The 57,671-nt window shown below is 43.7% G+C and carries 56 protein-coding genes (1 of these 56 running past the window's edge); 32 read left to right on the top strand and 24 right to left on the bottom strand.

What is annotated here, in order from left to right:
• The 3 genes from uhpT to AB6D07_RS04330 all read right to left on the bottom strand — a co-directional run.
• On the bottom strand, positions 1-944 hold the 5' portion of the coding sequence (uhpT, locus tag AB6D07_RS04340) for a hexose-6-phosphate:phosphate antiporter (protein ID WP_009846131.1). The gene continues 451 nt to the left of window position 1, outside the view; 944 of the gene's 1,395 nt are visible here — the first part of the coding sequence; the start codon lies at positions 942-944; its stop codon lies off the left edge, out of view.
• 366 nt (positions 945-1,310) lie between these two features.
• Positions 1,311-4,226, bottom strand: a complete 2,916-nt coding sequence (locus tag AB6D07_RS04335; RefSeq protein WP_029222813.1) for an alkaline phosphatase family protein — start codon at positions 4,224-4,226, stop codon at positions 1,311-1,313.
• A gap of 113 nt (positions 4,227-4,339) precedes the next feature.
• Positions 4,340-4,675, bottom strand: a complete 336-nt coding sequence (locus AB6D07_RS04330; protein WP_017100906.1) for a DUF1840 domain-containing protein — start codon at positions 4,673-4,675, stop codon at positions 4,340-4,342.
• A 334-nt stretch (positions 4,676-5,009) separates the two neighbouring features.
• Between AB6D07_RS04330 and AB6D07_RS04325 the strand changes: the two genes are divergently transcribed.
• A complete protein-coding gene (locus AB6D07_RS04325; RefSeq protein ID WP_032499235.1) occupies positions 5,010-6,200 on the top strand; it encodes a GGDEF domain-containing protein in 1,191 nt (396 codons plus the stop codon).
• Here the strand turns inward: AB6D07_RS04325 and AB6D07_RS04320 are convergent.
• Positions 6,197-6,478, bottom strand: coding sequence for a hypothetical protein (locus AB6D07_RS04320; RefSeq protein ID WP_009846127.1), 282 nt, complete (start codon positions 6,476-6,478; stop codon positions 6,197-6,199). The genes AB6D07_RS04325 and AB6D07_RS04320 overlap by 4 nt on opposite strands.
• Positions 6,479-6,636: 158 nt before the next feature.
• Here AB6D07_RS04320 and AB6D07_RS04315 point away from each other — a divergent pair, with 158 nt between their 5' ends.
• Entirely contained in the window at positions 6,637-7,509 is an 873-nt protein-coding gene (locus AB6D07_RS04315) for a pirin family protein (protein ID WP_017100907.1), read from the top strand.
• Between the two features lie 238 nt (positions 7,510-7,747).
• On the opposite strand, the gene AB6D07_RS04310 is transcribed toward AB6D07_RS04315, so the two are convergent.
• Complete coding sequence (locus tag AB6D07_RS04310; RefSeq protein ID WP_009846125.1) at positions 7,748-8,029, bottom strand: pyrimidine/purine nucleoside phosphorylase; 282 nt, start codon at positions 8,027-8,029, stop codon at positions 7,748-7,750.
• Positions 8,030-8,412: 383 nt separating this feature from the next.
• Here AB6D07_RS04310 and AB6D07_RS04305 point away from each other — a divergent pair, with 383 nt between their 5' ends.
• Entirely contained in the window at positions 8,413-8,877 is a 465-nt protein-coding gene (locus AB6D07_RS04305; RefSeq protein ID WP_012601200.1) for a DUF2850 domain-containing protein, read from the top strand.
• A gap of 401 nt (positions 8,878-9,278) precedes the next feature.
• Complete coding sequence (locus AB6D07_RS04300; protein ID WP_017102371.1) at positions 9,279-11,819, top strand: glycosyl hydrolase family 18 protein; 2,541 nt, start codon at positions 9,279-9,281, stop codon at positions 11,817-11,819.
• Positions 11,820-11,952: 133 nt separating this feature from the next.
• Here AB6D07_RS04300 and AB6D07_RS04295 read toward each other — a convergent pair whose 3' ends face one another.
• Both AB6D07_RS04295 and AB6D07_RS04290 read right to left on the bottom strand, forming a co-directional pair.
• Complete coding sequence (locus tag AB6D07_RS04295; RefSeq protein WP_029222812.1) at positions 11,953-12,801, bottom strand: alpha/beta hydrolase; 849 nt, start codon at positions 12,799-12,801, stop codon at positions 11,953-11,955.
• 239 nt (positions 12,802-13,040) lie between these two features.
• Positions 13,041-13,634, bottom strand: a complete 594-nt coding sequence (locus AB6D07_RS04290; protein ID WP_017102369.1) for a TetR/AcrR family transcriptional regulator — start codon at positions 13,632-13,634, stop codon at positions 13,041-13,043.
• Positions 13,635-13,794: 160 nt separating this feature from the next.
• Here AB6D07_RS04290 and AB6D07_RS04285 point away from each other — a divergent pair, with 160 nt between their 5' ends.
• On the top strand, positions 13,795-14,751 hold the full coding sequence (locus AB6D07_RS04285; RefSeq protein WP_009846120.1) for an AEC family transporter: 957 nt from the start codon (positions 13,795-13,797) through the stop codon (positions 14,749-14,751).
• 123 nt (positions 14,752-14,874) lie between these two features.
• Positions 14,875-15,915: an acyltransferase gene (locus AB6D07_RS04280; RefSeq protein WP_017102368.1), complete on the top strand. Its 1,041-nt coding sequence runs from the start codon at positions 14,875-14,877 to the stop codon at positions 15,913-15,915.
• A gap of 158 nt (positions 15,916-16,073) precedes the next feature.
• Here the strand turns inward: AB6D07_RS04280 and AB6D07_RS04275 are convergent, their stop codons facing one another.
• A complete protein-coding gene (locus AB6D07_RS04275) occupies positions 16,074-16,913 on the bottom strand; it encodes an AraC family transcriptional regulator (RefSeq protein WP_017102367.1) in 840 nt (279 codons plus the stop codon).
• Positions 16,914-17,023: 110 nt separating this feature from the next.
• Between AB6D07_RS04275 and AB6D07_RS04270 the strand changes: the two genes are divergently transcribed.
• Positions 17,024-17,500: a YHS domain-containing (seleno)protein gene (locus tag AB6D07_RS04270; RefSeq protein ID WP_009846117.1), complete on the top strand. Its 477-nt coding sequence runs from the start codon at positions 17,024-17,026 to the stop codon at positions 17,498-17,500.
• Positions 17,501-17,719: 219 nt separating this feature from the next.
• Positions 17,720-18,355, top strand: a complete 636-nt coding sequence (locus AB6D07_RS04265) for an START domain-containing protein (protein WP_017102366.1) — start codon at positions 17,720-17,722, stop codon at positions 18,353-18,355.
• Positions 18,356-18,426: 71 nt separating this feature from the next.
• Here AB6D07_RS04265 and AB6D07_RS04260 read toward each other — a convergent pair whose 3' ends face one another.
• The 4 genes from AB6D07_RS04260 to AB6D07_RS04245 form a co-directional block, all read right to left on the bottom strand.
• Positions 18,427-18,957 carry a hypothetical protein gene (locus tag AB6D07_RS04260; protein ID WP_017102365.1) on the bottom strand — a complete coding sequence of 177 codons (531 nt, stop codon included), beginning with the start codon at positions 18,955-18,957 and terminating at the stop codon, positions 18,427-18,429.
• An 8-nt stretch (positions 18,958-18,965) separates the two neighbouring features.
• The gene (locus AB6D07_RS04255; RefSeq protein WP_009846114.1) at positions 18,966-19,352 is read right to left on the bottom strand and encodes an MAPEG family protein; all 387 of its coding nucleotides are present in this window, start codon (positions 19,350-19,352) and stop codon (positions 18,966-18,968) included.
• A gap of 647 nt (positions 19,353-19,999) precedes the next feature.
• Positions 20,000-20,467, bottom strand: coding sequence for a YjiG family protein (locus AB6D07_RS04250; RefSeq protein ID WP_004737023.1), 468 nt, complete (start codon positions 20,465-20,467; stop codon positions 20,000-20,002).
• Positions 20,467-21,204, bottom strand: coding sequence for a nucleoside recognition domain-containing protein (locus AB6D07_RS04245; protein ID WP_009846112.1), 738 nt, complete (start codon positions 21,202-21,204; stop codon positions 20,467-20,469). Before AB6D07_RS04245 ends, AB6D07_RS04250 begins: the two co-directional genes overlap by 1 nt.
• A 426-nt stretch (positions 21,205-21,630) precedes the next feature.
• Here AB6D07_RS04245 and nhaD point away from each other — a divergent pair, with 426 nt between their 5' ends.
• Positions 21,631-23,070: a sodium:proton antiporter NhaD gene (gene nhaD, locus AB6D07_RS04240; protein WP_017102364.1), complete on the top strand. Its 1,440-nt coding sequence runs from the start codon at positions 21,631-21,633 to the stop codon at positions 23,068-23,070.
• Here the strand turns inward: nhaD and AB6D07_RS04235 are convergent.
• The 3 genes from AB6D07_RS04235 to AB6D07_RS04225 form a co-directional block, all read right to left on the bottom strand.
• A complete protein-coding gene (locus tag AB6D07_RS04235) occupies positions 23,067-23,456 on the bottom strand; it encodes a hypothetical protein (protein ID WP_017102363.1) in 390 nt (129 codons plus the stop codon). The genes nhaD and AB6D07_RS04235 overlap by 4 nt on opposite strands.
• Before the next feature lie 207 nt (positions 23,457-23,663).
• Positions 23,664-24,140: a methylated-DNA--[protein]-cysteine S-methyltransferase gene (locus AB6D07_RS04230; RefSeq protein ID WP_017102362.1), complete on the bottom strand. Its 477-nt coding sequence runs from the start codon at positions 24,138-24,140 to the stop codon at positions 23,664-23,666.
• An 82-nt stretch (positions 24,141-24,222) separates the two neighbouring features.
• Positions 24,223-25,599: an AlkA N-terminal domain-containing protein gene (locus AB6D07_RS04225; RefSeq protein ID WP_017102361.1), complete on the bottom strand. Its 1,377-nt coding sequence runs from the start codon at positions 25,597-25,599 to the stop codon at positions 24,223-24,225.
• Between the two features lie 236 nt (positions 25,600-25,835).
• Here AB6D07_RS04225 and AB6D07_RS04220 point away from each other — a divergent pair, with 236 nt between their 5' ends.
• Positions 25,836-26,039, top strand: coding sequence for a hypothetical protein (locus AB6D07_RS04220; protein ID WP_012601212.1), 204 nt, complete (start codon positions 25,836-25,838; stop codon positions 26,037-26,039).
• A 210-nt stretch (positions 26,040-26,249) separates the two neighbouring features.
• On the opposite strand, the gene AB6D07_RS04215 is transcribed toward AB6D07_RS04220, so the two are convergent.
• On the bottom strand, positions 26,250-27,140 hold the full coding sequence (locus AB6D07_RS04215) for a LysR family transcriptional regulator (RefSeq protein ID WP_029222811.1): 891 nt from the start codon (positions 27,138-27,140) through the stop codon (positions 26,250-26,252).
• A gap of 156 nt (positions 27,141-27,296) precedes the next feature.
• Here AB6D07_RS04215 and AB6D07_RS04210 point away from each other — a divergent pair, with 156 nt between their 5' ends.
• The 6 genes from AB6D07_RS04210 (at position 27,297) to norW (ending at position 34,384) form a co-directional block, all read left to right on the top strand.
• On the top strand, positions 27,297-27,650 hold the full coding sequence (locus AB6D07_RS04210; RefSeq protein ID WP_012601214.1) for a DUF413 domain-containing protein: 354 nt from the start codon (positions 27,297-27,299) through the stop codon (positions 27,648-27,650).
• Between the two features lie 469 nt (positions 27,651-28,119).
• A complete protein-coding gene (nagB, locus tag AB6D07_RS04205; RefSeq protein WP_012601215.1) occupies positions 28,120-28,920 on the top strand; it encodes a glucosamine-6-phosphate deaminase in 801 nt (266 codons plus the stop codon).
• A gap of 376 nt (positions 28,921-29,296) precedes the next feature.
• A complete protein-coding gene (locus AB6D07_RS04200; RefSeq protein WP_017102360.1) occupies positions 29,297-30,163 on the top strand; it encodes a hypothetical protein in 867 nt (288 codons plus the stop codon).
• 323 nt (positions 30,164-30,486) lie between these two features.
• Positions 30,487-31,143 carry an NAD(P)H-dependent oxidoreductase gene (locus AB6D07_RS04195; RefSeq protein ID WP_009846099.1) on the top strand — a complete coding sequence of 219 codons (657 nt, stop codon included), beginning with the start codon at positions 30,487-30,489 and terminating at the stop codon, positions 31,141-31,143.
• A gap of 564 nt (positions 31,144-31,707) precedes the next feature.
• The gene (gene norV / locus AB6D07_RS04190) at positions 31,708-33,213 is read left to right on the top strand and encodes an anaerobic nitric oxide reductase flavorubredoxin (protein ID WP_017102358.1); all 1,506 of its coding nucleotides are present in this window, start codon (positions 31,708-31,710) and stop codon (positions 33,211-33,213) included.
• A 1-nt stretch (position 33,214) separates the two neighbouring features.
• Positions 33,215-34,384, top strand: coding sequence for an NADH:flavorubredoxin reductase NorW (gene norW, locus AB6D07_RS04185; RefSeq protein ID WP_017102357.1), 1,170 nt, complete (start codon positions 33,215-33,217; stop codon positions 34,382-34,384).
• 202 nt (positions 34,385-34,586) lie between these two features.
• Here norW and gltS read toward each other — a convergent pair whose 3' ends face one another.
• From gltS to AB6D07_RS04160, 5 genes are all read right to left on the bottom strand, one after another.
• Entirely contained in the window at positions 34,587-35,813 is a 1,227-nt protein-coding gene (gene gltS, locus AB6D07_RS04180) for a sodium/glutamate symporter (protein WP_012601220.1), read from the bottom strand.
• 316 nt (positions 35,814-36,129) lie between these two features.
• Positions 36,130-36,486 (bottom strand): YibL family ribosome-associated protein, encoded by a 357-nt coding sequence (locus AB6D07_RS04175; RefSeq protein WP_009846095.1) that lies wholly within the window; start codon positions 36,484-36,486, stop codon positions 36,130-36,132.
• A gap of 187 nt (positions 36,487-36,673) precedes the next feature.
• The gene (locus AB6D07_RS04170; protein ID WP_017102356.1) at positions 36,674-38,638 is read right to left on the bottom strand and encodes an acyltransferase family protein; all 1,965 of its coding nucleotides are present in this window, start codon (positions 38,636-38,638) and stop codon (positions 36,674-36,676) included.
• Positions 38,639-38,715: 77 nt separating this feature from the next.
• A complete protein-coding gene (locus tag AB6D07_RS04165) occupies positions 38,716-39,906 on the bottom strand; it encodes an O-antigen ligase (RefSeq protein WP_017102355.1) in 1,191 nt (396 codons plus the stop codon).
• 273 nt (positions 39,907-40,179) lie between these two features.
• Positions 40,180-40,566, bottom strand: coding sequence for a tautomerase family protein (locus tag AB6D07_RS04160; protein WP_029222810.1), 387 nt, complete (start codon positions 40,564-40,566; stop codon positions 40,180-40,182).
• Between the two features lie 310 nt (positions 40,567-40,876).
• Here AB6D07_RS04160 and AB6D07_RS04155 point away from each other — a divergent pair, with 310 nt between their 5' ends.
• The 16 genes from AB6D07_RS04155 (at position 40,877) to AB6D07_RS04080 (ending at position 53,577) form a co-directional block, all read left to right on the top strand.
• The gene (locus AB6D07_RS04155; RefSeq protein WP_017102353.1) at positions 40,877-41,497 is read left to right on the top strand and encodes an LON peptidase substrate-binding domain-containing protein; all 621 of its coding nucleotides are present in this window, start codon (positions 40,877-40,879) and stop codon (positions 41,495-41,497) included.
• A 110-nt stretch (positions 41,498-41,607) separates the two neighbouring features.
• Entirely contained in the window at positions 41,608-42,255 is a 648-nt protein-coding gene (locus tag AB6D07_RS04150; RefSeq protein ID WP_009846090.1) for a sigma-70 family RNA polymerase sigma factor, read from the top strand.
• Positions 42,248-42,937: a ChrR family anti-sigma-E factor gene (locus AB6D07_RS04145; RefSeq protein WP_009846089.1), complete on the top strand. Its 690-nt coding sequence runs from the start codon at positions 42,248-42,250 to the stop codon at positions 42,935-42,937. Before AB6D07_RS04150 ends, AB6D07_RS04145 begins: the two co-directional genes overlap by 8 nt.
• A 144-nt stretch (positions 42,938-43,081) precedes the next feature.
• Complete coding sequence (locus AB6D07_RS04140; RefSeq protein WP_017102352.1) at positions 43,082-44,029, top strand: DUF523 and DUF1722 domain-containing protein; 948 nt, start codon at positions 43,082-43,084, stop codon at positions 44,027-44,029.
• Complete coding sequence (locus AB6D07_RS04135) at positions 44,026-45,486, top strand: deoxyribodipyrimidine photo-lyase (RefSeq protein ID WP_017102351.1); 1,461 nt, start codon at positions 44,026-44,028, stop codon at positions 45,484-45,486. The genes AB6D07_RS04140 and AB6D07_RS04135 overlap by 4 nt, the downstream gene beginning before the upstream one ends.
• Before the next feature lie 14 nt (positions 45,487-45,500).
• On the top strand, positions 45,501-45,932 hold the full coding sequence (locus AB6D07_RS04130; protein WP_017102350.1) for a nuclear transport factor 2 family protein: 432 nt from the start codon (positions 45,501-45,503) through the stop codon (positions 45,930-45,932).
• Entirely contained in the window at positions 45,932-46,663 is a 732-nt protein-coding gene (locus AB6D07_RS04125) for an SDR family NAD(P)-dependent oxidoreductase (RefSeq protein ID WP_017102349.1), read from the top strand. Before AB6D07_RS04130 ends, AB6D07_RS04125 begins: the two co-directional genes overlap by 1 nt.
• Before the next feature lie 2 nt (positions 46,664-46,665).
• Entirely contained in the window at positions 46,666-47,937 is a 1,272-nt protein-coding gene (locus AB6D07_RS04120) for an NAD(P)/FAD-dependent oxidoreductase (protein ID WP_017102348.1), read from the top strand.
• A complete protein-coding gene (locus AB6D07_RS04115) occupies positions 47,934-48,740 on the top strand; it encodes a DUF1365 domain-containing protein (RefSeq protein ID WP_017102347.1) in 807 nt (268 codons plus the stop codon). Before AB6D07_RS04120 ends, AB6D07_RS04115 begins: the two co-directional genes overlap by 4 nt.
• A 118-nt stretch (positions 48,741-48,858) precedes the next feature.
• Positions 48,859-50,139, top strand: a complete 1,281-nt coding sequence (locus AB6D07_RS04110) for a cyclopropane-fatty-acyl-phospholipid synthase family protein (protein WP_017102346.1) — start codon at positions 48,859-48,861, stop codon at positions 50,137-50,139.
• Positions 50,117-50,638, top strand: a complete 522-nt coding sequence (locus tag AB6D07_RS04105) for a DUF2878 domain-containing protein (protein WP_017100705.1) — start codon at positions 50,117-50,119, stop codon at positions 50,636-50,638. Before AB6D07_RS04110 ends, AB6D07_RS04105 begins: the two co-directional genes overlap by 23 nt.
• A 3-nt stretch (positions 50,639-50,641) precedes the next feature.
• A complete protein-coding gene (locus tag AB6D07_RS04100; RefSeq protein ID WP_017102345.1) occupies positions 50,642-51,229 on the top strand; it encodes a chalcone isomerase family protein in 588 nt (195 codons plus the stop codon).
• Entirely contained in the window at positions 51,226-51,768 is a 543-nt protein-coding gene (locus tag AB6D07_RS04095; protein WP_017102344.1) for a DUF3833 domain-containing protein, read from the top strand. Before AB6D07_RS04100 ends, AB6D07_RS04095 begins: the two co-directional genes overlap by 4 nt.
• A gap of 313 nt (positions 51,769-52,081) precedes the next feature.
• Entirely contained in the window at positions 52,082-52,345 is a 264-nt protein-coding gene (locus AB6D07_RS04090) for a hypothetical protein (protein WP_017098840.1), read from the top strand.
• Between the two features lie 205 nt (positions 52,346-52,550).
• The gene (locus tag AB6D07_RS04085) at positions 52,551-53,225 is read left to right on the top strand and encodes an SDR family NAD(P)-dependent oxidoreductase (RefSeq protein WP_017100702.1); all 675 of its coding nucleotides are present in this window, start codon (positions 52,551-52,553) and stop codon (positions 53,223-53,225) included.
• A 112-nt stretch (positions 53,226-53,337) separates the two neighbouring features.
• Complete coding sequence (locus tag AB6D07_RS04080) at positions 53,338-53,577, top strand: RNA-binding protein (RefSeq protein WP_004732698.1); 240 nt, start codon at positions 53,338-53,340, stop codon at positions 53,575-53,577.
• Positions 53,578-53,727: 150 nt separating this feature from the next.
• On the opposite strand, the gene AB6D07_RS04075 is transcribed toward AB6D07_RS04080, so the two are convergent.
• The 3 genes from AB6D07_RS04075 to AB6D07_RS04065 all read right to left on the bottom strand — a co-directional run bounded on the left by AB6D07_RS04075 (position 53,728) and on the right by AB6D07_RS04065 (position 57,590).
• Positions 53,728-54,072, bottom strand: a complete 345-nt coding sequence (locus AB6D07_RS04075) for a ribosome recycling factor family protein (protein ID WP_017100701.1) — start codon at positions 54,070-54,072, stop codon at positions 53,728-53,730.
• 138 nt (positions 54,073-54,210) lie between these two features.
• Positions 54,211-55,902 (bottom strand): response regulator receiver domain, encoded by a 1,692-nt coding sequence (locus AB6D07_RS04070; protein WP_017100700.1) that lies wholly within the window; start codon positions 55,900-55,902, stop codon positions 54,211-54,213.
• On the bottom strand, positions 55,902-57,590 hold the full coding sequence (locus AB6D07_RS04065; RefSeq protein ID WP_372140704.1) for an ATP-binding protein: 1,689 nt from the start codon (positions 57,588-57,590) through the stop codon (positions 55,902-55,904). Before AB6D07_RS04065 ends, AB6D07_RS04070 begins: the two co-directional genes overlap by 1 nt.
• Positions 57,591-57,671: the final 81 nt, after the last annotated feature.

The following is a 57,671-nucleotide window of genomic DNA, read 5'->3' as shown; positions in this document are numbered from 1 at the left end:
CACATTAATGTACCGACCAGAGCGCCAACTTCGAACAGAGTAAAGCCTGAAATAGCCGTTTCTTTTGATAGACCTAACTCTTGATACGCATAAACTGTAGACCATTGATCGATACCGATACGAACAATGTACAAAAAGATATTCGCGAAGCAGAGTAACCAGATCACTTTGTTTTTAAGGATATATTCAACAAAGATCTCTTTCTTAGTCATTTGATTTTCTTCAGCAATAGTATCTTCTTCGCTGATTTCTTCGTCAAACAACTCTTCAACTGTACCTAAACCGTATGCTTCTGGAGAGTCGTTACCAAAACGCATCCCAATAAAACCAACCACAATCGCGATGATCGATGGGAACACGAACATACCAATTACGTTGCCATCAAAAAAGTAGTTAGCGCCAAACAGCGCTACACCAGCAGCACCTGCACCACCTACGTTGTGTGACATGTTCCAAAGACCTAAATACGACCCACGCTTATTACGAGGCGTCCATTTAGTAATAGTCGAATAACTTGAAGGACCACCGGTACTTTGAAAGAAACCACTCAATGCGTAGAAGGCAACCATCATGAATAAGCTAGCGCTGCCTCCACCCAAGCTGAAGCTAAAGCCCAACATGGCAAGGCCAGATAGGATAAGCATGAATGGCAGGAACTGCTTGGTGTTTTTGCCATCCGCGTAGTAGGAAACAACCGTTTTACCAATACCATAAGTAATTGAAAAGCCAAGACCAATAAGACCTAGATCGGTCATTGATAATCCATAAGTAGAAATCATGTCGTTTTGCGCGACATTGAAGTTCTTACGGATTAAATACATGGTCAAATAGCCAATGAATACGACTAGGTACGATTGTAGGAATGGTTTAAACCACATTTTTCTTCTAGTTTCGACCGGAAGATCCAGCGTCGGTTTTCTAACCTGATCTAGGAACTTTAACATTGTGAACTCTCTTATTATTGATGAGGTCTGCACGGAACATTACTGACCATGCACTCTTTGCAATTCGATGATGAAATAATAAGGAGTCTAAAAAGCGACCGCATGAGAGAGGGTCTTAGAATAACTAGGAAAAATTCTTAGTTCAGAATCGGGAGTCAAGAAAGCGTGAACAGCATCACTTTATTTAAAATGTGTTATGCCGTGAAGAGGTATTGGAAAGGTGTCGTTAGTTAAGATATTTAGTAGGTGCCCCAAGCAAACTAAACATCGATTGTATTGAGCAGTTTATTGAAGTCTAAAGTGGCTAATAAAAGCCACATTAGATTCGCTTTACGGTATCGTAACCTAAACGATAGATAATAGAGTTTAATTATTCTTAGACACATCCAACTTATTCAGCAACGACGGAAAGCCCCAACCGTTCTCACCTTCGACCACAGGTTCTCCGGTCAAATACTCAAACAGCGTTGGAGCCAAAGAGCCATTAGCTTCGATTTTCAATTGCTGAGAGTTATCGCCAATTGGCGCTCCCCAGAATCCGATGAAGGCATCTTTCTCTAAGTAATCCTCACCAGCATGACGACCCGGCACCTTAGTGTTGTAACCAATTCCCGCTTTAGGGAACAAGTTAACCGTGCCAGCCCTATCTTCAAGGTAGATATTAGCCAGTTGATTCACTGAATCTGGTCGAGGTGTTGGTTGCGTCAATGAAGTCCACTCAGCACTGCTACACCACGTTGTCACATCCGCCTTAACCGCTCGGTTAATACATTTTTCTACTAATAGAGAGTACTGTGAAAAATCAGCTTCGCTTGGTGATGCTAGGTATGGATTTAACCTTTGCGTATTGAGCAAAATTGGCGCTCGGTTGTCTTCCAATGACTCATAGAAAAGCTTGTCACCTTCACGAGTGATCAATTCATCGACCCGTTTTAAATCACGATTGCCAATCACACGAACAGCGCAGCGTTGTTGATCACATGTGCTTTCTCTTACGACCATATAATCAAGACTTTCAGGCAAGCGTTGCGCTATCTGATTGATGATGTCGATATTCTGACCAGCTGTCGCCGCAATCGGAGACCACTGCGTGAGTTCTTGGTAAACTGGCTGCACCTGCCACCCGTGAGCCGAATTAAAGAAGTCCATCATGAAGTTACCACCAGCAGTAGAAGCAACCACAACATCCAACTCCTTCGAACTTGGGTAGCTTAGGGCATTGGTGATTTTAGGCCCTTCACCCTCGTCTGAAGATATCTTCTTAACCACTATTGGGTACTCTAGCTCTGCTTGTAAGCCTTCAAACACCTGCTTTTCGGGATTGAGCGCGTAGAACACCGGCGTTAAACCATGATCCCCTGCCATGCCCCATAGTGTTTTATCGTAAACGCCGGCACTGCGGTAGGTCGCTTCAATCTGGCGAATCCAATAGTCCAGTCGGTTAAGCTCTCCAGTCGGCATCAGAATTTCGTCACTAAAAGGACCGGTAAAGTGCGCGAAGTGATCCGGCCATGGGTTATACACCAAGGTGTAGTCTGGCATCCCTTTTCCATCTAACTCGGCAAACTGAGTGATAGACTGTTTAACCAGAGCTCTCTTTGAAAACTTAGTGAAAAAATCAAAGCCAGATATAGTCTGATACGCTTCAATATCTTCAATCAAGGCTTGACGCTTTTCTTGCAAAACCACTTCGACTTCTGAACGTTCTTGAAGCTCTTTAACGCAGCGTTTCTCACCATAATCACGTAGTGACTCACCCAAACCTAGGTTTACTAACCCATCGTAAGTGGTGTGAGCATTCCAATCATATTGAGCGTTGCAGTTCAGCGTTTTTAGGTAATCAAGGCGATCAAACATGGTTTGTACCTTATTGTCTGCCATCAACACATCTAACTGCAGGGCATCATTACCAAAGAAGTAATACGCTCGGTCGATCTCTCGGTCGACAAAGTGGAAATTAGGGATACCCGTTCCACCGTTACCAGACACTTTTGCACCCGTTTTGATGATAGGTAGGTTACGTACGCTGATTGTGGGAGTTGAAGAGATACCCACTCGGCTAATATTGTCTCGATGCTCTTGATAGAGCTTTTTGAAGAACGGAAGATAATTCGGATCACGATAGGTTTGTTCAGACAGAACTTCCATGAAACTCACTTGTTGTTGATGCTCAGGCTCAATCACCGTTTCTAACTGAGGTTTGTATTGCGCTCGGTTTTTATGGTTCTGATAAGCCACCGAAATGAAAGGTGAATCTTCATCGACCAACCCCTCAATCAACCCTTGCTGTAAAGCATCGACCGTCACTTGGACCGCAAAACGTTTTTGCTGTTGGGATTCTAAGAATTGAATGAGCGCATCAGGCTGGTCACTGAACGCTTGTTGCATCCAATCATCGAGCGCTTCTGCACGTTCTTCTTTAAACACAAATTGTCGATAAGCTTTAAGCAAGTTTAAGCGCACAAAATCAATGAGAGTGATGGTAAGAGCTTGTGCTTTGTTATTCGGCTTATCAGCGTTTTCTGGTTTGCCATCTTCTGCAATCGCCAGCATTGCAGACTTCATATCGCCGTCATCCATTCCCAATGCCGCTTTACCGATCAAATCAACGATGATCGGTTGAATCTGAGCGATGATCGCTAGATCTTCAGGGCTATTGGTTAAGTATGTGTAATTCGCAGGGAGCGTGTCCATATCCTGCCAGACACCAATTTCGAATAACGCATCGTAGATAACCACCATGTTGGCAATGAACTGTTCATCGATACGAATACCTTCATGATGTCCCGTTGCTTCAGTCGAGGTATCTGGCTCGTGATGCTCTGAGGTTGGCTTATCTCCAACATGATAGAGGCTATGTTCAAAGCCCTTTAGCGCCTGCTTATCATAAACCGTCGACAAGTAAGATTTGAACACATCTTCACTGCCCAAGCCTGAATAGCGGTCGTAATAACTATAGAGAAAATAACCCAAAGGAATTGAGTACGTCGGGTTAGATAACTGAGCAACGACTCTGGCTTTTGTTTTGACATCTAAAGGGAGAGCGAGAATATACGCATCTAATGTAACGCCACCAATGGTGAAAAGAGCTGCATCACGAGTGAGTTTGGCAGAATAACTTAGGCTTGAAAGCACCTGATTTTTCAACACTTCACTGGAGCTAAACACGCCACCAATGACGGGCGTTGTTGATATATCAGCGGCACTCGGAGCTGATGCAAGCGCCAACGATAAGGCACTGAATAAACTGGCGTAACTGCGAACGTGAGAATAAGAGCTCATCAAATTTCCTTTAGATCAACACACTTCTATAAATGCAGCGTATTGTTTCAGTTTGCATTTATTAGTCAACCTATGAAAACGTTTGTTTTCTGATTCGAAGAGCTCGAATACTCTTACAATCGCTTACCGCTACCGTCTTCCCACATCACTTCGCATTCGTCTTTAATGGCCGCTTTCAATAGTTCAACTAACGGGAAAGCTCGGCTACCGATATTAACAGGCGCTTCAACAACCTCTTCATTATCGTCATCGGTATTTTCTTGTTCTACCTGCTTGCTCTGCTCAGCGGCGATCGCAGCACGCAAATTACTTAACGCTTGAGAAACCTCTGAAGCATCAATTGCTCCTGGAATAGTGCCACTATGCCCAAGCATCTTAATGAACTGAAGACCGACTTCACCAAACATCGTGACGCTAGCATGAGCTTTGCAACTAAAGGTAATTAACATTATGAGCCTCTATCAAATTTAGGTATCTATAAACATTAGCTATCTACAAACTATGTTGAGTAACGTATTGGAAAGCAAGTAGATAATAGCCAAGTAACTTCCTGCAACTAGAACCGTGATTGTTTCACTAACGGATACATCTGCACCGTTAGTGACGCGCATCACTATTTATTATGAGTCACTCATCATTTAAATATGAAACCTTGATAGTAGTCACACTAAAAAGGTCACTAACACTCTGCTATGACTTTTATTTCATCTACTATTAACATCAATCATCAAAATCTTTGGCACAAATCACATGAAAAGGCTCGTCGGCAGACACCTAGAAGAAATGGCGGACATACGATCCACTCGCAAGCAAAAAATTGTCCACTCCTTTTCACTGGCTGCCGCTGCGTTATTCACATTCTACACTTGGGCTTACTTCCAAGGTCAGCATTACACTCTGTCAATTTTCGAACTGTGTTTTGCACTTATCGCTATCTCCAATGCATTTTACGTGAAAAAAGTCACTGCCGCTGAGTATTCAGAATTGATTCTAAGTGGTGTTCTGCTCGTTCAAGGAGTCATCCTATTCTTGTACAGTCACGCCATTCCCGAGCGGACACTCTGGCTCTACCCGATTTTGGCTGCCGTCATTTTCATAAACGATTTCAGAATTGGCATTATATTCAGTACCTCATTTTGTGTATTTATCAGCACCTTGATTACAGCTATGCCTAGCAGCTTTTCTTTACCTTTTAGCAGCTCACACCGGTTTATTCTTAGCTTATTTACAATGAGCTTGGTATGTCACACATCAGCTTATTACTACACAAAAGCCGTCAGTTATATTCAACGCCTATATAAAGAGGGGATTGAAGATCTGGCCTATAGAGACCAACTAACAGGCTTGGCAAACCGTTGGAGCTTTGAACGCTGGGCGACAGAAAAACTTGCGACAGTGGATAGTGAACGCTCACTGACTGCATTAGTTTTTTTGGACATAGATGACTTTAAAGGCATTAATGATAGCTACGGGCACGACGTCGGAGACAGTGTTTTGCAGCATTTTGCGAATCGTTTAAGCAACAACATCCGAACCAGAGACAGGGTAAGTCATGAATACGATTATTCGATTGCGCGCTTTGCTGGAGATGAGTTTGTTTTGATGCTCTACGATGTACCAACTCGCAAAGATCTAGACGGTATTTTAGATCGGATTTGTGGGCTATTCGAAAGTGGTTGCCAGACAAACGAGAGAATCAAGGAATTGACACTCAGTGTTGGGGTTTCGTTGTACCCGCAAGATGCTCAAGAATTACATGAGCTGACGAGATGTGCTGATAAAGCGATGTATGTTGCCAAACATTCAGGAAAAAATCGATACGCTTATTATCACGATAATCCCGTATCAACCTTGATAGAAGAGCTACCAACGAACCTCGCCTTCTCAGAATCGGAATCATCTGAGCTTGAAGGTTGTCTTGAAGCGAAGGTCGAAGGGAACAATGTTACGTTATTAAAAACGCGTCCACGCTAGCCTGCCATATACATGGCCCATAAACTCACTAAGCCAATAACAATAATCCATACGACTTGTCGTACTAAATTTCGGTTTTCGTTCTTAGATTTAGCAACGGTTTTAAAAGCGGCTTGCTTGGCCGAGTGTATAAAAGGCCCATCTGCTTGGTGCTTTCTAACACGGCGCTTAACCGCTTTATTCGCAACCTCTGTAAAACGCTGACCTTGCTCCGTTGTAAAATCGTTATCAAAGCCCATCCGACCTTGCCTTTCGCCATGTTTTTGCTGTACTGCCATAGCGGCCTCCTTGGCGGTCTGCTCTCTATTCAAGTATAGACATAATTTCATATTCTTACCTGTTCAAAATTTTCGAATAAGTCACTCAACACTGTGCCATCTTCTTTTTAAATCAAATTACATAAACTACAGCTATTCAAGTTTATGAGGATTTCAAAATGACGAGTGTAAGAGCAGTAGATCATGTGATTGCAGCACACGCTACCTCCGATGGTGATGGCGTAAAAATACAAAGACTCGCTGGTTTCAATAACACGCGTTTCTCTCCATTTTTAATGATTGATGAACTTAAGTCGGATGAAAGCAAAGATTATGTTGGCGGCTTTCCTCCACATCCTCACCGTGGGATAGAAACGCTCACTTACATGCTGCAAGGTCACTTCCAGCACAAAGACCACATGGGGAATGTTGGAGAGCTTCGCAGCGGTGGTGCACAGTGGATGGCCGCGGGTCGTGGTGTGATTCACAGCGAAATGCCAATGATGGAAGAAGGTGCACTGCATGGATTTCAGATTTGGATAAACCAACCTGCAACACACAAAATGCAACCAGCGCAATATCACGACTTCCAAAGTGAAAGCATCGCGGAGCATCAAAGTGAGCAAAGTGGTTTATTGAGAGTTATTGCGGGTGTATTCGAACTGCATAACCTAGCTGACCATGATGTAGAGGCTTTACGAACGCAAGGCCCACTGCAACAAACAGGTGTGCCGTTAAGCGTAGCGGATTGGCGATCTCATTCTGGGCAAAAAATAACATTAGGGATAGATGTTAATCACAATGCCATGACTTACGTGTACCGAGGCAGTATTAAGATCGGTGATAAAGTCATCAACCAAGGTCAACTTGCGTTACTCACTAAAGCTGACTTGCTGTCTCTGAGTAGTTTAGAAGATTCAGGTGTACTGATTTTTTCTGGTGAGCCGATTAATGAACCTGTTGCGCACTATGGTCCGTTTGTCATGAACTCGATGGAAGAAATTGAACAGACGATTCAGGACTACAACAATGGCGTTTTTGAGACTTACTAATTGACGACGTCTTTGCGCTTTTAGCTTTGAATTGAAGTTAAAGATTGAAGATTGAAGATTGAAGATTGAAGAGATTTTGCAACGAACAACAATTTGGTCATCCATTTGATGACTGTAAAAACAAGTGACACTATCCACTGCCGGTTATTATCACTTATTTAACCACGCTCCTAGAGCGTGGTTTTTTTCTATTAAGCCATAGATAAACGATACTCTGGTTGAACGAACTCAGGCCTTCCTACAAGTATTCACACAGGTAAGCTGTCGCTTCTTTAACCTGTAAATCGAATGAAGAGTCACCCGCAACGTCAAAAGACTCACCAGATTGGAATGTCGTCCAATCGTCATCGCCAACACGCTTTACAATTAAAGCACCTTTAACAACAGTCATCTTTTCCGGAGCTGCAGTACCGAATGTGTATTCACCAGCGGCCATCACACCAACACTCACATCAGCACCAGACTGGTTAAACGCTAACGACTTAACACCGCCTTCAAAGTATGTATTTTCTTTAATCATTGTACTTCCTTGTTATCTCAAAATTGCATTACTAGGCTCAACGAATAAGCCTATGCGTAAATTTAGGTGCTAATTGTTTTAACCAATTCGAGACTGTCCTACAAGAAATAAATGAATATAGCTTAGGATCTGTTGACCTTTCGAAGTTAAATTTCGTTCGAGATGAAATCATTTTAGGCGTGGCATTGGGTATACAACCTAATCATTCTAAGTAAATATTCCTTAACAAAGCATGAAGACTGAATGTGTGGGTAAAAAATCACTGAGGCAGTTTGATTCAAAAGAACATTCGATCCTACTTCTAACTCTTATAAGAACCTTTGCAACCTATCGTTTTATTTTATAGAATCATCACCAGTATGAGTAACTAAAATGAAGAGATAATGGCTAAAAATACCACGAAAAGCAGCGATATATTGGCCAATTCGTTACTCTACGCCTTCTTAATGGCTGGCTTTATGATTGCCCTCACCGTCGGCTATTTCGGCTACCAAGCCTACCAAAAATCTGTAAGCCCAAGTAACGTCCATGGCACATGGATCGAGATTGGTGCTCCACCTTACAAAACAGATATTCTTACACTTTCCGATGATGGTGTGATGATGAACTATCGATTCATCAGTACCTCGTTTGATTTTGATGGCAAAGATGTCACGATCAACACAGGTTCAGGCCCAACGATTTATACCATTAGCGGTACCTACAATTCACCTCGTTTAAAACGGTTAGTGCCGAACACACCATCCAAACAATTCATAAAAGAAGGGTATGAAGATACTGTTGCGGGTGATACTCAAGGACTCATGCAGCAACGACGCTCAGTATTAGCTGAACAATTCAAAAAATAATACTTTCAACAGCGCTTTGTTTAGTAACCCCTCTTACATCAATACTACCTGCCCCTTACAAGCACCGGTATGACGTGCTTCAGATTGTGATGCCGCTTCAGTTTGCGATATTTAATAATAGCTTACCGCACTTTTTCATAACTTCATGTCGTGTAATTTCACTTATGAGACTTTCCTTCTGGGTGCGGTTTTATTTTATAAAACATGGACTCAGCCTCTCATTCATTAAGCAACAGAATTGTAACAAGATACAATTTTTTAGTTGTCCATCGAAAACGGATTTATTTTCAGTTATGAAATTAAAACTCTCTCGAATACTGACGGGGAAGCTCCTTCAAAACTGACGGGAGCCGATTCTAGGACCACTTGGTTCTAAACCTTCAAGGAATGAGAGAAATAGTATGATTCGTATAAACACCTGTGCTGCGAGTATTGCTCTAGCGCTATCTGGTACGGCATTGGCCGCGCCAACAGCACCTAGCATTGATATGTACGGTTCCAACAACCTACAGTTTTCTAAAATTGAACTCGCGATGGAAACCACCTCTGGCTACAACCAGATGGTTAAATATCACGATAAAGCAAAAGTCGACGTTAAGTTCAACCAATGGAGCGGAACGTCAGGAAACACGTACAACATCTACTTTGATGGCGTTAAAGTAGCGACGGGCCCAATTACTGGCAGCCAAACTACAGCTTCATTCGAATATGGCCAAGGCGGCTTATTTGAGATGAAAATCGAAGCGTGTGATGAAACAGGCTGTACCAAGAGTGCACCCGCTCAGATCACCATCGCTGACACTGATGGCTCACACCTAGCGCCACTTGCGATGAACGTGGACCCGAACAACAAGTCATACAACACAGATCCAAACACGGTAGTCGGTACTTACTTTGTTGAGTGGGGCATCTATGGCCGTGATTACACAGTCGATAACCTACCTGCTGACAATTTGACCCATATCCTTTATGGCTTCATTCCAATTTGTGGTCCTAACGAATCAGTGAAATCAGTGGGCGGCAACAGTTACAACGCACTCATGACGGCTTGTCAGGGCGTTAACGATTACGAAGTGGTGATTCACGACCCTTGGGCGGCTTTCCAAAAGAGTTTCCCGCAAGCGGGTCATGAATACAGCTCCCCTATCAAGGGTAACTACGCGATGATGATGGCGCTTAAGCAGCGTAATCCTGATTTAAAAATCATTCCATCGATTGGTGGTTGGACGCTGTCTGACCCATTCTTCGATTTCACAACCAAAGCTAACCGAGACACCTTCGTTGCATCGGTTAAGAAATTCCTTAACACGTGGAAATTCTACGACGGTGTAGATATTGACTGGGAATTCCCTGGTGGAGGCGGTGCGGCGCCAGACCTTGGTGACCCTGTGAATGATGGCCCAGCTTACATTGCACTGATGGCAGAGCTGCGCACTATGCTTGATCAACTAGAAGCGGAAAACGGTCGTACTTACGAGCTAACATCAGCGATCGGTGTTGGTCACGATAAGATTGAAGACGTGAACTACGGCGAGGCTATCCAGTACATGGATTACATCTTTGCAATGACTTACGACTTCTACGGCGGTTGGAACAACGTTTTAGGTCACCAAACAGCACTCGACTGCGGTAACTTCATGCGCCCTGGTCAATGTGATGGCACAGGCCTTGATGAAAATGGCGAACAGTACACTGGCCCTGCTTACACCACAGACAACGGCATCCAATTGCTTCTTGCGCAAGGTGTTCCAGCGAACAAACTTGTGGTTGGTACAGCGATGTACGGTCGTGGTTGGGAGGGTGTATTACCGTCATCACTTTCAGATCCTAGCGATCCAATGACAGGCGTGGGTAATGGCAAACTAACCGGCAGCTCTGCGCAAGGCGTATGGGAAGATGGCGTTATTGACTACAAAGGCATAAAAGCGAACATGCTTGGTGCAAACAACCAAGGCATCAACGGCTTTGAATATGGTTACGACGAAATGGCAGAAGCGCCTTACGTTTGGAACCGTACTTCAGGCAAGTTGATCACATTTGATGATGACCGCTCAGTGAAAGCAAAAGGCGCATACGTTCGTAGCCTTGGCCTTGCGGGTCTATTTTCTTGGGAAATTGATGCGGATAACGGCGATATTCTGAATGCGATGCACGAAGGTCTAGCAGGTGGAACTACTGACCCTGTAAACCGTAAACCAACCGCAGCAGCGGGCGCAGATCAATCGGTTGAAGGCCCTGCTTCTGTTTCTCTAGATGGCAGCGCTTCAAAAGACAGCGACAGTACAATTGCGAGCTACGCTTGGTCACAAGTAAGCGGAACGGCGGTAACGCTAGCCAGCGCGAATGCGGCTGTTGCGAGTTTCGATGTAGTGGAAGTCGCACAACAAGAGACTCTGACATTCAGCCTAACCGTAACAGATAACGAAGGCGCAACGTCAACAGACACAGTTGTTGTGACAGTAAACCCTAAAGACACAGGTCCAGTAAACACAGCTCCGATCGCAGTTGTTTCTGCTCCGGCTGAAGTGAGTGCAGGTGATGTAGTTGTCGTTGATGCTTCGGCTTCGAGCGATGCGGATCAAGACACGCTGACCTTCACGTGGGATGTACCTGCAGGTATTGATGCTACTGTTCAAGGCGCTTCAGTAAGCTTTGTCGCGGCTGAATACACGCAAGACACGACACTTAATTTCTCAGTGACAGTCAGTGATGGTACAGAGACATCAGTCGCGGCTACTTCAGTGAAAGTTCTTAAGAAAACCACAGGCGGTGGCACGTGTACTAACGCTTGGGATTCAAGTGCGGTCTACAATGGCGGTGATCAAGTGACCCAAGGTGGTAAGGTTTGGGAAGCGAAATGGTGGACAACAGGTGAAGATCCAACAACGACTGGCCAATGGGGCGTGTGGAAAGAGATCGGCCCAGCAAACTGTGCAAACTAAAAATAGGGTTTTGATAAACGCTAACTAAGCGTCGACTAAACACCTAAAAGCAAAGGCCAACCAGATAATGTCTGGTTGGCCTTTTTAGTGTTTGTTTTCTTAATTGGCGTTCTACTTGCTTGATTAGTTAAACTTAGCCAATCAAATTATCAAAGCTCTCAAACACTTGTGGGCACTTCATTACTCGTCCGTGGCCTTGCCCTTGAGTTGCAATCAAGTTAACGCGACCCATTTCATAGGCTGCACGCTTCGACACATCAAACTTAGTAAACTTATCTTGTTCATCATGAACAATGATAGTCTGAGACTCACGAAGCGCTAGCTTTCCATAAGGATCCACAGATTGAATCGGGTAGTTAAATTGCTCTTCTACTTCTCCGACTACCGCCTCAAACAGTTTCATTGAGTAACCAGAGCGAGCAACACTGCCAAATAGGTTTTCTAGATAATCCAGTACAGGTGCAATCAGCAACAGCGGCTTGTTTTCCAATTTAACGTGCTTACATTCCAATGCAGAAGCCGTACCCATGCTGTGACCGACCAAACCTGCTACCTCCCCAACCGAATCTAGAATCGCTTCCAAGCCATTCACAAATGCAGGGATATGACCATGTACACCATCACTGCCACCGTGCGCCGGGTGATCATAAGCCAGAGCCGTAAAACCTTTGGCTGCAATATGTTCCATCAGAGGGAAGAACTGACTCGCGGTGCCAGACCAACCATGAGTCAGAACCCAAACTGGACCGGTACCCAAAGAATACGTTTTTAAGACGCCATCACGACCTTTGATTTCACTCTTGATAAGCCCTTGCGGATCGGCATTTTTCTGCTCAGTACGCATTGGAGTGAGCAGCAGCTTACGTGCCGTTTTCTTCGCATGACTTGGCGCTAAAATGTAGTGCAGATTGGTTGTAGCGCCAATCAAGCTACGCTTGAAGCTAAATTTGTTCGATGTATTGAAATAGATTTTGTCACTCATGACCGTTCCTTGTATCGCCATCATTGTTGGCGGATCGAGCTCGGCCCTAAAATCGAACGACCGTGCTATTTGTTAGTATAAAAAATGGCGAAAACGCTATTTATGACTGCTTGCCGCCACTTCTCTCAAAATCTTTTGCAAACCTTAACTAAGCAAGGTCACATGCTTTGCGAATTCCATGATTTTCGAACTTCATGATTTGCGAGCTAAGTGGCTTACGAGTTAACCTGCTGTATGTATTAAACCGCTTTCCAACTGGCTACCAAGCGCTGTACACCACTCCAAAAATGGGTGTGGCTCGCTTGTTGACCTCGTAACGAGTAGAACAAGTTCGCACTCAAATAAAGGCCATATAATTCAAAGGTTGCCTGTTTGGGATCTAAATCGGCCCTGAACTGTTTGCTCTCAACCGCTTTTGCTACCTGAATCGTCAAGTAATCAATCCACACTGAAATGGTTTTCTGCAGTGCCTTCTGAATCACAGACGTTTCGCTGCCTGCATCTTTCCAAGCATCAATAAACATACAGCTGCCTTGGAATGAATGGTTCCAACCCAACCAATTGTCGAGCAACTGTTTCAATTTCGCTTCGATATCACCATCCCCCAGCTCTCTTGCGGGAATAATGACTCTCTCAGTGAATATGGCGTTGGAGTACTCGAGTACAGAGAGTTGCAGGTTCTCTTTAGAGTTGAAGTGTGCAAACAAGCCACTTTTAGACATGCCACACTGCTTGGCTAACTCGCCAATCGTCAAACTCTCGAGACCATTTTCGCTCGCAAGTGCGAATGCATGGCTCAAAATATACTCTTTGGTTATCTTTCCTTTGCTCATTATTCACCAACAATAAATCTGATTCTTTATTTTTAGCACGTTCGTACTTTTTTTCAAGTTTTTTACTTAACCCTTGGTATTCATTTTGTCTTATCAAAGAACTGTGGAAAAATGCGACAGTATTCAAAGGAAATTGAAATCGACTAACAAAGGAAAAACAATGAACACACTTTGGGAACAGTTTGCGTTTTCGGCGTCAGTAACAGGCCCTATCTGTTTAATGCTGTTTCTTGGTGTGATGCTTAAGCGAATTGGCTTGATCAATGATAATTTCATTGATGTCGCGTCCAAGGTGGTATTTCAAGTCACCCTACCCGCGATGCTATTTCTGAGTATTGTTCAATCGAATCACAACTTTTCAGCCAGTAGCGCGTTAGTTGCGTTTGGCGTCATCGCTAACTTTGTCTTTTTCTTGTTCACGATTTTCTCAACCAAGTTGGTATTCAAAAGCTCTAAAGATCAAGGTGTGATCATCCAGGGTGGATTCCGCGCTAATACCGCGATCATCGGCCTCGCCTACGTGGCTAATATTTATGGCAACCAAGGCGTGGCATTGGCTGCTATCTATGTCGCATCTCTGACCGTGCTGTATAATATTCAAGCCGTGATAGCACTGACACCCAAAGGCAAAGACACCGGCGCTAAAGCCATTAAAGTGATCGCCAAGTCCATCACCAAAAACCCGTTAATCATCGCTATTTTCTTAGCAGTCGTCTTCTATGCACTTTCAATTCCCATTCCAAAAATGGTGACTGATGCTGGGCAATACTTTGCCAACATGACTTTGCCTTTGGCTCTACTTTGTACTGGTGGTTCTCTAGATATTAGTTCGCTTAAACAAGAAAAGTTGTCTACGTGGTTCGCCTCTAGTTACAAGTTAATCGCGTCACCTTTACTGACTACACTGGCTGGCTGGTACTTAGGGTTTGAAGGGCTCGATCTCGGACTTATCTTCTTGATGAGCGCAGCACCAACGGCAGCGGCAAGCTATGTTATGGCGCGTGCGATGGGAGGAAACTCAACACTCGCGGCTAACATCATCGCTCTTACTACTGTTGTTTCTCTTATCACTTGTACACTAGGTATATTTGCACTCACTGCAATGGATTTAATATAGCTGCGACAAGCTTCAAAAAACCGACACAAGCCTTGAAACAAAGGTCATAAGCCTTGATTTAGGACTAACTGGTTGGGCATAAAGGCTGCTAGATTTCGTAAAAATTTTACTGAGAGATCTGATATGTCTTCCGTTCAACATACGCCTTCACAACACATCGCCAGTATCGAGTTAGGCAGAGTGATTGCTATCTTGGCGATCATTGGTTTGCACGGCCAAATGGCACTCACTTATTGGCAAATAGATGAGGTGCCTTGGATCGGTTATGTGCTCAACCAAACCGCTCGTTTTGCCGTGCCTCTGTTCTTCCTTATTTCAGGCTATCTGATTCAACCTAAGCTCACAGCATCACCTTGGACAGCCTTCATCAACTACTCCAAACCACTACTCAAAGTTTGGTTGGCATGGAGCATCATTTGCTTAGTGATGCCATTCAATCTCGCGAAAGTAGAAGAGTTTGGCTATCTAGGCGAACGTGAAGGCTATTGGGGTTTCTTAATGAATACCCCACTCAACTCTTTCTTAGAGGGTGGGTTGGTACATTTATGGTTCATTCCCGCCCTTGTGTGCGCGGTTTTGATCATCGCCTTAATGGTAGAGATGAAACTCGATAAGCTTCTACTACCGGTGGCCATTCTGCTTTACGTCTATGGTGTATTGGCGGGCAGCTACACAAGCTTAACCGACCTTAGTGCCCCTTTCTTCACGCGTAACGGTCCGTTCTTCAGCACGTTAATGGTGACCTTAGGTTTCCTCATTCGTCAGCATCAATGGAAAGTGTCCTCAGCCAAAGCATTAGGGTTATTGGCGTTAGGCATGGTCATCCACTTTGCCGAAGCGGCATGGCTAACCCAATTTGATATCGCCTTTAATATTCACGATTTCTTGTTTGGTACAGCTTTGTGGGGGATTGGTGTGTTCATGTGGCTTTTAGCTAATCCAAACATCGGCGATTACGCATGGCTTCGCGCTATCTCGAATCGTATGCTAGGTATCTACGTTTGCCATCTGTTGATCATTATTTTGCTGTTCAATGTCTGCGGAGTATTGGGCATCACTGAACTCGCTAAAGACATTACCGTGTTCTTCGGCACCTTTACCCTGAGCTTTATATTGATCGCTGGTATAGAAAAAACGCCACTGCGCCACTGGTTACTTCGTTAGTGCTCATCTAGCCAACGACGCATTACAGGCCTAGTGACAATCCTCAGTCTGTAATTTGCCTTGATGCAACATTCTTTTATGCAACGAGGTTCGCCTTGCCAGTGAAAGCACTAACTCGCTTTCACTGGCAACTTTAAACTCCAACATCCCTTTCCCTCTTATGCGTTACTCTCTTTTAACCACTGACGTGGTGACACACCCGATACATGCTGAAATGCGCGTGAGAAACCTGAATAACTGTTGTAACCGACTTCATCGGCAACCCAGTTGATGGGCTTATTTTGCAGTAACAGAGATTGAGCAACGGAAACACGCCACTTTTGCACGTAATCTCCCGGCGTTTCACCCACCTCACGCTTGAACGCTTCTATAAACTGAGTTCGAGACATCGCGGCCAATGACGCCATTTCTGCAACCGAAAAGTGACGAGCAGGCAACCGGTGAATAGCCGTCACCACAGCAGCAAGCCTTGGGTGTGCAAGAGCAGAGAAAACGCCGCTATCGATTTTTTGCTGTTCAATGAGATGACGAAAGATCAACGCCATCAACGCATCACTCAACTTGTCCATTAGGTATTGCTGCCCTGACGATTGTTGTCCTGAAGATGCTTGCCCCGACTCTCGAAACAGCACCTCAATCACAGGCATTAAGTTCGGTGCATCTTCAAACGGAATCACTATCATGTCGGGCAGAGCCGATAATAAATGATTCATCTGCCCTGAACGATACTCCACGTTCGCACACACAAGCTCAGCACCTTCTCCCACACCTTCAATTACATGTGGTGTGCTATTCGGCAGATAAATAATACAGGGCTGAGAAAGCTGCCTGCATTCCATATGAGCACCAGATAAGGTCAACTCCCCCGCTCTCAATACGTGAAGGTGCCCTTCTTTGCCTTGTTGCGCGTTAAATGACGACACCCCACACAGGTTTCCAGAATAGAAAACGCCAGTGCGTATCGAGAAGTGTTCCATTAATTGTGACAGCAGATCCATGCACCCTCCGAACGATTCGCTTAGTTTTTAGTTCTTTTGTCCCTCTATAGACCGGACGAGTGGGCTAAATTATTTCAAACAAGATAACCAACACTGACAAGGAACTTGATATGTCACACATGAAATCGACCAGTCAAAAAATCACTCTATTGGCCGCGTTACTAGGAACCAGCTTTTCGTTAATGGCAGCAGACCTTGATATGAGTGTCGACAACAATGATCTCGCCATTAAAGGTTATGACCCTGTTGCTTACTTTGCCAATGAGGGGCCAGTTAAAGGCACATCTGAATTCACAGCGACTTATAAGAATGCGATTTATAACTTTGTGAGCAGTGAAAACCGAGATGAATTCCGATCTAACCCATCGGCTTATGCACCTCAATATGGTGGCTATTGTGCCTTTGGTGTGGCAATGGGTAAGAAATTTGAAACGGACCCACTAGCTTGGAAAGTAGAAGGTGGGAAGCTGTACTTAAACTTAGATAAGTCAGTTCAAAAGCGTTGGCTGGAGAATACGCAAGAATTCATCCAAGACGCCAACAGCAATTGGACCACTATAAAAACCGTGGAAGCCTACAAGCTTTAAGTTCTAGGTTCTAGCCTTCAACGTTTATCCATTGCCCACTAACAAAACGGAAGCGACCGAACGCTTCCGTTTTTATTTTCAGCAGCCAATTATTGATAACACCAAGATAACAGCGATGTAACGCTCAAATCAGAGATAAATCAGTGCGATTTCAGCACGAATCAAAACCATTTTTATTCTATACTCCTAAAGATAAGCTTTTCTTTTCATGGAAGAATAATGATATTACTTAGGATTTTAGCAATCGGACTCTATGCTTTATCAACACTGACTTACGCTGCTCCATGGCAGTTCGTAAAAAGTGAAGATGGCATCATCATTGATAAGAGACCTCACACTGAAGGCTTGGTAGAAATACGAGCACAAATGCAAACGCCCACCACTTATTCTGGTTTTTTGCTGTTATTGGAAGACAGCGCGAACGTGCCAAACTGGATAGATAACGTATCGGAAAGTCGTGTTTTGATGCAGATATCTGAGGATGAAAATATCGTCTATACCCAGTTCAAAGCGCCTTGGCCTGCCAGAGATCGCGATATGGTGACCTACTCAAAATACAGCATCGAGGATGGGCAGTTTGTCTTGTCGATCAAGGATGCGTCCGATTATTTGGCGAAAGAGTCGGGGTACATTCGAATTTATGATGTAGATGCCTTATGGACTCTGCAACCGCTCACCAATGGCAATACTTACATTACCTACACCGCGTATGCGAACGCAGGTGGCATCCTGCCAAATTGGTTAATGAACAAATTATCGATTGATAGTGCACTGAGCACGTTTAAAGGGCTAAAAGAACAATTACAGAAGTACCAAGGCCAGCAGCACCCTAACCTGCCAAGTGAGTCTCGCTAGCGATACCAGTCGATGGGTAGATAACTAGGTAGATAAGTAGGTAAATAGGTAAATAGGTAAATAGGTAAATACTAAGGCCTTCTAGCGAGGTCGCGAGCTAAGATAAGCGCCAAACCAAACACCTGAAGAAACAGCGCAATATTCTTATAAAAAGCCATTTTTTCATCAAGCCTTTGGATAAACTCAACCAAAGTCAGGTTATCCAAATAATAGTCATCGATTCGTGAACGTTGTGATTCTTGGGCGCTGTTTATCAGCATCATAAGCTTGGGTAAATTAGCCAGTGAGATAGCCGGCACCTCATCACTCACCCAACTCCGAAGTTGGCCGCGCAGCGCTTCATCAAGAATAGTGGCGGGTTGGGCTCTTTCTGCTGATGACTTATCAAGGTGAATAAGAATAGCTTCACGCTTACGCTCTAGGGTTTCGATCGTATTCCAGGCCAATTGTATAGAGTACACATTGCCGTATTTACGATCGTTGTATTCCGATTTTTCCGCTTCAATTTTGTCGAGCACCAAGCTCGACATGACAATCGCCATGATGTTGAGTATTAACCCCGCAAGGACAATCGCCCAAGCAGGGGGAAGGCGCAATGCCATAATGCTCCCTAGAACATTTTATCAAAAGGTAGGTAAGCTAAGTTTAGGACAATCAAAGAGATCATGCAGATAAGCGTTAACACCATGCCCACTTTTCTACCCTTTAAGTTTTTTGCCAGAATACCTTTTGCATGAATCACACGCCCCAGAATAAATGCAACACCAATGGCATGAATAAGCCACACACTGGCACCATTCATCTCCAAAAAGCCCATCAAAATAACCGTAATTGGGATGTAATCCATTGCATTACTTTGTGCGGAACGTGCTATCTGTAGCGACTCAACACCGCCATCAGCATGAGCAACCAGATTGATTCGTCTTTGCTTAATGACTTCTATCGCCAACCAAATCATTACGACCGTCAGCAAGGCTGCGTAAAGTGCTGTAACCATTATATTTTCCTATTACTTTGAGTTTGTTGAGCGTATTTCGCTCACCTATCGACGGATGAGTTCAACAACGAATGATATTCGCGCCCGAACATTTGTAAGAGATCTCTCACACCGAACGTAAGAGATCACAGTCAAGCTTCGCAGAAAAAAGAAAAATTACAAACCCAACCCCTTGTTTTATATGAATCCACGCATATTTATTTTAGTTAACGAGGATATTTATTTCCTAAGGCTAATTGCGAATAAAGCCTCCAAAGTGTTTAATACTCATGTCGACAGGGAGTTGGCAGGAACAGGAAAAAGCCTAACGGATTAGGTATCTTCAGGATGAAGATTTGATGGCTTAGGATGAGTGATCAGCAAGGAAGTTTTACTCTAGGATAGAGTCACTTGTCAGGATGATGAGTTAGCATGGACACCGCTAGGAAGGCGATGGATTGGATAGGTTAAAGGATTTAGCCAAATCAAGGAACGATGCAAGGAGCATACGTGACCTTATTAAAAAATAAGTAACAACGTCAGTAGCAGGATGGCTACGAAAAAGAATAAACCCCGTTTGGTGAAAGCCAAACGGGGTTTCTTTTTTCAACATCGAAAAGCTATTAGTAACTGATCGTTCAAATAGTAGCTAATCGTTCAAAGCCACGTTACAAAATAATGTTCATCAAAAACATAGCACCAAACGCATTCAATACTGAAATCGCGATCATCACAGGGATATAACGACCTTCAGTACCAATTGGTCCCATGATGCGTCCCATATATTGCACCTGAGAACCCATCAAGTAGATAGCTGGCGCCAAAATAGCAATATGGTTGCCGTTCAGAATGCCTTGGTCAAACAACGTGATAACCACACCGACGGCACCACCCATCGACATCCACGCGCCAATCAATACTGCTGCCGCTTCACCCGGTAAACCAAATACCGCCATGATAGGTGCAAACACACTACCCATCAGATCCAGTGCACCAGTAATCTGCAACGCCTTAATAATCACAAACGCCATCAGAACATTAGGTACTGTAGAGGTTGTCGCGATAACCCAGCCTTTCTTAGCACCTTCAACGAAAATATCAGTAACCATTGGTTTCTTTGCTTTAACTTCGCTCATTATGCTACTTCCTCTTCCAGTTTTTGTTCTTTGTCTGATTTTGTTTTGTCTTCTTTACCTTCAGTAATGTTGAGGTAGAGGCGGAATAAGTTCGCACCAACAAACTTGAAGATAAACATCACCGCAACAGCAAGACCTATTGACGATGTCACTGCCAAAGAACCATCCATCGCCGTTAGAGTGAACAACACCGCACCTGAAGAGAAAAAGTTAACGATCGCCGCACCCGCAGTAAACTGGAACATGGTGAACACATCGGTTTCACGCTTAGTCAAATGCCCTTCATCTTTGAGCTGACGTGTCATCGCAGCACCCGCATCGGTACTTTGCAGAGAAGCAATCAGTGCCAAGCCTGAGTTGCCCGGAATGCCCATTAAAGGACGAAGTAGTGGAGTTAGTAGTTTACGAGCCGCGTCCAGTGCACCGTAGTGCTCAAGTACGTTGATCATACCCAGTGCAAACATCACGGTCGGAATAAGTGTCAATGCAAAAATGAAACCGTCACGCGCACCACTACCGCCTTTACCACGCAGTGACGTCGTTGCCGCTTGGATACCATCAGCCGACTCACTCACATCGTAAGCGACCTTACCAAATGAACCGTTGAGCGTCGTAAAATCGAGCACTCCATACCATTCATTGGACTGCATTAAGCCTGAAAAGAACACAATCGCGAACGCGAGTGCGATATAGCTGCCGATCGTGACTTTGCGATCGGTTTTGGTTGGATTAGTCATAAGGACCTCTATACATCTCGTTTATGTGGAACAGAACACGTATAGATAGTGCAAACTAATGAGCAAAAGGTTAATGACCAAAATCAAATAGTGCATCGGTTTAAATAAAAGAACCAAAGCAACATATAAAACTGTGATTCAAATTTTAAAGTAGAGGTATACGCTAAAAAAATTAGAATATTTCTCATACAAAACTAAACAAACCTAGCTTCAACACCGCAACCAAAAACGCACATAATCGCCACAATAATCAGGCTTCGAATAGAAAGCTCAAAAAAATCTTTCATCGTGATCTCACGTTTTCACCCAATCTACTGTTTTCTATATAATCTATTGAATTATTAAGATATCTATCACACTGAACAGGGTTATTTAGGTCTACGCTTTTACCCGTGTTAATAACTGATTAACTTCGGAGCGTAATCCATGTTAGGTATCCAGCTTTCTGCTGTTCTCTCTTTATTATTTTTTTCTACGGTAGCAGGCGCTGCCACTTCTCAGTTGGGAGAGCCGCTCAAACTAACCAGTTCATTTGCTGGCTACCTATCGCTGACCATTTTCGTTGTCGCCTACATCGTGGTGATGATGGAAGAATACCTAAAACTCCGAAAATCCAAGCCAGTTCTACTTGCAGCGGGCCTGATCTGGATAATCATTGGTTTTACCTACCAAGAACACAACCTTGTTGAAGTCGCCAAACAAGCGCTCGAACACAACCTGCTGGAATATGCCGAGCTATTACTCTTTCTACTCGTCGCCATGACATACATTAGCGCCATGGAAGAGAGGAGACTGTTTGATGCGCTGCAAGCGTGGATGGTAGGCAAAGGCTTTAACTTTCGCTCTTTGTTCTGGATAACCGGTATTCTGGCCTTCTTTATCTCACCTATCGCCGACAACCTCACGACAGCTCTACTGATGTGCGCTGTGGTTCTTAAAGTGGCAGGTTCTAACCCTAAATTCGTCAACCTAGCCTGCGTGAATATCGTGATAGCCGCCAATGCTGGCGGTGCATTCAGTCCATTCGGAGACATCACAACGCTCATGGTGTGGCAGGCTGGTTATGTGAGTTTTAGTGAGTTCATTCCTTTGTTTATTCCTTCGGTGGTGAATTACCTCGTCCCTGCGCTGATCATGTCTTACTTTGTACCCACCACTCAGCCCGACACAGTCCATCAACACGTTGAATTAAAACGTGGTGCGAGGCGCATCGTATTCTTGTTTATTATGACAATAGCGACCGCTGTTGCTTTCCATGCCGTACTCCACTTCCCTCCAGTAATGGGCATGATGATGGGGCTCGCCTATCTGCAGTTCTTTGGCTATTACTTACGCAAGACTTTGCCCAACTCACTCGCCAAGAAAAAGGCGGTGGCGATCGCCAATAACGATGAAGGGGCCCTGAAACGACTGGGTTCTGTTGTTCCATTCGATGTATTTCGAAGAGTGTCGCATGCCGAATGGGACACGCTTTTGTTCTTCTACGGCGTGGTAATGTGTGTCGGTGGCTTGAGTCTACTTGGTTACTTGGAATTAGCTTCGGGCGTGATGTATAGCCAGTGGGATCCAATTTGGGCCAACGTCATGGTGGGGATCTTATCGGCTATTGTCGATAACATTCCGGTGATGTTTGCCGTGTTATCCATGGAACCCCAAATGTCGATGGGCAACTGGCTACTGATCACCCTAACCGCGGGCGTTGGCGGCAGCTTATTGTCTATTGGTAGTGCCGCTGGTGTGGCATTAATGGGGGCTGCACATGGTAAGTACACCTTCTTTGGCCACTTAAAATGGATGCCAGTAATCATGATTGGTTATGGGGTCAGTATCGCCGCTCACCTATGGCTGAACGGTGATATGTTCTAGTCTAAAGGGGAATCAACTAAAGGCTTATCAACACGTGTCCAGACGTTGCTTAACTGCACTGCTGGACACTGGTTGCAGGTTAACACTGCTCCTTCTTGTTGAATACGCATCATCAGCCCAGAATCCACTCGGCTATTTCCTGAATTCAACTCGATGTTAATCAAATCATTTTCAATACGATAAGTTCTAGTGACCGTGTTACCGATTGTTTGATAGGTCATTTGTCCTGACTCAAAAAGTAGATAGCTGTTATCGTCCGCGTTCTCATACATCCCTTTGAACAAAACAAGCTGCGGTACTTCAAAGGGGCGACTAGTATCAGTTAAACAACCGGTCAGCAATAACACACTAGTGAAAGCTATTATCAGAAAATGATGGTTATTCATTTGGGCATCCTTGCCTAAAAAACATGGCTAAATAATATGCAACCAAATCATTATTTTCCAGGAAGTGGCGAATTTATTGCAAAGTCACGTTTTTATTGCAGAGTCACGCTGAGATCTCTTAATGTTCCTCCTGAGTCGTACAAACCTTCAACCTTAACCGATAGAACAGCGTTTCAAGTTGCTAGCTCAGTAGCTTTCTAAGCTTACTTACTTTCTTCCCTCAATCACTAACAAACGCTGTTTACGCTCTACCCCCCCCGCATAACCCGTCAGCTTTCCATTTTTACCTATCACACGATGACACGGCACAATCACAGACACCGGATTTTTGCCATTCGCCAAACCCACTGCACGCACCGCTTTTGGGTTACCAATCGCATCGGCCAATTGTGCATAGCTCCATGTTTCTCCATAAGGAATGGTCATCAGCGCTTGCCAAACCGACTGCTGAAACGGAGTGCCCTTGGCTGCGATAGGCACAGAAAACTGGATAGCTTCACCAGCAAAATAACGATCGAGCTGTTTGATAGCCAACGCAAAGATCGGAAAGCTATCATCTTGAACACCTAACTGTTCAGGCTTGGTAGTGTGAGTTTCAAACCAAAGGCCGAGCAGCCCTTCATCGTTCGCCTGTAACGTCACGGTTCCTAGTGGACTTTGATAATAAGTAAAACGGTTAGTCATAATCTCTCCTAGCTTGGTAATTCCGATGTTTATTCATTGCTTCTATATCAGAGAGGTATCTCTATTCCACTTGAAACATCGTTTAAGACTGATTCCAACAATGGAACGTGGCGTAACTTCCCCAAGGCGAAACACTCTCTGTATTAATGGTAGGGCGATGCTCGATGAATTTCTTCACCACCAAATCGCCTACTAGCAAGTGGTTAGGTTCACTGAGCCCGCGCAGCAGCGCATATTGAATCGTCCAAGGACCAATACCTTTGAGATCAATCCACTTAGAAGGATGCTCAGCTTCGTTATCGACCATGTATTGGGCAAAACGCTTTAAGGTTTCCTTACGACTTCCCGGCATCCTTAGAAAGCTCACATCAGCATCAGCTATTTGTTTAGGTGTAGGGAAGCTGGCTTTCTCATGCTCACCAGAAAGCTCTTTCACCAATAGGTTGAGCTGACCAATGGCCGCTGTTACCGAGACTTGCTGCCCGAGAATCGCTCTTACCCCAGCTTCCCAAGCGCTCCACACACCAGGTATGCGGATGCCACTCTTAGCCACCAAGTTGGGGTCAATGGTTGTAAAAAAGGCCTCGACCTTGGCAATATCGACATCAAGGTCGAATATGCGTCGAATGTTAGCAATCAAGCTTCTCAATTGACTTATATCGTCCAACTCAAACTCAATATCCAAGCGGCTTTCTTTGGCTAAAGTGGCCTTGAACCAGCCCTTCGAACCGTTCACGTTCACTGTGCGTTGGTAATAACCGTCGCCCACCTCTTCTAAGCCTTCGATCATTCGTCGTCGATAAAAGCCCAGCAAATGATCCCAGTCCAACGGGCCATGGAAACTGAGTTGGATATGATTACTTAGATTGTTACTTGGCTTAGCTCTTCGGATTTGACTTGGCGAGAGCTGCAGCTCTTTTTGAAAGGCATCATTGAAGCGGCGCGTGCTATTAAAGCCACTCGCAAAGCCGACATCGGTAATGCTCATGCTACTGGTGTGAAGTAACTGCTTGGCAAACATCAATTGGCTATAAAGGCTATATTGCTTTGGTGATACGCCGATGTAATTATCGAATAAGGTTCGTAAATAGCGGTCTGAAATACCTAGTCGAGTGGCAAGGTCGACGATTGACCCTGAGTTCAGCGCACCATGTTCAATCAACTGTAAAGCACGCAAGAAAGTCGTTTCAACACCTTTCCAAGCCGGAGAAAAAGGCGCGCTGTCTGGCCGGCAACGTAAACATGGGCGATACCCAGCCTTCAAGGCTTGAGCTTGATGAGAAAAATACTCGACATTTTCTTCTTTGGGCGGGCTTGCTGGGCAAATCGGACGACAAAAAATTCCGGTTGTTTTTACCGCCGTAAAAAACATCCCATCAAAGCGAGCATCTCGCGCGTATCGAGCTAAATGACACTGCTCACTCGTTAACGTACTGTTGTGATGAATATTTCTCGACATGCTGTGCTCTTCCCATTTGCCATAATTTTTACTCCGATACCTAAAAGTTTACCGTGAACTGTCATTGTCGCTAGCCACTTTCGGAACTGAAGGTTAGATAAATCACAAAAAAGGGTTTTCTTTTTACGCAATTCGACTAAATTTAACCTTGAGAAGAAACTCTTCTCACAACGTCAACGATAGGTACTTAGCACACTAAGATGCAGAGACCTGTCGAATATAAAAAGGAAAAGGCTATGGTTCTTCACACGTGTCGTATTGTTTTATCAAACCAACAGGTTCTCACCAGTCAATCAGTCGAGCAGTCTCTCAGCTTTCTTGAAGACGAAGCGGATAAGGGGATTTCTAAGATTGAGATTGACGCAACGGATGGCAATCAAATCCATTCTTACATGTCACACTCTCTTGAAGAATCTATCGAGAATCTAATGAATCTCTAGAATTTTCGAAGAATAGTGCTTTGAAGTGATAGGGCTTTTAAAAAAGGTTACGCATACCAGGCATAAACGGTTTTATCCGAGTTAGGGTTATCTCTGATTTGGAAAAGAAAATCATCTCTGGTTTAAAAACAAAAATGGCTCCCAACTATATAACTAGTTAGGAGCCATTTTTATTTAATCAACAAAGCATATTGGTTACAGAAACAGCTGTTACTCTGGTGTTTGTTCAGCGGCTTGTTGCAACGTGTAGGCAGTCGATGGGTCAATTTCATTAACCAACTTCTCAACCTGAATGATCGCATCAACCGAAGTACTGCTTTTACGGTAGCTCAGGTAAATTGGGCGATACCAGTCTTCAACCCCTTTGACCTTGTGCAATTGACCCGACTCGATAAAAGGTTCAACCATAGAAACAGGTAAATACGCACTGCCACCTTTCTCTAAGATAAAATCTAAAGCGATACGAGCTGTTGAGGTACGTAGATACGGCGCAGGCACTTTGGGGTGACGCTCGGCGTGTTCAGAACCAAAACGCGTTCCCCAGTCGACATAAACGTATTTATGTTGGAATACAGATTCCAGATCATCTTGCTCCGTTGATACCAACACCAAAACCAAGTCAGCGACTTTTTTACAGTTCAGCTCTTCCGCTTTGATCTGATCGAAAGCAAAAGCCATGTCTAAGGTTCGTTCTAGCAAATTACGGTTCAGCTGTTCGCGACCCATCACCTCGGCCATAAAGCCGTAGCCACCGAAAGAGTCGGTCACCACACTTAAGCAGTTTTGTAGATACGCATCCCAGATATTCGGTGTGCCACCCAATGTTAACTGCAACGCTTTTCCACTTTCTAACGACAGCTCAAACTTGGCTTGTTGTAAGGTGGATACCATCACTTCAGCATAACCAATCAAACGCTCACCAGAAGAGGTCAGCTTGATGTTATTGCGGTCTCGAATGAAGAGCTGAGTATCAAAATAGCCTTCAAGTTGTTTGATCCGCGCACTCACCGCTGCTTGTGTTAAATACAAGTTTTCAGCTGCACGCCCAAAGTGGCGCACCCTTGCAACCTCAAGAAAGGTTCTAAATACTTTCACATCCATCAAAAATACATCTCTGTAATAAATCTGCTAACTAGCCGATCTAGGATTGTTTATCGTAAAGGCAAAAACGTTTTGTTTCCTATTTTAGCCTTTTAACAATATTTTCGCGTGAGCAATAAACACTAATTTCTATCTAACCACATTACTGAGGCTGATATGTCTGAGACCGAATTCCGACACGGAAAAAAACGTTTTTATGACACCATTAAATTCCCACGAGGGTTTGCTAAGTCGGGTGATTTTACTCTTTCAGAAGAGGAAATCCTAACCTTGTTTGGTGACACCATGTTTGCACTTGAGACTGGCGAACTTTCGCCAAGCAACTCAGAAGAAAAACACTTCATCAAAGTGTTGTCTCACCCTCATAAGGCGAAGTCCAAGTTAGAGCGTGTTTGGTTGAAGTATATTCAACTGGCTCGTGGACGCCGTCGCTTTCATACCCTAAACGGCTGCAAACGCAGCGAAGTTTCTCGGGAAGAATACGAAAGAGAGTTAGTGTTAGAAGATTAGTAAAACTGCTCAAAGTGATACCTCATCACTTTGAGCTTTTTTTTGTTCACCTCGGATTAACGGGAACTTAAAACAAACATGCTCCTTCTTCGTCATAATCAAGTGTAGCCAACCTACACAAAAACACCAATATTTATATAAAATTCATATCGATAGCGTGATAGCCACACAATTTCAATCCGTTCTATGGATCTTAATCCCAATTGAATTCATCACTCCTCAGCCTACCTTTTTCTTTTGACACTTGGCTCTGCATAAAATCAATATCTCGGTATGTGACAAACGTATTAATCTTGTTTAACTTCACCAAATATCCATACAATAATTGTGCAATTTTGAGTGTTATAATCACAGATATGACGAAAAAGCAAAAACTTGACCTAAAACAATAGCGCAAGCTGATAACTTATTTTATAATGCGAATTAATGTTTAAGAACACTATAAATTCTAATATCTAGGGGCAAATTAATGAGACTTATCCCGTTAAATCAAGCAGCACAAGTAGGTAAATGGGCAGCAGCACACATCGTTAAACGCATTAACGATTTTAAACCAACTGCAGAGCGTCCTTTTGTACTTGGTCTACCAACTGGTGGTACGCCACTAGCTACTTACAAAGCACTTATCGAGCTACATAAAGCTGGTGAAGTTAGCTTCAAAAACGTAGTTACATTTAACATGGATGAGTACATTGGCATCCCTGCTGATCACCCAGAATCATACCGTACATTCATGTACACTAACTTCTTCAACCACATCGACATTCAAGAAGAGAACATTAACCTTCTAGATGGCAACGCGGAAAACAACGAAGTTGAGTGCAAACGTTACGAAGACAAAATCAAGTCTTACGGCAAAATCAACCTATTCATGGGTGGCGTAGGCAACGACGGTCACATCGCTTTCAACGAGCCAGCTTCTTCTCTATCTTCACGAACTCGTATCAAAACGTTGACTGAAGACACTCGCATCGCGAACTCTCGTTTCTTCGATGGCGACATCAACCAAGTTCCTAAGTACGCACTAACAATCGGTGTTGGTACTCTACTTGATTCTGAAGAAATCATGGTCTTAGTAACAGGCCACAACAAAGCGCTTGCTCTAGAAGCAGCGGTTGAAGGTTCTGTTAACCATCTATGGACGGTATCAGCTCTGCAACTTCACCCTAAATCAGTGATTGTTTGTGACGAGCCTGCAACTCAAGAACTTAAAGTGAAAACAGTTAAGTACTTCTCTGAGTTAGAAGCTGAGAACATTAAAGACCTATAATTCTTAGTTCTTGAATGAGAAAGGCGTCTTGTAATAGAAAGCCGCCTTAGGTAGAAAAGCCACTTAAATGTGGCTTTTTTGTGCCTGCTATTTTTCTTTTTGATACGAGGAAAAGCTCTATACCGTCATAAATATTTTGCAGCTCTCGCCTAACTATCCGGTTACCAAGCGATAGGTATTTAGCGCAAGCTGTTTAGATTCAACTAAAGCCCCACCTCCCACACAATCAAAATCAGACATGGCTTTCTACTAAAAACATAGACCAGTGAACTGCAGTTAGCATTGATAGATGTGATATGGTGTTTACCAACGCAATCGCATCATATATATCTACAACACCCATCAGTTCATCACTCCGCTATTTGAGAAACAGACTATGCCAGACAAGATTTCCACATCAGCACTAGCCAAACAAAAAGGGATAGAAGCAAAGGCTCTATTCAGTGATTTGAAAACAGCTGGCTATATCGTGCGTTCACAGGAGCGTTGGGTACTCACAGAACGAGGCGAAAGCTTTGGTGGGGAGTATGTCGAACACAAGAAGTTTGGTGTCTTTATTGTCTGGCCAGAAAAACTACTCATCGACCTAGATTCTTTCTCTGGAAAAACGCTAACGGCAACTCAACTAGGCAGTGCCTTTCAACTTAGCGCAAAAAAAATTAACCTGTTGCTCAGCGAGCTTGGTTGGATAACACGTGAAGAAGATGGTTGGCATGTCACCTCAACAGGCTTAAAAGCAGGCGGTGAGCAAAGGGAAGATAAAGCGACTCAAAACCTATTTGTGGTATGGCACGATTCGTTAGTTCGCAATAAACGTTTGAAGCAATCTGTTGTCGAATTTCTAGGGCATGATGCTGAAAGCCACTCTACCGATGTCTCGTTTTCTAGCTTTCGTCAGAAATTTGAGGCGAAACACCGAACCTTAGACGGACATTATGTGCGTTCAAAGGGAGAGCTGATCATCGATAACTGGCTTTATATGGCGGGAGTGGTTCATGCCTATGAACGTCCGCTCCCGATATCAAAAGAAGTAATGAGCGATTTCTACCTGCCAAGCGGCAAGGTATACATTCAGTTCTGGGGAACAGATTCAGGCCCTATAGAAGAAGACAAACGAAATGCGACCAAGAAAGTTTACCGAGAGCACGGTTTTAGCTTGATTGAACTTAACCCTGAAGATATCCCAAACCTCGACAGCGTACTTCCTTCTTTATTGCGCCAATATGGAATCAAAGCCTACTAACTGGCTGATTTTCGAAAACCAATACACATCCAGATCACACTAATCAAATCATTATGGACATTATTAACCATAGTGATTTGATGTGTTCGCTATTTTTCCCAAGCCAATCTTCTATTATCTTACACCCATCGACTTGAGCTACCGCAGATACTCGATTTATTGGGGCATGTTCGATAGCCATTTAAGCGTTCAGCCTTTTAGAGGCTGACTGTTCTAGAAACGACTTCTATAGAGATATAGCCTAAATGCGTTATCCGTTTATTGTTGACGTTACCGAACATAAAACCCTACAACATTTATATTGATAGATATTAGGATTCAACATGACTCATCCAATCATTTCAGATCTAAACACTCGCTACACAGCTAAAAAATACGATGCAGAAAAGCGCATCTCTGCGGAAGACATGGAAGTAATCAAAGAAGCACTTCGTTTGTCAGCTTCTTCTATCAACTCTCAGCCTTGGAAATTCATCATCATTGAGAGTGACGCAGCAAAACAACGCTTCCACAATACTTTCGAGAACATGTTCCAGTTTAACCAACCGCATGCGAAAGAAGCGTCACATACGATCCTGTTTGCTCACGATCCTAAGTACACTAAAGAAAAATTCGCAAAGCGTGCTGACACAGAAGTAAGCTCTGGTCACCTACCTGCTGAAATGTACGAGCAGTTCTTAGGGGCTTACGCATTCGCAGAAATGAACACAGATGAGACTGGTTTCAACGGAAACTGGACTAAGTCTCAGGTGTACATCGCACTAGGTAACACAATGCACACGCTAGCACGCCTTGGTATTGCTTCAACACCGATGGAAGGCGTAGATGCCGCTATGATAGGTGAAGAGTTTGCTGACGAACTAGACGGTCACGTTGTTGATGTAGCGCTAGCAATCGGCTACCACAAAGACGGTGAAGACTATAACCACGGTAAACCAAAAGCACGTCTAGCTCTTGATGAAATCGTGACGACGCTTTAACTCGTTAATTAAGATGACGAATGAATCAACAGCTATAACACGTTAAACAGTTACAACGCTTAACTGCTACAACGCTTTAATTTTTAAAACGCTTTTTCGTTTTACAAAATATAGTTTCAACAGCACTTCAGACTGTTAAATTACACTGCCTTGTTTTGGCCAGACACTCGTCTGGCCTTTTTCATATCTGTATTTCGCATCCATCCTTTCTATCTCAGCTTTAGCCATTCCAGCCGCTTTTTAGATCACCAATACTTGATCAATCCACGTGTTCTAATTCGCGAAGCGCAGGAGTTACGCTATAATCCCCTTTGTTGAAACATGTTCCTCACCCTGCTCTTTCTGAGCAAACATCATTAATTTTCTTGCCAAACCGCCATACATCTACAAACCAATCTGAGTCATAAAGACACCTAAGATTCATTTCAACCACAAAACTTAGTACGTCAAAATGACTCATAAAACAACACAAACTCCAAACAAATACATTTAAAACAGATACTTAAAAACATGGCGCAACTAGTGCAATGATGTCCTTAGATATTTAAATAAGGTATTATCATTATGACTATTCACGTTAAATCAAATGTTCACTGGGTTGGCGTCCACGATTGGGAAACAGAACACTTCCATGGTAAGGAATACCACATGAACAAAGGTACGAGCTATAACTCGTACCTGATTCGTGAAGAGAAAACGGTGCTTGTTGATACCGTTGATCATCGCTTTACTGAACAATTCCTTGCAAACCTTGAGATGGAAATCGACATCAACGAGATCGACTACATCATTTGTCAGCATGCTGAAGAAGACCACTCAGGTGCCCTTTCAGCACTATTAGCCAAAATTCCAAACACACCCGTCTACTGCACAGAAGCTGGCGTTAACTCGATTGTTGGCCATCACCATCAGCCTGACTGGAACTTCCGAACCGTTAAAACAGGCGACACGCTCGATGTCGGTAACGGTAAGCAACTCATCTTTGTTGAGATGAAAATGCTGCACTGGCCAGACTCAATGGCAACATACCTCACAGGTGACGAGATCCTGTTCAGTAACGATGCGTTCGGTCAGCACTACTGTGATGAAAACCTATTCAACGATCAGCTAGACCAAGTAGAGCTGCACGATCAATGTCTGCGTTACTTCTCGAACATCCTCACACCTTTCGCGCCTTTGGTGAAAGCGAAGATAGAAGAAGTGCTCAGCTTAGGTGTACCTATCGATGTTATCGCAACCTCTCATGGCTGTATTTGGCGCGACAACGCGACGCAAATTGTTGAGCAATACTACGAGTGGTCTAAAGCCTACAAAGAAGATCGTATCACCATTGTTTACGACACCATGTCGAACAACACTCGCATGATGGCTGACGCAATCGCAAAAGGTATCCGTAAAGGCAGCCCAGAAACAGCAATCAAAGTCTTTAATATCTCTAAGCACGATAAGAATGACATCCTTGCCAATATCTTCCGTTCAAAAGGGGTTCTAGTCGGCTCATCGACCATGAACAATGTGATGATGCCGCAAATCGCTGCACTACTAGAAGAGATCCACGGACTGCGCTTTGCTGGTAAAAGAGCCGCAGCATTTGGCTCTTCAGGTTGGACTGGCGGCGCGGTAAAACGTATCGACGCTCGCTTACATGAAGCTAACTTCGAAGTCAGTGCGCCACAACACATCCATTGGAAACCAGACACAGACGCTCTTCGCCAATGTATCGATTACGGCATGACACTGGCCGAGGTTTGGCGTGTAGAAGCAGATGAAGTGAGCACACCAAAACAAGTATCACGTAATGTAACACCGCTTGAAGCCGCACCAGCACCGGTAAACACCGCTGCCGAGCTCAAAGACACAACAGAGCTGAAGCCAGAAGAAGCGCAAGATAAGCCAGTACACAGTGCAGACTGCACTTGCTGGCGTTGCACAGTATGTGAATGGGTGTACGACCCACAATTGGGCGAACCCTACCAAGGCGTCGAACCTGGAACTCCTTGGGCGCAAGTACCTGATGATTTCCTTTGCCCTGAATGCCATTTAGGCAAAGAAGTGTTTGTGGAGAAGTAGCATGTCGAACATTGTTATTGTGGGTGGCGGTTTCGCTGCCCTACAAACCATCAAGATGATACGTAAGCTTGACCAAGATATCGCGATTACTATGATCACCGCCGATGCCGGGGTTGAGTACAGTAAGCCGAATCTTTCGCACGCGTTCAGTCAGGAACAAACGCCGGAAACACTGGCAGTACATAACGCTCAACAATTGGCAGAGCAGTACAACGTGGTCATCAAAACCAAAGCACTTGTGAGCGAGATAGATACTGAGCAGCAGTGTGTTCATGTTGATGGCCAATCTATCCACTATTCAAAGTTGGTATTAGCGACGGGCGCGACGCCTTTCATACCACCAGCGGAAGGGCTTAAACGCAGCGCTACCATTACGTTAAATAGCTTGGAAGAGTTCGAGAAACACAAAGCTCAGATCGATGAAGCACAACGTATCACTGTGATTGGTGGAGGCTTGATTGGGGTAGAGCTTGCATTCGACCTTCAAACTGCGGGCAAAAATGTCACGATTATCGAACCCGCAAGTTATCTGTTGAATAACCTAGTGCCGCCTTTCGTTTCTCTTGAGTTGGAACGGGAGCTGGCAAAAGCAGGGGCTACCGTCGAAACCGACTCTGCGATTTGTCGAGCGACTTATCTTCATGATGGAGTCAGGCTACAAACTACCGCTTCTCGATTAATACGAGCAGATATCGTGATTGCCGCAGCAGGGTTGAGGCCAAATACGGCTTTAGCCACGCAAGCGGGAATCGAGGTCAACAGAGGTATTGTGGTCGATGACACCCTGAAAACCAGCGCCAACAATGTGTATGCGATTGGTGATTGCGCTGAAATTGAAGGGCGTGTGATGGCTTATCTACAGCCAGCAATCTTGTCGGCAAACGTGTTGGCGAAGCAGCTAACTAAGGATAAGGGAGAGGTCAAAGTGGGCGAAGCAAAACTCAGCTTGCCTCATATGATCACCAAGGTGAAAACACCGAGTTATCCTATTCAGCTCGCAGGGCGCGATATTCACACAGCTCAGAGCTGGGAAACTCGATTCGATCCTAAAGGCATTGTCGCTAAGGGCTTCAATGAAGATAACCAGTTGGTTGGATTCATTGTCACGGGAGAGCACATCAAGGCTGTATTTCCTTTACTAAAGGAGTTGCAAATCAGTTCACCATCATAAGTACAAAGGTGTAAAAGCAGTCGACTCATTACATACGTTCAGCTGTATTCAACACAAAAATGCACATCAAATTCGGGAAAATTTGATGCTTATACTAGAGCAACTCGAGTATAAGCAAACAATAAAAAAGCCAGTCAACAGACTGGCTTTCTTGTGTTCATCTTAGTGCGATGAGCTCATCGCGTTTAAGCAAAGGCGAACATTAACCAATAAACGAGATGTAACCTTGTAGGATAATCAGGTTAACGATATCAATGAAGAAGGCACCCACGATTGGCACTACCATAAACGCCTGTGGTGAAGGACCAAAACGGTTCACTAAAGAGCCCATGTTCATTACTGCTGTTGGTGTTGCACCTAGGCCGAAACCACAGTGACCACCCGCCATAACCGCTGCATCGTAGTTAGAACCCATTACTTTGAACGTCACAAAGTAAGAGAAGATACCCAACACCACAGCCTGAACCGCAAGGATAACCAAGAACGGAATCGCAAGGTCAAAGATATTCCAAAGCTTAAGGCTCATTAGCGCCATTGCTAGGAACAGTGACAATGACACCGTACCAAGAATATCGACCGTTTCGCTGTCAGTCTTATGCAGCTTGGTCACTTCAAACACGTTAGTGATGAACACACCGATAAACAACGCGTAAACGAAGTCAGGAATCATCAACCAAGAAATTTCAAAAGTCGCCACCCACTGCTCTAGGTACTTCGCACCTGTGATACAGATAAGAAGGATGAACAACACCTCAATCACCTTCTTCGCCGTCACTTTGTCTTCTTCATACTCGTTATAAGTAACAAGTTCAGGGAAGCGTTCGTGCGTTTGCGTGCCAGTACCGTACTCAGATTCAAGCTGGTTTTTATCAATCAGCTTTTGCGCCACTGGGCTACCGATAATACCACCGATGATCAAACCAAAGGTCGCTGAAGCCATTGCGATTTCTAACGTATTTGCAATGCCAAACGTGTCTGCAAAAGTTTGAGACCAAGCCGCGCCTGTACCGTGACCACCCGAAAGGGTGATAGAGCCAGCAATCAAACCCATCAAGGGCTCAAGGCCTAGTGTCGTTGCTAAGGTTACGCCTACACCGTTTTGGATAATGATGTAAACCGAAGCCACCCCTAAGAATAGGAATACCTTGGCACCACCTTTCATCAGCTGTGTGTAGTTAGCTGCAAGGCCGACCGTTGCAAAGAACATCAACATAAATGTGTTCTGCAAGGGCAAAGAAAACTCAAGATCAAGGCCGTTAAAATGCAGGGCTGTAATAGCAAAAGCGACAATCAAGCCGCCGACAATGGGCTCTGGGATATTGTACTTTTTGAGAACAGGAAGCTTTGCATTGACGAAATGACCTAGAAACAAAACACTAATCGCGATTAGGAAGGATTCTAGTGGTCCAATTGAAATTAATTGATTCATATAACCTCTATTTTTTTACGTTCTCATCTTCCTTAACGAGTCTAGTTTTATCTGTAATTATCTGTGCTGCTCTACCTATATTTATACAAACTGGAGAGAAATTGTAGATTCGAAAAGCGAACACATTACTGCGTTCACTTGGTGCCATGTTAGTAGCACGTTAACTTTTATAGGAGATAAAAGGATTTGTGACAACAATCACCTCTAAAAAGTTGAAAACGGCGTGAGTATTATTACCGCTGACTCTGCTTTTTTAATACCTAAAAAAGCAAAAAGGAGCTATTGCTAGCTCCTTTTTCATCACCATTACTGGCAATTAGAATTTTTTCGGTGCGTAACCAGTCATAACCTCAATGCGAAGCTCTTTACCGATCTTGGTCATTGGGTGAACAATTACTAATCCTTTAACAGACTTTTTAAGTTTACCCATATCCGCTTGTTCAGCCTTAGTAATCTCACGCTTAAATGGCATATCAACCAGAGACTTACGCTCTTGGTTCACATCGTAGCTTTCTTTATGTTTCAGCTGAGCGATTTTCTTGGTTAGCTTCTTAATCTCATCTTCAAATTGACGAACAACAGGACGATCATTACGAGTTTTAGCAGCCGCTAACTTGTTGCGACACTTGTCTAGACGGTTGTTAATTTGTTGAAGTTCGTTTTTAACACTCATAATAATTTCCTAAGATTTAACAAGCCAATTCGGATTGGGGCGCGGAGTATAGCACAATGGTTCACTTGAACCGAAATTTATCTTAAACATCGCTACCTAAACGAATCATTTAAGACCAACACAATAGCTCCAAACACAGAAACGCCCCTATTCTCTCGTGTAAACAATAAGGGCGAATGAGCATTTCCTACGGAGCTGATTGACCCCATATTTTTTCGCGAAATTGAGGAATAAGTTGGCCAGCACCAAATTCATTCAGGTGATCGTCATCAACGTATGTTGGGTGATTGTTGATATCCCCTCGGCACAGCTGATCATCACAAAATATCGGTTCAGGGTCTATAAGAGTAACTCGACAGTTTTGGCTGATTTTTTCATAAGATTTCGTAATCAATACGGTTCTTTGTCGGTACTCTTCAAGAGGAATGGAAACCGAAATATCAGATTGATTTAGAATCGAATACTTATACATAGTTTTAGGTACATCTTTCTTCAGCTCAGGGATTGGCTTGACCAAATAAACAGGGTTAGATTGACTAAGCTCGCACATAGTCTTTTCAAAACTGGATAAGATAGAGTTTAGGTACTCCTCCGATCTGGTCTGAAACCTTTTATCTCCTGCGATTAAACTGATCTTTTCGTTCTCACTTTGCCACCCATCTTCATTCGAACCATAAAGATAGCCACCCATTCTGTTAATGACAACAACAGGAACGTTAGGGTAATTAGTTTTAGCTTTAATTAACGATGCTGAGACAAAATCCCCACACTCTTCTGATAACTCACCACTTGAAAGCACTCTTTTGATACCTGAAATCGTCGGACATGCGCTTCTCGTCCAGTCGATGACCGATGTATCGTTAGGTGCTGACGCCTCAACACTTCTCACTATCGATGCGCCATGACTATCGCCTAAAACAATCGCGGATACGGGTCCTGAGCCATAGTGACACTCAGGAGATGGTCCAAATTCGACGTGGCACTCTCCGCTTCGTGGATTCCGGTCATAGACACTTTGTGCAATGACTAGCTGTGTTTTATCCAGGCGCCAAAGTAATCCTTCACTTTCATAAATAACCTGCCCTATCAAGGCAATAAAGGAAGCAAGAACTAGAGGGTAATAGTTCAAAAAGAATTTACCGCCTTTGGATCTCTCCTTAGGTCGGTAACTTTCAATGAACTTAAATGAAAGGATCCCCATCAAGACCGAAACCATTACTCCGATTATATTGTGGGTAATAGTGTTATTTGTGAGGTTTTTAATGAAAACATTAATAGGCCAATGCCAGAGATAAATTGAGTAGGAACATAACCCAACCCCTTGTATCAGCCGTGATTTATGAAAGGTAAAATTGAGGTCCAAATTCAAAAGCAGAATTATCGCGGTAGCAATGACCGGAATAAGCGTCACATGACTAGGCCAAAGTGTGCTGCTGTCTATCAAGAAAGGGGAAATAAACAGTGAGGCAATAGCAACTAACAGCAATAACTGAACATTGGACTTTTTTAATTCAATGGGCTCTCTTTTCAAAGCAACCACCGAACCTGCGAGCAGTTCCCATGCGCGGGATGGTAATGCGTAATAAGAAGCCGAGCTCCCTAAATACGCATAGTTATAAGCTAGACTTCCGATTAGAGTCGTTCCAATAGCAACGGCTGCACCTTTAGCTCCGAATAACTTGTAGGTCGCCATTAAAACAAGAGGATATAATACATAGAATTGCCATTCTACGGATAAAGACCAAGTGTGAAGCAACCACTTGCTTTGCGCGGCCACATCAAAGTATCCCGACTCTTTTAAATAGGTATGGTTAGAAACAAACCCGACACTGGTGAGAATATGCTTACCTAATTTTCTTAACGCCCAAGGGTCTAGGTAAATAATGCCAACGAGTAACACAACAAGGCACATGACCGCTAAAGCAGGAATAATGCGTTTTGCTCTCGCTAAATAGAAGTTCTTCAATGAGAACTCATTACTCCCCAAACTCGACATGATTATTTTTGTCATCAGGAAACCTGAAATGACAAAAAATACATCCACACCTAAAAATCCGCCAGAGATGGCATTAGGGAAAAAGTGGAAGATGACAACAAGTAAGACCGCTAATGCACGTAATGCATTAATGTCACACCTAAAATGACTGCTCATTATTTATTCACTTAAAACTTATTTATCAATAAATGCACTAAAACTACCCACAATGAAATGAGCGTAATATGCTAGCTTCACTGCGCTTCTGTTCGCACTTGCAGTTTTAGTAGTACCCCAATAAAGACAAAGTACATGACAGCTAAATCACCATTCCTAAAGGGTGAATCGAATAGGCAGATGATCGAAAAATAAACAACAGGTAACAATACAATAGGTGATAGCTTATATCTCGAATTAAACAAAGGGTACATTAAACTAAGCATGAGAAGGGCAATGCCTACCAAGCCAGATGAAGCCGCTTTATCAATATAGTTGTTATGAAGATGCGCATTAACGATAAATCTCTTACCCGAATTTGTTGGCGTGAATGAGAGTTTATCTAATTGCGCTTCTTTATCACCTCCAATGCCGAGCAAGGGGCTATCCACAAAGAAATCGAACCCAGCTTGATACATTTGTAATCTCAAGCCAATGGAAGTATCCATGTTGCCTTGTGATATCTGATCATATTCATACACGCTATAGTCAATACGTTTACTAACCACGTCATATCTCGACACCAAAAATACAGATATAATGACAATGACACAAACAGTAAACAGCGTCTTGTACTGACGATGCTGCATCATCATTTTGAATAGGACAACTAAACCAATAAAAATAACGGCTAGTAGAGGCCCTCTTGACCCCACCAAAAACATGGATAGAAAGCCTATAAATGCCAAGATAGCCATTGCTTTGGGCTTTTTCCCTTCGTACGAAATACAACCAAGTGCGAGCAATAAAATGACAGAGAAGCCTTGAATTGAAGCAAAAATGAGAGCATTAGATGGTAAGCTCCCCCGGACACCAGAGAGAAAAAAGATATAATAAGCAACGAGGATGGTTGTACTGACAATAGAGGTGAAACATAAGTTCTGTATATCTGATAACTTAACAAAGCCATTTCGATAAAAAAGGAAAAATACCAAGCCAATCAAAGTTGCCCTCAGCTCTTGACTGCTAAAACCATGCAACTCATAAGAGGCAACAGCAAAAACAGAAAGCAAGAGCAGTATCCATATCCAGCCATCTTCGAACCAGTTATGCTTATCTCTTACCTCCCTGTTTTTCCTATACAAAAGAGTGCAACAAGCCGCGATAAATAAAGTGATAGCCGCAAGTGGCTTATTTCCCTGACCTAACCACACCTGGACGGTAACAATCCAAAACAAAGGCAGTGTAATGAGTATCTTTTGAATTAAATTCGTGTTGATTCTAACCATAACTAATCTAAAAATGCTGAGAAGAGTTGCACTCTAAAACAAACTTGCCACTGTCGCAAACGAACTGTAGTGACATACAGCGGAAAACAAAGAAACTAGTCCCTTTAGGGCATTGTCCATGAATCATTTACCTATAATTCATATGTCCAAACTCAGCCCATCTAACGGCTTTGGCATCAAACTCCAAAACCACGACTAGATAGGTTAGCTTAAGCCTTCTGTCTTACGTATTAGGAATTAGGAGTTAGGAGTTAGGAGTTAGGAGCTTAAACCCTAGACCTTTACTTTATACTTAAGATCTTGGGCTTCATCGCCAGTCATACCTCGAAAGCCCCAGCAATGCGATGGCTGCTCCTTGATGGTGATCTCGATATCAATGGGAGAGATGGCCAACTGCTTTTCTATTTCAGAAAATATCTTCTTAATCAGGCGCTTTTTGGTATTCACTGCTCGCCCTTCCATCATATTGATCTCTATGACGGTGTAAGCTTCTGTTCGCCCTTCGGGATAAAAGAAATCATCTCTTTCTAATGGTACAAACCGATGCGCTCGTTTGTCATCAGGTAACCCCATCTCACTGTTCAAACATTGTTGTAAGACATTAGAAAGCTGTAACTTAATCGGATTTAAGCACTCTCTGATACCATAAATAACGATCATGACCATTCCTTTGATGTGATGTCAGGTAAAGAAGAACTAAGAGATAAACAACGTAAGATAAGCGTGTCACTTGTTATCTACCCATTGACTAATTCTTAACCCATCTTACCTAATGACGTAAGTTAAAAAAGGTTAAACCGATTAAATTGCGAATAAACGCGACAAAAAACAATGTCTCCCTCTCTCTAACTTCCTGTTCAATACATCACCCCACATTGATCGAACTTCAACGAGCACGCGTATACATCTCTGAATTACGTACGAATCAAATCCGTACAGACTCAATCATGTATGAACTAAGGAGTGCTATGTGCCGAATTCAGCTGAGAAGATCACACGGATAGAAACCGAATCAGAAACACCCGTAGAGACTTCTCAAGAGCTTGCGGTGTTTCCTCTACCGTTATTCATTTTGCCAAGAGGCAGACAAAGACTGCGTATTTTCGAACCCAAGTATTTGAAAATGGTCGCTCATGCTGCGCAAGGAGACGGCTTCATCATTGCGACTCAGGACAATACCAACTCCGATCGCCTGAGTTCTTGGGGGACAAAAGTGTCTATTGTCGATTTCAATATGTCCGATGACCAAATTCTGGAAATCGATGTTGAAGGCGAACAGTTGGTGCAACTGCACTCCTCCTTCCGCGACACAGATGATTTAATAAAAAGTGATTTCCGCCCTTTACCTCACTGGCCACAACGCAGCTATAAGGTGCCGAACGTGGTGACTGCGTTTCTTGTCGAGTTGTTTCGAGAACACGATTCAATCAGAGCACTTTACCCCACGCCTGACTTTGAAAGCCCTCAATGGATCTGTGCTCGACTACTCGAAATGATGCCTATCCCATTGGAAAAGAAAACCAAATTCACAGAACCCGCTAGTTTTCCGTCTTTAGTTCCCTTTTTGAATCAAATCATTACAGGGCAATAAGCACTTTTATTCACTATAATTTTGTATAGTAGAAATTAATTTAAAATAAAGTGATCCCCACCTTCACTCTCCACGTAGTGTCTATCAAATTCGCATGATGGTTAATTACTATGCAAGTGGAAAGCAGAAGAACAGGGAACGGCAAGGAGCATGTCATTATCCCCGACAACAAACTACCTACCGAAAGTAAGGTACCTACAGAGCTATCAAGCTGGCTGATTTTAGTTGGTTCAGACAGAGATAAGCAGGCATTTACTTGTTTGTTTAAATTCTTTGCTCCCAAAATCAAGCGTTTTGGCATCAGTAAGTTGGGCGGTGAAGCCGCTGCCAACGAGCTAGTCCAAGACACGATGACCAACGTTTGGAAGAAAGCGCATCTCTACAACGAAGAGAAAGGCGCTGCAACCACTTGGGTTTATACCGTTATGCGGAACGCCGCCTTTGATATGTTAAGAAAGGTAAAAGCGAAAGCAGAGCAAACCATCGCTGACGACATTTGGCCAATTGACGCCATGGTAGCCGAATCACAAAGTGATCAGCTTCAGTTTGGCGATCATCTAATGAGCCGTCATGTAATGACTCAAATCGAAAAGTTGCCTCTCGCTCAAAAAACCATTGTGAAAGGTGTCTACTTCCAAGAGTTATCGCAAGAGCAGCTCGCCCAACAACTCGATGTCCCGCTTGGAACTGTTAAATCACGTCTAAGACTCGCACTCGCCAAACTAAAAGTTCACATGGGGGAACAAGACCATGATTAAACATCACCCAAATGCGGCAATCTTGAAAGATTTTGTCGATGGCAATCTAGCGGATTCGGTTTCTCTGATTGTTTCTAGCCATGTAGAGCTTTGTGAACACTGTCAAAAACAAGTAAGCATGTTGACGGCGCAAGCCGCTGACTCAGTCTTTGAAAGCGATACAGCAGGGCTAAAACGGTCTGACAGCGAAATGGATGCGTTCCTATCTGACGATGGGGAGTTCGATTTTGATGCTATTGACCAGATCACAGCTGATTTGTCTCAGGCTGTCGAAGTTGTTGTTGAAGCGCAACAAGAGACTGTGTCTAACACAACCTTCACGATTCCTCGCGCACTCAATTCAGTCGCAAGAAAAGACTGGTTGAACTTGGGCAAGATTTCTCGCGCACGACTTGATTTTGATGACGAATCACACCATACCAGCTTGCTGCATATAGATAAGGATGGACAGGTGCCTTGTCACACTCACAAAGGCTTCGAGATCACGCTTCTTTTAGAAGGCAGCTTCGAAGACGAAATGGGTGTCTACAACAAAGGCGATTTCATCTGGTTAGATGGAGAACACACCCACCAACCTGCGACGAAAGAAGGCTGTGTATGTTTAACCGTTTCAAGTGATGCCTTGTATTTCACTAAAGGGGTGAGCCAATTGTTCAACCCACTGGGTAAATACATTTATTAGTTTTAAAAGATTTATCGGGTACGTCACAAGACTCATAGAGTTGGCTAGTAAGAAAAGTAAAAACCAAACTAAAGTAATGTTTAATAAGCAACAAAACACACAATATAAGAATAACAACGAGCAATGAGTGTAAGGAATTGACCAATGGATAAAAAAATAAAAATAGGCATTAGTGCATGTGTCGCCGGTCATAAAGTTCGGTTCGATACTGGCCATAAGCGTTCTCGTTTTTGCACAGACGATCTTGCAGACTACGTAGAGCTTGAGCCAGTTTGTCCAGAGATGGGGGTTGGCCTTCCAACGCCTCGTCCTACGATCCGTCAAACAAGAATGTTAGACGACATTATCCATGTTTCTCGACCTGATGGTTCTGGCGATGTCACCAACGAACTGATCGAGTTTGGGCAAAACTATTCAAAGAATAACCAACACATCGCAGGGTTCATTGTGTGTCAGAAAAGCCCAACCTGTGGCATGGAGCGAGTAAAGGTTTATCACCACCACGGGCGTGGTTCTGAGTCGACAGGCGTTGGCTTGTTCACTCAGCAGGTTATGCAAGGCAATCCCCTCCTTCCAGTAGAAGAGAATGGTCGCCTCAACGATCCAATTCTGCGTGAAAACTTCATGACTCGAGTCTTCACTTATCAAAAATGGCTCGATCTTGTCGATGAAGGTGTCACCAAACACAAGCTGATTCAATTTCACAGCGCTCACAAGTATTTAGTGATGTGCCACCACATTGAAGGCTACAAGAGCCTAGGCAAACTTTTAGCGAGTAACGATTTAGAGATCGATGAACTGGCTGACAAGTACATCGAAGGTCTGATGACGGCGCTAACGCACCATGCAAATCGCGGCAGTCATGCTAATACTCTGCATCACTTACAAGGTTACTTTAAGAAACAACTGAGCAGCGCTCACAAACAAGAGCTCACCAATCAGATTTCATCATTCAGAGAAGGGCTAGTTCCTCTGTTAGTGCCACTAACGCTGATCAACCACTATCTGATGGAATACCCAAACGAGTACCTAGAATCACAAGTTTATCTAAACCCACACCCACAAGAACTTAAGCTGAGATACGGATATTGAGCGACATTCTATGGATAAGACGAGACCTGAGGATTCACGATAACCCAGCGCTCGTCTCTGCAGTTGAAAACGGCGTCTCTATCGCCGTTTTTATTTCAACCCCGCAGCAATGGCAACAACATCACCTTGCACCGATAAAAGCGGACTTCATTTATCGCCACCTGAAACAGTTCGAATCACAACTCGCTGAATTCGGTATCACTCTGCTGCACCTCAAAGCCACAGACTTTAACGATCAAGCCACCAAGCTCATCGACTTGTGCAAACAGATCGATGCTTCATGTGTGTACGCTAATTCAGAGCCGGAAGTGGATGAGCAGTTAAGAGACAAACGCTTAATTGCTAGCGGCATCAAGCTCAAAATAACCGACTGCGATACGATTCTGCCATTAGGTAGCGTGCTGAATAAACAAGGTGAGATGTTCAAGGTTTTCACACCTTTCAAAAACGCATGGTTAAAAGAAGTGCAAGCGAAAGGCATCATTTGCAGCCACGCTCCAGTGCATTCAAAAGGATCGGCACAAGCAGGATCAGTGCAAACAGATTCATCTGAAACGGATTCGCTTCAGAATCTATCACAACTGAAACAATCGTTAAGTGGTTTTTCTGGCGAGTACGATTTCGACTTTCCGCGTACCGATTCAGAGCGTTGGCCACTGAGCCAAGACGTCCTTGAGAGCGTGATTCCCAATTTCTTAGCCAATAAAGTTAACGATTATTCTCGCCTTAGAGACATTCCCTCGATAAAAGGCACGTCTGGACTATCCCCTTATTTGGCGATTGGCGCTGTAAGCCCACGTTGGTTAGCGATTCAATTGATTCAACAACAGCCGGACTTGTTATTTGATACTCAGTTGCCAGCCTTTTCTTGGCTTAATGAATTGATTTGGCGAGATTTTTATAAGCATTTGATGTTCCATCATCCTATACTGGTTAAAGGTGCGAACTTTCAGCAGAAATACAACGGCTTAGATTGGTATCACGACAACCCGAGCTTTAAAGCGTGGTGCGAAGGAAAAACAGGCTACCCATTAGTTGATGCAGCAATGCGTCAATTGGTTGAGACAGGCTGGATGCACAACAGGCTAAGAATGGTGGTGGCAAGCTTCCTAACCAAGCACCTGCTGATCGATTGGCGTTGGGGTGAGCGTTTCTTTATGTCGCACCTTATCGATGGTGATTTCAGCGCGAATAATGGTGGCTGGCAGTGGGCCTCAAGTACTGGCTGTGATGCTCAACCCTACTTTCGAATTTTCAATCCAATCACTCAGAGTGAAAAGTTTGATCCAAAAGGAATTTTTATTCGTAAGTACATACCAGAGCTGCAAAATATCCCAGATAAACATGTTCATTTCCCACATGACTTTATCGCTAAAAACGGAATAGACAGCGAATACTGGCAACCCATCGTTGAGCACAAAGAAGCACGATTGAGAGCCTTAGCCTTCTTCAAATAATTAGAGTGAATATTATGGATAACTCTCTATGGCTTGATAACTTTCTCAACATGTATCGAGAACTCGGAACCGACAATTTCGACATGCTAAAGACGGTTTATCACCCTGATATCGAATTCCAAGACCCACTGCATCATGTCAGTGGGATTGTCGCGTTAACTCATTACTTCGAGAACCTCTACACCCAGGTAACGAGCTGTTACTTTCATATAGAACACACTTTCGAAGCGAACGACGAAGCTTCTGTTTACTGGACGATGCAGTTTGCTCACAAGCAATTAAATGGGCAAAAGCCGATTGAAGTACAAGGGCACAGTCATATTAAAATGTTGGACAACCAAGTGGTTTATCATCGCGATTATCTTGATGTGGGTTCGATGCTGTACGAGCACATCCCAGTACTAGGTTGCGCGATCAAATCCATCAAAAAAAGAGCGAGCCGATAATGCGTATTATGATCACAGGCGCGACCTCAGGTATCGGCCAATCACTCGCTATAGATTATGCTCAACAAGGGCATCAGGTGATTGCTTGCGGCCGTAATCAAGACAAACTGCAAGCTTTAGTTGATTATCACGAGACAGACCTATCGCACTCGTCAATTGACCCACTCTGTTTTGATTTGACTGATTACCACAACTTCCCAGCACTCGACCAAGATAAGCCGCTCGACCTACTGATTTTGAACGCGGGTGATTGTGAGTACATCGATGATCCTGTTAATTTCGACGCAGAGTTGTTCGAGCGCGTCATCAACATCAACCTAATTTCAATTGGCTACGCCCTCAAAGCTTGGCTAAAAAACATCAAGCCCGGCGGCCGCTTGGTTTTAGTCAGCTCCAGCGCGAGCTTTCTACCATTGCCAAGAGCCGAAGCTTATGGCGCTTCAAAGGCCGCTCTCACCTACTTAGGTAGAACACTCTCAGTTGATCTCGCCGAGCACAACATTCATGTCTCAATTGTGCACCCAGGCTTTGTTGAAACACCATTAACCGAGCGAAACTCCTTCGCTATGCCTATGATTATTAGTAGCGAGGCAGCCACTCAACGAATCGTAAATGGTATTGCTCAAGGAAAGAGCGAGATCGATTTCCCAAGACGATTCATATTAATAATGAAATTACTAAGAATGCTACCGACTCCAGTTTGGCAAAAACTCGCTTCAAGGATGGTATAACAATGAAAAAAATCGCCATTATAGGTTCAGGTATCTCTGGACTGACTTGCGCACATGTACTAGATAAGCACCACGACGTTACGGTATTTGAGAAAAATGACTACGTCGGCGGGCACACTGCTACGGTTGATATTGAACACCGAGGCAAGGCGTTTTCAATTGACACTGGCTTCATCGTATTCAACGACAGAACCTACCCAAACTTCAACCAACTGCTTGAGCAACTCGGTGTCGAAAGGCAACCGACCGAAATGAGCTTCAGCGTACACAACACCACGACTAAGTTTGAATACAACGGCCACAGCATTAATTCGTTATTCGCTCAGAGGAGTAATATTTTCAAGCCTCAATTCTGGTCATTAGTGTCTGACATCCTCAAGTTCAATAAGCTGTGTAAAGCCCAGTTCGAGAGCAACCAATTCACGCCAGATGTTACCCTTGGCAGCTTCCTAAGCGACAACCACTTCTCAGACTTCTTTAGTCAGCACTACATCTTGCCAATGGGTGCAGCTATCTGGTCGACAAGCTTAGAAGAGATGGAAGAGTTCGAGCTTAAATTCTTTATTCAGTTCTTCTACAATCACGGCCTGCTAGACATTGCCAATCGACCTCAATGGTATGTGATTCCTAAGGGTTCACGCTCGTACGTCGAGATCATCCTTTCATGCTTGAATAAACCAGTCGCGTTAAACACCTCGATTAAACAAGTCATTCGTCAAGAGTCAGGGGTTACCATTGAATTCGAAGATGGCAGCACACAAAGCTTCGACGAGGTGATTTTTGCGTGTCACTCAGACCAAGCCCTGCGTTTGCTGGGCGACGCGACTGAACAAGAACAACAGGTACTAGGGGAGATCCCTTACAGCCGAAATGAGGTGGTTTTGCACACGGATACCAACCTGTTACCCGACCGTAAACTGGCTTGGGCTAGCTGGAACTACATGCTAGATGGCAACAGCCAAAGGCCTGCCTGTGTCACTTACAACATGAACATTCTGCAGGGCATTGAAAGCCAAGACACCTTCTGTGTAACCCTAAACCAAAGTGACGCGATAGCGCCTGATAAAATCATTCGTAGCTTTGTTTACCATCATCCGGTGCTCAACTCGAACACGGTCGAAGCCCAGCATAAGCGCGAGCAGATCTGCGGCAAAAACAACACCCACTTTGCAGGCGCTTATTGGTACAACGGATTCCATGAAGACGGTGTTCACAGTGCGCTCGATGTCACGAAGCGCTTTGGCCTAGATTTGAGCTCGAGTTCAGTACGATGAACACTCACACCATGACACCCGACATGGGGATCGCATCCGAAAAGAGTGAAGAGCTCAGCGGTATTTACTGGGGCAACGTACGCCACCGCCGCTTTGGCGATATTACTCATGAATTTAGCTATCAGCTGTATATGATGGGGTTAGATCTCGATGAACTGCCCCAAACCACAGCGCGTAGTGCGCTGTTCGGAACTCGATGGTACAACCCGATTCGCTTTGTCGAATCGGATTATCTCGCTGAAAAAAAAGAAAATGCCACCACGGATGAACCAAAATCACTTAAACAACGTATAGCTTCCAAAGTGCAAAAACTTGGTGGGGTTTGGTCTGATTCAAACCGTGTGACGATGCTGGCTCAGTGTCGCTGTTTAGGTATCTATTTCAGCCCAATCAACTGTTTTTTCTGTTACGACGAAACTGGTGATTGTCGCTATATGTTGGCCGAAGTGAGCAATACGCCTTGGCGAGAAAGACACTATTATCTCATCGACATGCACAAAGAGTTGAAAGTAAAAAAAGAGTTTCACGTTTCGCCGTTCATGGATTTGAATATGACTTATTTTTGGAAGATTAAGCCACCAGCGAAACGCACCTTGGTCCACATTGAAAGCCGCCGAGACGACAAGCTTTTCGATGCGACACTGGCCTTGACGAAACAGTCAGTAACCAAGACAAACATTAGACGAACGGTATTTAAGATTCCGGCGATGACGATCAAAGTCGTGATGGGAATTTATTATCAGGCTCTCAAATTATTCCTGAAAAAAGTACCGTTTGTGGGGCATCCAGACTCAACATCTTAAGTGTCTTCACAGCAACTAAATAATAGAACTCGACCCAAGCTTGGGTTCGCTCCAACTAAGGGGCACAACCCAGCTTAGTTGGCACAAAATATTAGAATGAGTTATCAGCGAGGTTTACATGGAACAGCTTGCCAAACAAAACAACAACATTGAACAACAAGCTAAAGCCGTTGCTGTTTCAAGCAACTGTAAATATCGAGCTTTAATCTTTAAGGTTCTAGAAAGCCTGCAATTCGCGACGCTTGAGATCATTGAGCGCGACCAACATTCGGTGTTCGGCGATCGAGAAGCAGACTTGAAAGGTAGAATCGTGATTCACGATGCAACATTTTTTAGAGATGTCGTGATTGACGGCAGTATTGGCGCATCTGAGGCCTACATTGATGGAAAATGGACAAGCCCAGATCTCACCAAAGTGATTCAAATCATGGCTCGAAATCAATCTCAACTCGACGAGCTTGATGACAAGACACAATGGATTTCTCGCATCAAAAACCTATTGCTGCGTCGTAAGAATGCCAACACAGAGCAAGGCTCTAAACGTAATATTCTTGCGCACTACGATATTGGCAATGAGTTGTATGAACGCTTCTTAGACAGCTCGATGCAATACTCTTCCGCTATCTACAGCGAAGAAGCAGAAACCCTATCCAAAGCTCAGCAAAACAAAATGAAAACCATCTGTGAGCGATTAGAGTTGTCAGAGAACGATAACGTGGTCGAGATAGGCACAGGCTGGGGTGGCTTAGCTATATTCATGGCGCAACACTACGGATGCCATGTCACCACAACCACAATCTCAGATGCCCAACACGCGCTTGCAGAACAAAGAGTAAAAGCGCTTGGCTTAACCGACAAAATCACCCTGCTTAAAGAGGATTATCGTAACCTCACTGGTGAATATGACAAGTTGGTCTCTATCGAGATGATTGAGGCGGTCGGCCATGAATATCTACAGACCTTCTTTGAGAAATGTTCTTCACTGTTGAAACCATCAGGCAAAATGCTGATTCAAGCAATCACCATTGCCGACAGTCGTTATGATAAATACCGCAAAGGCGTCGACTTTATTCAGAAGTACATCTTCCCCGGTGGTTGTTTACCTTCGGTTGCCGTGATGACTCAACATCTTGCCACCAGCACCGACCTTGTCGTCCAAGAAATTGATGACATTGGCCTTCACTACGCTCGAACACTCAACGACTGGAACGTCGCCTTTGAAAACAGCTGGGAAGAGCTCGAGTCATTAGGCTATTCAGAAGAGTTTAAACGCCTTTGGGTTTTCTACTTCTGTTACTGCGAAGGGGCATTCCTAGAGCGCGTGATCAGTACTCATCACCTTGTCGCAAGAAAACCTCGTTACTTTGGAGCAAAAGATGAAACGGTTTTGGATTATTAATCTCGTTCTGTTTCAAGCGACCTGGGTTTGCAGCGCCTTCTTTACCGCGCAAGCCCCGTTCGTCACGCCATTGATCGTGGTGGTTCACTTCCTTCTCTCTCCAACTCGCAGTAGCGACTTGAAAATACTCGTCTTATTACCATTGGGGCTATTGCTTGATAGCCTCATGCTCCACTTCGGTATTTTTGCCGTCGACTCTGAAATTGCTAATCAATCTTGGTTTCCAGTTTGGCTCATTTGCCTGTGGATCATGTTCTTAATCAGTTTCAATCACAGCCTGAATTGGCTTTTAAAATGCTCAAAAGTGATCTTGTTTGTCATAGGGTTCGTAGCAGGTACTAGTAGTTATTGGGGAGGCATCAAAGCAGGCGCCCTTCTTACTACTTGGCCAGATGCATCGGTGCTAGCTGCCCTTGCAATAAGTTGGGGGATTTTGTTGCCCTTACTGGTGGCCGCTTACTCCAACTTAGTACAACCCAAAATGGCAACAACGAGGTGACTTATGGCTTTTCCACGCAACCCTACGCAAGCGCTCAATTCTAAGAGCTATAATAGTCGCGTTCGCACACAAGCAAGCGAGCAATCAAGAAATCGACTATTTAGCTTAGTCACCTTAACCCTCATTTGCGCGGCACTGCTATTCGCAGGAAGCGCTAAAGCTTCCGCTGTAGATAATCTAAGCAAACGCGGCCAAGGTGAGATGAGCTACCTGTTTTGGACACTCTACTCAGCTGAATTCTACGCGACCCCAACCAATTCTGAACGCGCGTTAAAGCTTGAATATTACCGTGCGATTGACAGCAAAGACCTCGTTGATGCTACCCAAGATCAATGGAGTAAACTTGGTTACTCCAACAACAATATCCAACGTTGGTTGAAGCCTCTATACGAGATGTGGCCCAACGTAGAAGCAGGAAGCACACTCACTATCCGCGTAACCGAAGACAACGTGAGTCGTTTTTACTTCGATGAGCAGCCTATCGGTATCATCCAGGACAAGCAGTTTGGTGACGCTTTCTTAGCGATTTGGTTATCTGAAAACACCTCTGAGCCCGGTCTACGCAAACAACTTTTAGGTTTAAACAAATGAGTCCAAAAACAAAAATGATCAAACTCGCCCTGACAATTTTGTCGATCGCTTGGCTAACAGGTTGTGGCTCTGCAAGTTTAGAGCACCACGCAGACACGACTCCAGAGCTCAAGCTTGAAACCTTTTTTAATGGTGAACTGAAGGCCTATGGCATGGTGCTTGACCGCTCTGGTAACTTATTGCGCCGCTTTGATGCCAAGCTCATCGCTACTTGGGACGGAGACAACGGAGAAATCAAAGAGTGGTTCTCCTTTGCTGATGGTGAGCGTTCAACTCGCGTTTGGAATCTCATCAAAACCGGAGACAACACCTACACAGGCACCGCCAACGATGTCGTTGGCACGGCATATGGAGAGACCCAAGGTTCAGCGCTTTACTGGAAATACGATTTAGAAATCGAAGTAGACGGTAGCACCTATGAAGTAGTGCTTGATGATTGGATGTTCTTGATGGACGACAAACGCCTGTTCAACAAAACTGAGATGTCTAAGTTCGGCTTTAAAGTCGGTGAAGTGATTTTGTATATCGAGAAACTTTAATTAACTGACGTTTCTGATTCTCAGCTCCATCACAGATAACCTCTACCTCAAAAGAGAATCTCAGCTCACCTTATAACCTCAGCCCGCAATGCAATCTCAACCCACAACAGAAAATTGTGGGTTGTTCTGTTTAATCCCTCGAATAGCATACCTGTATGCTCAAGCCTTTGTGCTAAGATGCGCCACCAGCATACAAATGGGCTAAACTCAGTTGAGCGAACGTGATACACAGTTCCACCAATTCAGAGCACTTCCCCATTGGTTTCGCTAAGCGTAGATTCCCTACCATGAATAATTGAAAAGGCTTTAAAGCATGAGCAAGTTGACCTCAGCGGAGCGTAAAGCTCGCGACAATGAACGTTTCTCACAACGTGTAAACGACCGCAGAGAAAAAGGCGAAGACGTAGTTGCTTACGCACTGACCAACAAGAAAGCTGTAAAATTCCTGACTAAGTCGGAAAAGAAACGCTTCAATGAAGCAAAAGTCATTCGCCAAGAAGAACAGCGAGTGAAAGATCAAGAAGAGCTCAACAGAATCGAAGACTCATTCACGACCAAACAGTTCGACGACGAGTAATCTGATTTTCAAAAGCGCTGGCCCTATGCCGGCGTTTTTACTTTTTAGTACTCCTTCTTTTTTCTTCCTGGCTTACATCACTTTCTCAAACCTCAATTCTATCGAGTAATCTTAGTCATGAGCCTCAGCATCTTGGTCTTAGATCTCAGAAAACACGCTTTCAAAGCCTTACTATCTCGATTCAATTCAACAATTCCGAGTCCCCATGATTTTAATCACCGGATCAAGCAGCGGTTTAGGCGCAGCTTTAGCTAAGCAATATGCGAACGCATCAAACAGCCGTCAGCGCTTAATGATCACTGGCCGCAGCTCACAGCGTTTAGCTGAATTAGCGAAAAACCTGCCAGCAGATACCGTTAGCCAAACCTGTGATCTATGTGACCCGCACTCCGTGAGCGAACTGCTTGATGCCTTGCCAGAAACACCAAAACTGGTGGTTCACAGCGCTGGCAGTGGATACTTCGGTAAGATAGAACAGCAAGATCCAGCGGCGATCAGCGACATGCTAAAAAACAATATCGAATCGTCGATATTTCTGATTCGTGAGCTGGTTCAGCGTTACAAAGATCAACCCGTCACCATTGCGGTCGTGATGTCGACCGCAGCTCAAGGCGCTAAAGCAGAAGAGTCCACCTACTGCGCAGCAAAATGGGCAGTAAAAGGCTTTATCGAATCGGTAAGGTTGGAGCTCAAAGGTCACCCGATGAAGATCGTTGCAGTTTACCCCGGCGGGATGGCAACCGAGTTTTGGGGAACCAGCGGCAAAGCAATGGATACCTCAAGCTTTATGACCGCACAAGAAGCCGCTCAAATGCTGCAGCAGGCGTTAACCAGTACCGAGCATGGATATGTGTCAGATATCACGATAAACCGCGGTTAACGGCTAATGAGAGCAGCGAACAGGTAAACCGAGCTATTCCGCTAATTATTTGTGAGGGTGAGCACGAAAGTGTGCGACAATGCTCAGCGTAAATTCATATTCAAGGTTTATTATGAAACTTCTAGTTCGTAACCTATCGCGCTCTACTGCAGAGCAAGACATCCGTGTTCTATTTTCTGAGTTCGGCTCAGTAAAAGAGTGCAGCCTAGTTTTAGACCAAGAAACTGGCGAATCTAAAGGCTTTGCTTTTGTTGAAATGCCAGAGCACGAAGAAGCTAAAGCAGCACTAAACAAGCTGAACTTGTCAAAGCTTGGCAAAAACACGATTCGTGTAAAAGTCGCTAACTCTTAATCGAGTAAACGCTTTATAAGCCACATGGCTTAGCTTAACAGCAGCACAAACACAGATGATAAAGCCCGTAACGATATAACGCTGAAAAACGTAATATCGTTACGGGCTTTTTGCTGCTCGCGATTCTCTTTTCACACGATTCGAATACGCCTACAGCCCTTCATGTTCATCAATGGCACGCCTTGCTTCTGCCATTGAACATCCAGATTCCATCACCAGTTGAGCGACGGTCATTGAGGGTGTCGCGGCCAACAGAGATGCCAAACACACCAAAGGTTTAGGCAGCACTTTGTCGATTGCGATTGCTATCCAATCGTCATTTTCGTGAGTTAACATCGTTTTAAATTCAACGAGTTGATGCTCTTGAGCGACCAAAAGCCAATTACGCGAACGACGAACTCGTTTCAACTGACATCCACATTCTGCAGCATGCGCCATCACTTGGCTTTTATCACTCACACGATGTACAAAACTATTCAGTGGGACGCTAAACATAACTCTCTGCTAACCAATATATTCCTACCATTCAAGAAATCTAGAACTACCACTCAATACCTCAATCACAACTCAATAAAATCATGCTTAGGATTACACATACTTCAGACGTAAAAAAGCGGCTTATAGCCGCTTATCTTAGTTAGCTTGAGCTTTTCGTCGCCTTACCCATTCAACCTCATCAACTCCGACGCGATTAAAGTCACCCACAATTGATGATACTTTCGTTTGGACATCTAAGTCTTCAAGGTCTCCAATCCACTGGTATTTTTTATTTGCTTCTGACTCAAATACAATACTATCTTGATCATCAAATGCTTCAACCTTCGGCCCCCCATGGGCTTTAAACTCAATATGTTCTAACTCATAAAATTTCAAATTAGTTCGCAGGTGAACATAATCACCCTCGTTGTTTATATCTGGTGCAACTAAATCAAACACACCATCGTTAATAACTAACTGCGCAAATAAGAAGTTACGTGGTCTCTTTACTCTTGCAGTATCACACTTTGGCATAACACATAGCAGATAAGAGCCATCTTCAATTGATTTGATTATTGTTCCTTGGGTCAAATAAGGAAAACCAACCATCAAATCACGGAATGTACGGCGAAAAGCAGTAATACAGGCGAGAGCTTGAGAAGATTTTTGAGTTTCCCCATCAGCTTTACCAAATGCACCGACAACTTTTTCAAGGTTAGCGATTACCTTCACTATTTTACTAGCTCTAGCAGCACTAGTATTTTCTTGAACAGCCTTAAATAGCCCTTTCTTTTTTGGGGTAAAACCATATTCAAAAGATTGAAGGAATCCATTTCTACTGAGAGTAATCTCATCAGTAGGTGTCCCATCATCTGTTATAGCAGCTTTCTGATATCGCTTGTCATAGTTTGCTTCAACCCATGTTTTTATTGTGTCGTACCCAAGAGTCTTACGGTCAATCTGAGCAAGCGCTAGCACATTCCTCAAGTACGATGAGTAATTTTCTAACATTAGAACTTCGGAGTCTTCAGGGTCTGGTAAAAGAGCACGGTGAGCTAAATATCCTGAATCTAAATCAGAGCTGAATTTCGCTAATAAAGCTCCAGTATGTTGCCTTACTGTCGTCGTCGCTTTCATCGCAAAAGCAGGAATTAAACCATCAACAAGTATGGCAAATTCTTCTAGCGCTTTAGCTGGTAATTCTTCTTCGTATACTGCCCTAGGGCCTTCAATTGTATTTTTCTTATGATAAAAAATAATGTTTAGCTGCTCTGAACTAACCTGATATTCACCAGGTTTATCTAAATTTTCGTCACCTAAATACTCCCATAGATCATCACGTAACTTCTGAAGATCTGTTTCCCCAGTATATACAACTATGGTACGTAACCTTCCGCCATTTGCCTTATCGTGTTGAAGTATCTGCTTTACGATTTCTTGGCTATAGGTAGCGTCATGATCTACTAGCATCCAATCGAGAATTATGACATCTGCAGTTGCTGATACTTTCATCGCTTTTGAAGCGAAATCAACAGCAGGCTCACCTTCCTGAATCTGTGGCTGATACAAACCAGCCACAATTCCACGATCATAGAATGCATTAGTGAGAGATAACGTATTTAATGGATGTGTGATTTGCTCATTCGGCTCCACTAGTTCTCCTATTTGCACCTCCTCGAGCGGTACGGGTGCAACCATAGGGTCAAAAACTCCACTAGGTTCAACAAGAGCATCGGCAGGTTCAATAATAGTTGAAGCGTTTGTTAAGCCAGCCCCATCATCGATGATCAAAACAGTTTGGACATACTCATCAACTACCTCACGGCAGTACTGATTAAATGCAGACATTACTCTTGCTCCATAATTTTTTCACTAATAACAAAACATGGAGAGGCATCTGCACTTCCACTAGCTAACTGAATATCAAGCCCTTCATGATTGAGGGATTCTTTACTTATAAATAAACCCATGCCACGACCGCTGGATTTTCTAGAGAAAGTGAATTCAAAAATCCTATCTCTATCAATTAGCGGGATTGAAGGGCCATTATTGCTTATGACTAACTGATCACCATCAACATCCAACTTGATTTCTTTCTTATCATTATCACTTTCCAGTTGGGTGTTAAGCCAGTAAATAGCGTTGTCTACCACATTGATAAACACGGGTAAAAATGACGATGGAAACACATTGGTCGTTTTCACCATAAACGCTTTAGTCGACGTTAATTCAATGTTGTGGCGTTTTAAGCGTTCATCGAAAATATCTTTTAGGTAGCTGTCTATTTCTTTACCTGAGAGATCTATCTTGCTTCGATATAGCCGGCGATTTAACGGGGTAAACATTTTCAAATACCCATCTAAATGCGCAAAGCTGTGGCTAATGTTGTTATATAGCCCATTTAGCTTAGGGTTTTTATCTGCCCAAGGTTTGAGGGAACGAATTGAACTTCTTACGTTACGAGCAGTACTGCTAAACTCATGCTGAATAATGCCCAGTGACATTCCTAGTTGAGCAAACTCATAGTATTGGTTGAGGGATTCTTTTACTTGTTCGTTTTCACTTTCCAAGGCAACGATAACGTCTACTGAACTTGATTCATCATCGTTGATGTCATTAATAACAAGCTCGATGGTATCTCGCATTTTTTTGAAGTATTGTTCCGTTTGCTCATTAATCTCTTCTAGCTGCTTTTCCCAAGACGAGACAACCTCTAGTGACTCTTCCTCAGAATAAGTATCTATAGCGGTTGAGTTTATGGATGTCATAACCTCAGCTAACGCTTGAGTATATTCGGCAGACTTATTTCGAGCCTTTTCTTTAATAACAGCATCTATTTCACCGACATTGCTTTTTAGTTCGTTACGGTAGCTCGATATTGTCTTGGTCAGTGTTTTCTTCTCTTCTTCGATAAATTCACTGACGCGATCTCTGAGTGTAAATGACAAACTATTCGAGGTGACATACTCAGAAATTTGTAGCTCTATGTTCTTTTGAACTGGGCTTACCATATCCTCATAAAACTTCTCACGAGTAGCCAAATAAGTTGTCCAATTCTGCTCATCTTCGTTACTCAAACCAATTTTTGGCATGATTATCTTTAGTTCTTTATCAAAAGACTTCCATTTAGCGGACATGTCACTGCGAAGGCTTGATATGAAGCGATACTTTTCTTGCTCATTCCATGTATCACTCGCTTTTTCAAATTCAACTTTAACGTGATTTTTTATTGCCTCGACTTTAGTTAGGTATGAGCCATCACCATAAGTATCAAAAAAATCTGCTAGTTGATCCCTGAAGGTTTCTTTTTTAGTTTTAACTAATTTTTTCCGTTTCCTCTCAGCTTCGCTTTCTTTCTTCGCCTGTTCTTTAAATTTATTTTTAATCTCAGAAAATCGATCATTAACTGAAGAGTCCCTAAAAAAGTCTGCGGCTAATTGGTCAAAGAAATATTCTAATATGTTAGTAAATTCTTTATAAGCGACGTTTTCTATTAAACCTTCTCGTCCCGCTTTTTCTTCTAGCCTTGTATTCACATCATGCTTAATTTCAATAGCACCAAGGCTTTGTTGCGTAATTCAATGGAACTAAATCAAGAACCTACGATCTGATCAGCT

Source organism: Vibrio sp. 10N.239.312.C11 (genome assembly GCF_041466065.1).
GTDB lineage: Bacteria > Pseudomonadota > Gammaproteobacteria > Enterobacterales > Vibrionaceae > Vibrio > Vibrio tasmaniensis_A.
Note: the sequence above shows the minus strand (reverse complement) of the source record. Positions and strands in the feature narration are given on the sequence as shown.

What these genes read in the sequence shown, in the direction of transcription:
- AB6D07_RS04335 (WP_029222813.1), bottom strand. Translation starts at nt 4,226, where the DNA reads ATGAGCTCTTATTCTCACGTTCGCAGTTACGCCAGTTTATTCAGTGCC.
- AB6D07_RS04330 (WP_017100906.1), bottom strand. Translation starts at nt 4,675, where the DNA reads ATGTTAATTACCTTTAGTTGCAAAGCTCATGCTAGCGTCACGATGTTT.
- AB6D07_RS04325 (WP_032499235.1), top strand. Translation starts at nt 5,010, where the DNA reads ATGGCGGACATACGATCCACTCGCAAGCAAAAAATTGTCCACTCCTTT.
- AB6D07_RS04320 (WP_009846127.1), bottom strand. Translation starts at nt 6,478, where the DNA reads ATGGCAGTACAGCAAAAACATGGCGAAAGGCAAGGTCGGATGGGCTTT.
- AB6D07_RS04315 (WP_017100907.1), top strand. Translation starts at nt 6,637, where the DNA reads ATGACGAGTGTAAGAGCAGTAGATCATGTGATTGCAGCACACGCTACC.
- AB6D07_RS04310 (WP_009846125.1), bottom strand. Translation starts at nt 8,029, where the DNA reads ATGATTAAAGAAAATACATACTTTGAAGGCGGTGTTAAGTCGTTAGCG.
- AB6D07_RS04305 (WP_012601200.1), top strand. Translation starts at nt 8,413, where the DNA reads ATGGCTAAAAATACCACGAAAAGCAGCGATATATTGGCCAATTCGTTA.
- AB6D07_RS04300 (WP_017102371.1), top strand. Translation starts at nt 9,279, where the DNA reads ATGATTCGTATAAACACCTGTGCTGCGAGTATTGCTCTAGCGCTATCT.
- AB6D07_RS04295 (WP_029222812.1), bottom strand. Translation starts at nt 12,801, where the DNA reads ATGAGTGACAAAATCTATTTCAATACATCGAACAAATTTAGCTTCAAG.
- AB6D07_RS04290 (WP_017102369.1), bottom strand. Translation starts at nt 13,634, where the DNA reads ATGAGCAAAGGAAAGATAACCAAAGAGTATATTTTGAGCCATGCATTC.
- AB6D07_RS04285 (WP_009846120.1), top strand. Translation starts at nt 13,795, where the DNA reads ATGAACACACTTTGGGAACAGTTTGCGTTTTCGGCGTCAGTAACAGGC.
- AB6D07_RS04280 (WP_017102368.1), top strand. Translation starts at nt 14,875, where the DNA reads ATGTCTTCCGTTCAACATACGCCTTCACAACACATCGCCAGTATCGAG.
- AB6D07_RS04275 (WP_017102367.1), bottom strand. Translation starts at nt 16,913, where the DNA reads ATGGATCTGCTGTCACAATTAATGGAACACTTCTCGATACGCACTGGC.
- AB6D07_RS04270 (WP_009846117.1), top strand. Translation starts at nt 17,024, where the DNA reads ATGTCACACATGAAATCGACCAGTCAAAAAATCACTCTATTGGCCGCG.
- AB6D07_RS04265 (WP_017102366.1), top strand. Translation starts at nt 17,720, where the DNA reads ATGATATTACTTAGGATTTTAGCAATCGGACTCTATGCTTTATCAACA.
- AB6D07_RS04260 (WP_017102365.1), bottom strand. Translation starts at nt 18,957, where the DNA reads ATGGCATTGCGCCTTCCCCCTGCTTGGGCGATTGTCCTTGCGGGGTTA.
- AB6D07_RS04255 (WP_009846114.1), bottom strand. Translation starts at nt 19,352, where the DNA reads ATGGTTACAGCACTTTACGCAGCCTTGCTGACGGTCGTAATGATTTGG.
- AB6D07_RS04250 (WP_004737023.1), bottom strand. Translation starts at nt 20,467, where the DNA reads ATGAGCGAAGTTAAAGCAAAGAAACCAATGGTTACTGATATTTTCGTT.
- AB6D07_RS04245 (WP_009846112.1), bottom strand. Translation starts at nt 21,204, where the DNA reads ATGACTAATCCAACCAAAACCGATCGCAAAGTCACGATCGGCAGCTAT.
- nhaD (WP_017102364.1), top strand. Translation starts at nt 21,631, where the DNA reads ATGTTAGGTATCCAGCTTTCTGCTGTTCTCTCTTTATTATTTTTTTCT.
- AB6D07_RS04235 (WP_017102363.1), bottom strand. Translation starts at nt 23,456, where the DNA reads ATGAATAACCATCATTTTCTGATAATAGCTTTCACTAGTGTGTTATTG.
- AB6D07_RS04230 (WP_017102362.1), bottom strand. Translation starts at nt 24,140, where the DNA reads ATGACTAACCGTTTTACTTATTATCAAAGTCCACTAGGAACCGTGACG.
- AB6D07_RS04225 (WP_017102361.1), bottom strand. Translation starts at nt 25,599, where the DNA reads ATGTCGAGAAATATTCATCACAACAGTACGTTAACGAGTGAGCAGTGT.
- AB6D07_RS04220 (WP_012601212.1), top strand. Translation starts at nt 25,836, where the DNA reads ATGGTTCTTCACACGTGTCGTATTGTTTTATCAAACCAACAGGTTCTC.
- AB6D07_RS04215 (WP_029222811.1), bottom strand. Translation starts at nt 27,140, where the DNA reads ATGGATGTGAAAGTATTTAGAACCTTTCTTGAGGTTGCAAGGGTGCGC.
- AB6D07_RS04210 (WP_012601214.1), top strand. Translation starts at nt 27,297, where the DNA reads ATGTCTGAGACCGAATTCCGACACGGAAAAAAACGTTTTTATGACACC.
- nagB (WP_012601215.1), top strand. Translation starts at nt 28,120, where the DNA reads ATGAGACTTATCCCGTTAAATCAAGCAGCACAAGTAGGTAAATGGGCA.
- AB6D07_RS04200 (WP_017102360.1), top strand. Translation starts at nt 29,297, where the DNA reads ATGCCAGACAAGATTTCCACATCAGCACTAGCCAAACAAAAAGGGATA.
- AB6D07_RS04195 (WP_009846099.1), top strand. Translation starts at nt 30,487, where the DNA reads ATGACTCATCCAATCATTTCAGATCTAAACACTCGCTACACAGCTAAA.
- norV (WP_017102358.1), top strand. Translation starts at nt 31,708, where the DNA reads ATGACTATTCACGTTAAATCAAATGTTCACTGGGTTGGCGTCCACGAT.
- norW (WP_017102357.1), top strand. Translation starts at nt 33,215, where the DNA reads ATGTCGAACATTGTTATTGTGGGTGGCGGTTTCGCTGCCCTACAAACC.
- gltS (WP_012601220.1), bottom strand. Translation starts at nt 35,813, where the DNA reads ATGAATCAATTAATTTCAATTGGACCACTAGAATCCTTCCTAATCGCG.
- AB6D07_RS04175 (WP_009846095.1), bottom strand. Translation starts at nt 36,486, where the DNA reads ATGAGTGTTAAAAACGAACTTCAACAAATTAACAACCGTCTAGACAAG.
- AB6D07_RS04170 (WP_017102356.1), bottom strand. Translation starts at nt 38,638, where the DNA reads ATGAGCAGTCATTTTAGGTGTGACATTAATGCATTACGTGCATTAGCG.
- AB6D07_RS04165 (WP_017102355.1), bottom strand. Translation starts at nt 39,906, where the DNA reads ATGGTTAGAATCAACACGAATTTAATTCAAAAGATACTCATTACACTG.
- AB6D07_RS04160 (WP_029222810.1), bottom strand. Translation starts at nt 40,566, where the DNA reads ATGATCGTTATTTATGGTATCAGAGAGTGCTTAAATCCGATTAAGTTA.
- AB6D07_RS04150 (WP_009846090.1), top strand. Translation starts at nt 41,608, where the DNA reads ATGCAAGTGGAAAGCAGAAGAACAGGGAACGGCAAGGAGCATGTCATT.
- AB6D07_RS04145 (WP_009846089.1), top strand. Translation starts at nt 42,248, where the DNA reads ATGATTAAACATCACCCAAATGCGGCAATCTTGAAAGATTTTGTCGAT.
- AB6D07_RS04140 (WP_017102352.1), top strand. Translation starts at nt 43,082, where the DNA reads ATGGATAAAAAAATAAAAATAGGCATTAGTGCATGTGTCGCCGGTCAT.
- AB6D07_RS04130 (WP_017102350.1), top strand. Translation starts at nt 45,501, where the DNA reads ATGGATAACTCTCTATGGCTTGATAACTTTCTCAACATGTATCGAGAA.
- AB6D07_RS04125 (WP_017102349.1), top strand. Translation starts at nt 45,932, where the DNA reads ATGCGTATTATGATCACAGGCGCGACCTCAGGTATCGGCCAATCACTC.
- AB6D07_RS04120 (WP_017102348.1), top strand. Translation starts at nt 46,666, where the DNA reads ATGAAAAAAATCGCCATTATAGGTTCAGGTATCTCTGGACTGACTTGC.
- AB6D07_RS04115 (WP_017102347.1), top strand. Translation starts at nt 47,934, where the DNA reads ATGAACACTCACACCATGACACCCGACATGGGGATCGCATCCGAAAAG.
- AB6D07_RS04110 (WP_017102346.1), top strand. Translation starts at nt 48,859, where the DNA reads ATGGAACAGCTTGCCAAACAAAACAACAACATTGAACAACAAGCTAAA.
- AB6D07_RS04105 (WP_017100705.1), top strand. Translation starts at nt 50,117, where the DNA reads ATGAAACGGTTTTGGATTATTAATCTCGTTCTGTTTCAAGCGACCTGG.
- AB6D07_RS04100 (WP_017102345.1), top strand. Translation starts at nt 50,642, where the DNA reads ATGGCTTTTCCACGCAACCCTACGCAAGCGCTCAATTCTAAGAGCTAT.
- AB6D07_RS04095 (WP_017102344.1), top strand. Translation starts at nt 51,226, where the DNA reads ATGAGTCCAAAAACAAAAATGATCAAACTCGCCCTGACAATTTTGTCG.
- AB6D07_RS04090 (WP_017098840.1), top strand. Translation starts at nt 52,082, where the DNA reads ATGAGCAAGTTGACCTCAGCGGAGCGTAAAGCTCGCGACAATGAACGT.
- AB6D07_RS04085 (WP_017100702.1), top strand. Translation starts at nt 52,551, where the DNA reads ATGATTTTAATCACCGGATCAAGCAGCGGTTTAGGCGCAGCTTTAGCT.
- AB6D07_RS04080 (WP_004732698.1), top strand. Translation starts at nt 53,338, where the DNA reads ATGAAACTTCTAGTTCGTAACCTATCGCGCTCTACTGCAGAGCAAGAC.
- AB6D07_RS04075 (WP_017100701.1), bottom strand. Translation starts at nt 54,072, where the DNA reads ATGTTTAGCGTCCCACTGAATAGTTTTGTACATCGTGTGAGTGATAAA.
- AB6D07_RS04070 (WP_017100700.1), bottom strand. Translation starts at nt 55,902, where the DNA reads ATGTCTGCATTTAATCAGTACTGCCGTGAGGTAGTTGATGAGTATGTC.